We start from the raw sequence: 57,671 nt of genomic DNA, 5'->3' as shown, positions 1-57,671 counted from the left end.
GCCAGATGCCGCTCAAGTCAACATCAATACCGCTTCAGCCGAGCAGTTACTCGTACTCAAAGGGATTGGTGCCGCAAAGGCTCAAGCGATTGTCGACTATCGCACTAAAAATGGTAAGTTCAATGCTATAGATGACTTAGCCAATGTCTCTGGTGTTGGGGCTAAGATAATTGAGCAAAATCGCCATTTGATCAAGTTGTAACCACCTTTGGCGATGATTGCGGTGTAGCCTGCTGATTTTTATGATAAGAGATTCAGTAAAACATATATAAAAGTCTGCATTTGCAGGCTTTTATCATTTCAATCACTCCATTTGCTTATAGATTGTGCAGTTAGGTGGGATATTAAGAGAACTTATCGATTAGCGCTTGATCCCATAGGGTCCATGGGGGATAATCCTCCGCGTTCAAGCAATGCTTTGGTTTATGTCATTCAAAGTAATGTTCGAAGTTATGGTGACCCTAGGGTCCCCCCGCAATGATAACTTGTGAACTCGGCCAGGCCCGGAAGGGAGCAACCGCAGCAAGCGACTCGTGTGCCGGGGTGTCGGCTCTAGGGGAACCTCCAATTCAACAGTCCCTCTGCTTATTTCCGTTGTACCTCTTTATATCTACTCAATTTATATCATTCAATATTTTAGCTTACAGACTATTTCCGTTTTCTGCTGTTAATCATTTATAGCGTTAATATTTCTGCACAATGAGATAATCCATTGCCTGCCTCTTTTCTTGCCACTACAACGGCTAAAAATGCTCTCAACAGTAACCTTTAACGAAATTAACGATTGGCTTCGGCTTCTTCCTGTAATCTTTTTTGCAGATTTTGTTTAAGAAAAGCGCGGGACTTTTCGAGTGCGGTTTGGATCTCACGCTTTAATTCCTGTAGCTCGTTATAGTCTTCAAAGAAGTAAGTATCGACGAGGTGGCGTATGTAGCGCACTGGCAGTTGATTTAAGGTCACGCAACATAAGTCGGCGAGATAGTCCTCAGGAAGTTCGTCCATAAGTCCTTCATCTGACAATATTTCCATTAAAAGAACTTCGTAGTAATTACGGATTTCGAGTTGCATTGTTATGCTCCATGACGGTTTTCATTGAGTTTGCTACCACAAATGATTTGCCGCAATAAAAAGTTGGCCGTGTCTTTGGCTTAATTGTAGTGCGTCTCTGCTATAGCCGCCGCCTATCACGGCTGCAATTGGAATATTTTCCGATTTTGCCATTGATAACACAGTTAAATCCCGTCTGAACAGTCCTTCTTGGCTGATATTGAGCAAGCCAAGATCGTCATTTTGATGAATATCGGCCCCAGCATCATAAAGAATCAGATCTGGTTGATGGATTCGGATAAGGAGGGCGAGTGTCTGCTCCACAGTTTCAAGATACGCACTATCATCGTCCGCTCCTTTAGTTAGTTCAATATCATGGTGGGAATGCTGCTTACGACTCGGGAAATTCTCTTTGCAGTGAATCGAGCAACTGATGATCCCTTGATGTTGGTGGCTGAGGGTTGCACTGCCGTCACCTTGATGCACATCGCAATCAAAAATCAGTACCTTGTGTACTTGCTGGCTCGCGATGGCATTTCTGGCCGCGAGGATAAGGTCGTTGAAAATACAATAGCCGCTGCCAAAATCGTAATGGGCGTGATGGTAGCCCCCCGTGAGATGCAGGGCAATACCCTGATTTATGGCTAATGAAGCTGTGAGTGTGGTGCCAGCCACAGAATGCAAGGTACGCTCAACTAAGGCTTCACTCCATGGGAAACCAATCCGTCTAAGCGCCGCTGTTGGCAAGGTACCCGCGATAAATTGCTCTACATATTCGCGTTGATGCACTTGCATTACATCTTCTGCAGTCATGGCCGTTGGCGTGTGGAACTGTGCAGTCGTGGCAATGTGGTTATCGAGTAAGTACTGCCGTAAATGTGCGTATTTAGTGGTGGGAAATCTGTGATGGGGAGGAAGCGCCAGCTTGGAATAGCTGGCGTGATAAACCAGTGGGATCAGAGTCAATATTGACTAAACCTCGTTATCGCAAGTTGTTATAGCTGTGAAATTGCCCAGCTCATAAATTCTTTACGGGTTTTTTCATCCGCTTGTAGCCACCAGTATTGCAACATTTGTTGTGGGTTGGCTCCTGCTGCTTTAGAGGTGTCTACGGGGGCTGTGAGTGATGTTGCGTTAACGGTCGCCGATGTTGTCACGGGGGCTGGTGCAACAGCTACTACTGCTCCAGCGGCACCGGTTGCTGCTGCGGCAGTACCGGATACGTCAACGGCTTGATTACCACTGAAAAGGCGAGAGACGAAGCTTTCTTCTTCTAAATTGGTATTCACCACTTGGTAATTGACGCTGCCTTTGTCACTACGGGTTAATTTGACTTGTGGGTTTTGCGCGTAAACTTTAGGCTTTTTAACGACTTCACCTTCGGCCGCTTGCAGGTAATATTGATGGTCGCCATTAACATCTAAAGTAACGATGAAAGGTGCTGACTTAACAAAGGTTTGGCTGTCACTAAAATCATCCTCTACCATTTCATGATAACGAATGGCGATTTTGTGAGTGCCGGGGGCCAATTCTAAGCTGCTTTTATGGTTGAATACGCTCGACTCGACTTTTTTACCATCAAGAGCAAGATACTCAAATGACATAGGAATGTTCAGATCTGCAGCGAAGGCTGAGGCAGATCCGAGTAATACTAGCAGGCTGCTAATTGGCAAAAGTGATTTCATTGTTACTCCTTAACGGTTATTACTCTGATACGGGCGTTCGAATATTTGAATGCGATCTTCTATATAACTAATAGCTTGCCTGCATTTTCCTAGACGACGATGCATCAAAAGGATGTCATTTTGCAATTTTATTTTGTCAGCACTATGACAGTTTTCAAGTTTTGATTCCATTTCTTCAATTTTTTGTTCAAATTTTTTCGCCCAATTCAGATGTTTGTTCAATTCTTCGTAGATCTCATGACTATTTTGCATCACGTTATTGGCGATCCAATCGAAACCACTGGCTTGGTGAGACTGATTCTGGCGTTGTGCAAAACGGGCACGGCTACTGGCACGCTGCTGAGTTTTAGACTTAATGTCGATAGAAGTGGTCAGCAAGGCTCGTTTGACTGCGGTAAATCTATCTTGGATCCGCTCACAGCTCAGGGCAATGGTCTGGGGGGCGAGTTTAAGCTTAATTTGTTTTTCGAGCTGCATAATACTGCTACGAATTTGTTCAATACAGGGGCCGAGTTGGGCGCCGTGTTGGACAAACAGCGAGTGATTAAAACGCTCCGTTTCTTGCAGAAGTTTACGCTGCGGCGGCGCGAGTCGATTATCGTGTTGCAGCACTTCTTGTTCTAAGGCTTTAAGCTGATTCTTCAGCATCACCATTAATTGTTGGGTGTTCACAACCATGCGCTCCATGCCAAATTCGCTGCAATCATTAGCACGATCAAAATAAACAGTGGACGGATAAAGGGCATACCAAATTTAATCGCACAGCGGGCGCCGATAAATGAGCCTAACATCATGCACAATCCCATCCACAGACCTATTTGCCACTGTACCTGTCCAAGCCAGCCAAAGATAGTCAGTGCGGTCAAGTTGCTGGTAAAAGTCATCGCACGGGCAAGGCCACAACTGTGCAGTAAAGGCAGTTTATACAAAGAGCCAGATGTGACGGTCCAAAATGCGCCAATGCCTGGGCCTGCAAAACCATCATAAGTGCCTAAAGCCAGTCCCTGTAGCCATTGTTGCTTGGCTGGCGGCTTGCTGGTTGGTACTTTGCAGTTAACGTCTGACATCGCATTGGGACTGACTAAACTGTAAATGGCGATGCCAATGATCAGCAGCGGCAGGACTTTTTCGAGCCATTGGGTATCGACTAAATAGACTAAAAAACTGCCCAATACCGCGCCGATAAAGGTGGCGATAAAAGCCATGTACCAAAACGAGGGTTTAAAGAGATGTTTGCGATAATAGGTCCAAGCCGCCATAAAAGAGCCAAAGCTTGCGGCTAACTTATTGGTGCCTAATACGGTATGCGGCGCAATGCCTAAGGTTAACAGTGCGGGGATCGACAATAGGCCACCGCCACCCACGACGGCATCAATGAATCCAGCGATAAGACCTATGACTGCCAACAGGGCCCAATGACTGGGCTCGAGTAACAACTCCAAATTTTAATCCTACTCTATAACACGTCTAAAGGGCGGTAAGGCATCCAGTAAGGACTTACCATAGCGTTTAGTGACTAACCGCCTATCTAAAATAGTCACTCGGCCATAATCTTGCTCTTTACGCAGTAATCTACCACAACTTTGAATAAGCTTACGTGAAGCATCTGGGATCGTCAGTTGTAAGAAGGGATTACCGCCTTTGACTTTGACATATTCTGCATGCGCTTGCTCAACGGGCGAGGTTGGCACGGCAAAGGGCAGTTTAGTGACGATCAAGTTCGTCAGATAATCGCCCGGTAAGTCGAGACCTTCAGAAAAACTGCCGGTGCCAAACAAGATGCTTGGTTCGCCTTTATCGCATTTAGCTTTATGATTTTCTAACAATTGTTGCCGTGGCGCATTGCCTTGGATAAGTAGCTCAGTGGTGAGTTTACCTTCAAGTAATTCAACCACTTTTTCCATCTGCCAGTAGGAGGCGAATAGCACTAAGGTTGCCATTTCACCTTCAATAAGGGTGATGATTTGTTCGGCAAGTTCAGCCGTATAGGCATCATCCGTCGGCTCAGTGCGCATTTTGGGTAAATAAAGAGTCGCATTATTGGGGTAATCGAAGGGCGATTGTAAGGCTAAATAACGACTGCCATCGTTGAGTGATAACCCCACCTGATGTACGAAATGGTCGAAGTTATTGAGTGCGCGCAGCGTGGCGCTACATAAGACTACGCCTGCGGCCTTTTGCCACAGCATGGATTCCAGCATAAAGCCGACTTCGATAGGTGAGGCGCTAAACAGATAATCCACTTGTTTACCTGTGATAAGTTCAACCCAGCGCGCCATAGGGGCACCTTTATGTTTATCTTCCTTGGCCATCATCCTCCACAGTTTCTGCAGGTTTTCGAGCCTTTGCAGCATAAATCCGGTTTCGGCCAATAGCGCTTCGGATTGATGTTTAGGAATGTCGCCATCTTTAATCGCCTCGGCCAGCAGTGACAGCATTTTATTAAACTGTTTGAGGGCTAGATTAGAGGTAACAGCGAGGTTTTCAGCCAGAATGAGTAATGAGTCCGGCAGTTTGCCGTGCTCAAAACGCAGACGGTTTTCAGGATTGGCAAAGTGTTTGGTCTGGGTATCGCAGTAGTGGGCCACTTGATTGAGCTGGGCGATAAGATCGCCTAAATGATCTTGCATCGCCTGCGCGGGGGCAATGATATTGTTGCTCTTTATTTGGTTTTGTAACTTGGCGCAGGTTTTACCAATTTTTTCGAGCCAGTCGCATGCGCCCCTCAACGTGGCCTGTGCACTGGAGAAATCCCGCGCCACAATCGGTAAGTGATGTGCCTCATCGATAACATAAAATACGTCTTCGGGATCGGGCAAAATCACGCCGCCACCTAGCTCTAAATCGGCGAATAACAAGCTGTGGTTGGCGATGAGTACATCCCAAGTATCAACATCTTCACGGGCTTTATGGAACGGGCAATTTCTGTGGCTGGCGACTTGGCGATGACAGCTGTGTTTGTCGCAGGCGATTTGTTGCCACAGGTGATCGGGCAGCGGCACGGCTAAGGTATCGATTTCGCCGTTCCAGCGACCTTCGTTATAGTCTTTTAACAGGCCATGCATCATAGCCACTTGGCTATTGTCAGGTTTAGTTTGCCACATGGCCATTTGTGTACTGTTGTCGTCACCGATGAGCATCGCCAGTTTCGATAGACACACATAACGTTGTCGACCTTTTACTAGGCCAAAGCGGAAATTTAAGCCGGATTGCTCAAGGAAGAAGGGCAAGTCTTTATGCAGTAATTGTTCTTGTAAGGCAACGGTCGCGGTGGCGATACAGACTTTTTTCTTGCTCGCTAATGCCAGTGGAATGGTACCGAGGATGTAAGACAATGATTTACCGATCCCAGTGCCTGCTTCGACCACTATGATGCGCCTATCTTTATCATAGTCGCCGGCGAGGGTCTTAGAGATTTCCGCCACCATATAGTTTTGTTCGCGGCGCGGCCTAAAATTAGGCAAGGCGGTAGCGATATCCTTATAGATGGCGCGGATCTGGTTTTTTACATTGTCAGGTAACATGCGTCACTACTTTATCGAATTAATGCTGTACATAATAACAGTGATTGCATAGCCTAAGAAACTTTTCTGCCATTTGGCGGCATTTAAATTGAGAAACCATCTAAATTGACTAGCTATGCGATTTGGGAACCCATGCGATGAAGTCAGAGGCTACCGCGGCTGTTAGTGTACAAGGTCGAGTCTTAACACGCCATGCGATTCATCGTCATGGGATTTTAGTGTTGCAGTATTATCTGGCTACCGCCCAAGGCCCTGTGCTGGTGGAAGTGCAAGGCACTGAACACATTTGTTTTTGTCATCAAACTGATGTCACGGCTTTGCAGTTGCAAACGCCGGGTCAAGCATTGCGGTTTGTACCGTTAGCGCTCAAAAGCTTTAAAGGCGGCGCAGTCAGTGGTGTTTATGCTAAATCGAGCAACAGCTTACGTACCTTACAGCGCATCGCTAAAGATGCCGACATCCCCTTATTTGAAGCCGACATTCGCCCCGAACAGCGTTATTTAATCGAGCGGTTTGTGGCACTTGATGTGGCATTTTTAGGGCATTTCTCTGCGACGAGTAACATACACGAGCCGACTAGCGACAGTCTTGAGGCTAACTCGCTGCCCGTGTTTATCGCCGAGCGGGCTAAGAGTATTGCCCCTTTAACGGCTGTACATTTGCGCTGTATCTCACTGGATTTTGAATGTAGCTTTGAGGGGTTACTCTATTCGGTTGCATTATATGGTCAAGACAGTGGCCGAGACGGTGAGCAAGATAGCCTCAAGCAGACTTATGAAAAAGTGATTATGGTGGGTGAGGCTGAATCAAACTCTCCCGAATATATTGAATGGGTGGCCGATGAGGCTGCACTCATTCATCGATTAATCGCGTGGTTCCATGAGTTTGATCCTGACTTTGTCATAGGTTGGTCAGTGGTGAGTTTTGACCTCGCACTCTTGTCACGCCGTGCATTATTACACCGTATTCCGCTCACCATTGGCCGCGGAGGGGCAAAGCTTGAGTGGAAAGTCGATAATAAATTTCGGCCAGAAACCTTAGTTTTACCGGGCCGTGTGGTACTCGATGGTATCGATTGGCTCAAAGCCGCTTTCTATCATTTTGAGCGGTTCTCGTTGGAATTTGTATCACGGAAATTATTGGGTGAAGGCAAGGCCATTCATAACGTGGATAATCGCGTTGAAGAAATTGATAAGTTGTTTAAGGCCAATAAACAAGCATTAGCACATTACAATCTTACTGACAGCCGTCTGGTGTGGGATATTTTTAGTCATACTCAATTATGGGAGTTCGCCCTCGCGCGAGCTGAACTAACAGGTTTAGAGTTGGGGCGGGTTGGGGCTTCGGTGGCGGCATTTAATCATTTGTATTTACCCCATCTACATCGAGCAGGTTACGTCGCACCCTATGCTCCTGCGAGTGATGGGATCGAAAGCCCCGGCGGCTATGTGATGGATTCTGTACCGGGACTTTATAAGCACATCTTAGTGTTCGATTTTAAAAGTCTGTATCCCTCCATTATTCGTACCTTTTTGATTGACCCTAAGGGATTAATTGAAGGTTTGCGATTGCCCGAGTCTGAATGTGTTGCGGGGTTTCTCGGTGGCCGTTTCAGTCGGCAACAGCCCATTTTACCTAAGCTTATCCAAACATTATCTGAGCAGCGCGAAAAGGCCAAAAGTGAGCACAATGCGCCTTTATCCCAAGCGATAAAAATTATCATGAACTCGTTGTATGGGGTTTTAGGTTCTCAAGGTTGTGTTTTCCACGATGCAAAGTTAGCAAGTTCGATCACTATGCGTGGCCATCAAATCATGAAACAAACCCGCACATGGATAGAAGAGATGGGCTATCAAGTGATTTACGGCGATACGGATTCGACCTTTGTCTGGCTTGGCAGCGAGCCAGATCTCTCAGACATTAACGCCTTAGGTAACACTCTGGCGCGGGAAATTAATGCTAAGTGGCAGGCTAAGATCGGTGAAGATCATCAAGTTGAGAGTTTTCTCGAGTTACAGTTTGAACGCCACTATGAGCAGTTTTTTATGCCTACCTTAAGAGGGTCGTTAGAAGGCAGTAAAAAACGTTATGTTGGCGCGTGGCGTAATGCGAGCGATGAACTTGAGCTTACTTTTAAAGGTATGGAGCAAGTGCGCAGTGATTGGAGCCCTTTAGCGCGCAAAGTTCAAGAGTCACTCTATGAACGGATGTTTAACCAAAGGGATATCAGTGTTTATTTGGCCAGTGTGTTTGAAAAGCTGCTTGATGGCGAGTTGGATGATGATTTGGTATTTCGTAAACGTATGCGACGCAATATTGAAGATTACACGGCTAAATCTTCTCCCCATGTTAAAGTCGCTCAACAATTATGCGACTTAACAGGATATGCCTCTTTTGGCAAGCGTGGGGCGCAGATTGATTATCTGATTACTGTAAATGGACCGGAATCCTTACTGTACAGAACGTCGCCAATTGATTACCAATACTACATTGATAAGCAAATTGGCCCTATTGCCGAGCCTGTTTTTTCGATAATGAAACTAAACTACATGGATATTGCGTCAAAGCAGTTACTGTTAATATAGTGTTTTTAATGTTCTTTATGTGTTGCGCAGGGTGGCGAATGTAGCGTTTTAACCTGTTTTGTAGAGGTTAACTGGTTTGTTTTTGTGATGTTAATCGACATATTCTTTAGGTTTAGCTTTGAGGGAATATTGAAAGTTTGCTACCCTTTAAGAGGAAATTGTAAGGAAATATAACAACGGAATGACGTTGACAGAACATAAACAAAAAAGGTTAAGCACCAAATGAACAAGACGTTAGTAGCAATTGCGCTTGCAGCAATTTTTTTAGTTCCATCAGTCTCAGCTATCGAGATCTATAAAGATAATAAAAATGCCGTAGAAATCGGTGGTTTTATTGATGCACGCGTGATCAACACTCAAGGGGAAACAGAGGTTGTTAACGGCGCATCTCGCATTAATTTTGGTTTTAATCGTGAGTTGACTGACGGTTGGAAAGCATTTGCTAAATTGGAATGGGGTGTGAATCCTGTTGGTAGTAGCGACATTGTCTATAATAATCGCTTCGAATCTGTTCAAGAAGAGTTTTTTTATAACCGTTTAGGTTACGCTGGTCTGTCCCATGACACTTATGGAACACTGACTATTGGTAAGCAGTGGGGCGCTTGGTACGATGTCGTTTACAACACTAACTATGGTTTTGTGTGGGACGGTAACACTGCAGGTGTTTACACTTATAATAAAGATGATGGCGCGGTAAACGGTGTTGGCCGTGGTGATAAAACAGTTCAATATCGCAATGCATTTGGCGATGTAAGCTTTGCAGTTCAAGCTCAGTTGAAAAACAGCAGCTTCTATACCTGTGATACAACGGATGATATTTCACAAGCTCAGTGTCAAGCGAACTGGGAAAGCGGTGATAAAGCGGCTCAACAAGTAGAATACAATTATACTTATGGTGGCGCGCTGACCTATAAAGCCACTGATATGCTGACCTTAACTGCGGGTGTTAACCGCGGTGAGTTTGATGTGAGTTTTGGTAATGGCGAACAAACCACTGCGGTTGATCTTATCTACGGTGCGGGTATCACTTGGGGTAACTTCGATAGCAATGGCTTATACGCTGCTGCAAACGTTAACAGACAAGAAAATCATGACACAGACAATATTGGTCGTTTGATTAAAGACGCCTATGGTATTGAAAGTTTAGTTTCTTACAAGTTTGACAATGGATTACGCCCATTCATTTCTTACAACGTGCTTGATGCCGGTAAAGACTATGTCATTCAACCTAACTTTAATGCCGATCCTAACGATGAGTTCAAACGTCAGTTTGTCGTGGTTGGTTTGCACTTTGTATGGGACCCAAACACAGTGCTTTACGTAGAAGCACGTAAAGATTACAGCGATTTTACCAGTGCAGATAAAGAACAAGAAGCTAGAATGGCGCTTTCTGAATCTGACGGTGTTGCAATTGGTATCCGTTACACACTTTAAGTTCTGCCTTGTCTATTACAATAGTTTAATTTTTTAGAATTGTGCTAGTTGTAAGTGTTGCTTCAAAGCCCAAAGTGTAAAACTTTGGGCTTTTTCATTTAAAAAGGTTATTAAACTCAATAAGGTCGTGTTAAACGCTTTAAGTTTTAGCATTTTCTCTCCTTACAACCAAGCTCACGTTAATTATGACGTAAGTTGTGTTATCTCCATCCCCTAAAATCACTCGCTGTATAAATAATCATCACCCACTCATCCTTATGTATCTTTGCTGGGGTAATAATGTGTTTTTTGTTTGTTATTTGTTGATTTAGTGTTTCATATGTGATTTTATTGCTATTGAAATTGATGTGTTAGCAACTAAGGTTGCGATAGAGCAATTTACGCCATCTATACATAAATGTAGGTGCAGAATATAAGAAAAACATGATTTATCAAGGGAGATAGACAATGCATAAGAAAAATTTATTATCTAATTCAGTGCGTTACGCTCTGGTTGGTGGCTTGGCAGCAGCGACGTTAGCTGTGCCATTTGTATATGCAGCTGATGAAAGCGCTGATAAAGTTGAACGAATAGAGGTTACTGGCTCTCGTTTAAAACGAACTGATATGGAAAATGCGACACCAGTAACGACAATTACTTCCGAGCAATTAACCAGCTTAGGTATTCAGGATGTTGGTGAGTTTTTGCAATCTAGTTCTGTTATGTCTGGTTCTCCTGTTGCTACTACTACAAATAACGGAGGGGATGGTAGCGCTTTTGTTGAGTTGAGAGGTTTAGGATCATCACGTACCTTATTGTTAGTAAATGGACGCCGTCCAGTTTCTAATGATATGCAGAATATTCCTGCGTCTATGATTGAGCGTGTTGAAATTTTAAAAGATGGAGCTTCGGCAACCTATGGTGCTGATGCTGTTGCGGGTGTAGTCAACATTATTACTAAACGTAATTTCGATGGGATCGAGTTCACTGCTCAAACAAAGCAAAACTTTGATGTTGATGCTGGTGAGCAAACAAGTTTCAGTTTAATTGCTGGGAAAAAGTTTGATACTGGGCACTTAGTTTTTAACGTTGACTATGTCAAACAGAAAGAAATTTATCAGGGTGATGTAACTGATGTTGATTTTTTTCAGCATCCATGGAACGTTGAGGATCCTGATAGTTTCCAAGCTAATGGTTTGATTCCTCCAGGACAAGATGGTGCAAACGCCTTCGATGCTGGTAGTTCTATTATTCCATGCGGTAATTTCTTTTTATTCGGAAAACCTGGTTCATACACTAATGGAGCATGTCGTGATAATGGTGATCAGGCTTCTAATGATTTAGCGACACTAGACGATATGAGACGCTATGATGGTGCTAAAGATACATATAACTATAATCCTGTTAACTACCTTCAAACGCCATATGAAAAATTAAACTTTTACATTGATGGAAGTTTCGAACTTAATGATGATGTGACTCTTTATTCTGAAACTCGTATAAATAAACGTGAATCAAGACAAGAATTAGCTGCAGTTCCATATAATACGGGTACAGATCCTGGTTATACTGTAATTGATCCTGTAACAGGCTTTGCTTACAAGGGGATATCAAAAGACAACTACTATAATCCTTTTGGTGAGGATGTAAAACAAGCTCGTCGCCGTATGGTTGAAGGTGGTCGCTCATTTGAACAAGATATTTTACGTGCGCAACAAGTTATTGGTGCTGATATTACATTGAATGATGTGTGGTCATTAGATGTCAACTATAATTACGGCTATTCGCAACGAACTGATAATGATTTTGGTCAGTTATATGGTCCTAACTTAGCAAAAGCTTTAGGACCATCATTTAAAGATGCTAATGGCAATATTGTATGTGGAACCACTGGTAATGTTATAGATGGCTGCGTTCCATTAAATTTATTTGGTGGTGCAGGTAGTATTACTTCTGACATGCTAAATTATATTACTGCTCCATTAGTTGACTCTTCTAATTATAAATTAGAAACCTTTACTGCATTTTTAGGTGGAGAGTTATTTGATTTACCTGCAGGAGCTGTTAGCGCTGGTTTTGGTTATGAGTATCGAAGTGAAAAAGCTGAAGCAAACGTAGATTCTGGAAAATTTATGGGTGAAGTTTCAGGTAATAAATCTAAAGGTACAAATGGTGCATTTTATGTTAATTCATTATTTGCTGAATTCCGTATACCTATTGTAGAAGGATTGCCAGGAATAGAGCGCCTAGAGATCCCTGTTGGAGTTCGTTATGATAATTTTGATACCTTTGGCAGTTCAACAACATATCAAACTGGTCTTGAGTGGACTATATTTGATGGCCTGTTAGCCCGCTCCACATATGGAACAGTATTTAGAGCGCCAGATATTGGCGAGTTATATGATCCAGCAAATGATTCATTTGCATCTGCTACTGATCCTTGTCGTATATCTAACTGGACTGATTTAAGTGCAGAGTCTCAGGCTAGATGTGTTGCAGATGGAGTACCATCTGGTGGAGTTGATAATGATCAGTCGCAACAGTTGGCTAAGGTCGGTGGTAATCCTGATTTGAAGCCTGAGGAAGGCGATACTTTAACTGTAGGAGTTGCTTATTCTCCTGACTTTATTGAAGGATTAGGTTTAACTTTAGATTACTGGGCTGTTGATATAGATAACGTTATCACCTCTATTGACCCTTCAGATTCTATTGATGGTTGTTATTTAGGCAACTTAGAAGAAATGTGTAATAGCGTAAATCGTGGACCTGATGGTAATCTTTCATATGTTGATGGACGAAATATTAACTTAGCACGAATGACTGCAAAAGGGGTTGATTTTGAAGCTGATTATGGTTTTGAAACATCTATAGGTGATTTTAAACTTAATTTTGTTTGGACTCATTTCTTAGAACGTGGCGAAAATTCATTTGTAGCGACTGAACAGACTGATGGCAGTTTTGCTTATGAGTATGCTTTTGGTGATGTTGCTGGTACATTTGTAAACGATACTTCTTATGCTGAAGATAAGTGGAATTTCAGTGCTAATTATAAATGGGAAGACTTAAGTGTAACTTATCGTACTAATTATATTTCAAGCATGACATATGACACATTAACTTACGTTGATGTTGTTGGGAAAGGATATGAGTTTGAGGTTCCGAGTGTTATGTATCACGATGTTACAGCTAGTTACGTTTTACCAACTAACACTACATTGTCCGTAGGTGTAACTAACATTACTAACGAAAAACCTCCATATATTGAAACGGCTTTCAATGGCAATACTGATGAAAGTACATATCGATTATTTGGTCGTAGTTGGTTCTTAAGTGTCAACCAAAAGTTTTAAGAGTTAGCACTGTCTAGTCCTGAAATAAGTTGACACTTATTTCCACCTAAAACGCCTGATGAACCTCATCGGGCGTTTTGTATTTTAAGGTCAAATGGGGCCGTCGTTGATTATAGATGGCGACCGCTTCTGCTATCATCTGTCGTGCCTCCTGCAGCGTTGCTGGCTTATGTGTTAAAAGCTCCTGCTTCAATATGCCATTTACTCGCTCTGCTAACGCATTTTGATAGCAGTCATGTCCGTCTGTCATTGAGCATGTCACGCCATGATGAGTGTGAACCGCTTGATAAGCGTTTGAGCAGTATTGTATCTAGGTCTCAGCGGTTTATCTTTGTCTTACCGCTGCCTCAGTGCCTGTTTGTACGCTGTTAGCACACCATCTGTTTTGAGATTATCATCAACATGATAACCCGCGATTTTTCGTGACCAGGCATCGGTCACCAAGCTTAAATAGGCTTCATTATCTTGCAGTGGCAGATAGGTAATATCAGCCACCCAGACTTGTTCTGAGCGAGTGATGTCCACTTGTTGCTCACTGGGCTTAAGCAAGTTGGGATGACACCGAAATCGATGATGACTGTGAGTCGTTTTATGGTACGCCCGTTTAGGCGCGACCAACAAACGATGCGCTCTGAGGCTGCTAAATAACCGGTCTCGCCCAATCACTATTTGATGCGATTTATTCAGTAAATATTGTAACTTGCGTGTACCTATTCGAGGTTGAAACAAGCGTTCATATTGCACCGTTTGCAATACATGTTGCTCCCTCTGCTCTGATATTTTTTGCCGCTGACATTGCTGATAATACGCCTGACGGCTAATCCCGAGGTAGCGGCAGCATTGGGTGACGCGATACCCTATGGCCGTTTTTTCTTGGAGCGTTTCGCGCGTGGCTTTTTTACGACAGAAATCCCGTAGTCAGTGCTAAGTTTTTCGACAATGGCTTCGAAGAACGCGGCTTTCATGCGGGTATCCTCAAGTTCGGCTTCGAGTGCTTTTATCTTTTGCTCGGGAGTGAGAGTGGTGGGCTCAGTCATTAAATGTCCTCGCATTGATGTAGACGGTGTCCCTTGGGACCAATCCAGTTTTCCATGTTTGCGAAGCCAAACTAACACGGTGGAACGACCTTGAATACCGTACTTGTCTTGGGCCTGCTTATAGGTCAGTTCGCCTTTTTCAACTTGGTCGACAACGGCCAATTTAAAAGCGAGGGAATAATCACGTTGAGTTCGTTTAATTGTTGAAGTCATCACACTCTCCAAAATGAGTTTGAAAAGTGTCAACGCTATTTAGGACGGGTCAAACTTAATCATAAAAGCAACTTTTAAAAGTTGGCTTTTTGAGAGCTGGTTCTCTGGTGTGATGGGTTTATTGTGGTCGAAAAATCCTATCACGTGGTGCCCCTAGTTCTAATGTTCTTACATCGAGTTCAAGTTAAGTAAATTTTATCAGGAGAATATGAGTAAAGAACATCTACTTGAGTTGCTTTCATGTTAAGAAATGTTAATTTTACAAACAGGGTTCACAAGTATTGCTCTGGTTTATCTTTATGATTTTATAGGGTTTAAATTAGTTTATTATTTTTTGGAACAAAAAGTAATAACCCGAAAGATTCATTTTTGTCTAAAAAAACACCTTTCGTAAAAAATTTCATTATTAACGCTTCTTTACACTAGTTTTTAGTCGCCTGAAATGTTGACACAGGTCAACATTTTGTGAAATGATGCCAGCGGGTCTATGCCTGTAAGGGCGTAGGAAAGGGAAGAAAAAACTAAGAATCACAAGAGAAAGACGAACTTACAGGAATTTTTTCGGCAAGTATTTATGCCTTGTCGTTATGTTGCTGGTAAGTTAAACCTTTTTATTCACTTCAAATTGGTTGGGAACTATGTCCAAGGTAAGCAATAGAACAAAAATCGCTACTGCACTTGTTGGCGTGCTGGCATTAGCGAGCAGCAGCTTAGTAGTTGCAGATCCTCTTACCGACGTGCAGAAAGCGGATAGTATGATCCATGCTGATGCTGCTGCGTCGCAAAAGAACGTTGATAAGTATTTCGATCAAGCACAAGACATGCTTTTTGAGTATGGTTCTGTTGCAGATGAGCGCGAATCACTGAAATCATATAACGATTATGTTGCCAGCTTAGTCGCTGATCAACAAAAGACAATGGATTCAGTGCAGGGTGACATCAATGGTGTTGATAAACTTCGCCAAGGTGTTGTGCCATTAATGTTTAAAATGGTTGAATCATTAGAACAGTTTGTTCAATTAGATTTACCTTTTAATTCTGAAATACGTACGAATCGTGTTAATGAGCTGAAAAGACTACTTAATACTGCAGAAGTAACACTAGCAGAAAAATATCGTCTAATTCTTGATGCTTATAGTATTGAGCGCGAATACGGTAGTGCTGTTGCCGTTAACCAAGGTAAGTTAAACCTAGATGGTAAAGAAGTGTTGGTTGACTTCTTTAACTTAGGTCGTGTTGCTCTTTATGCACAGAGTTTAGATCAAAAGACTGGCTGGATGTACAACCCAGAATCTAAGGGTTGGGATAAGTTAGATGACAGCTATTTGCGTGAACTGACTAAAGGTATCCGCATTGCCCGTAAACAAGGCGCTCTAGATCTATTCGCATTACCAATTCCTGCTGCGGAGACTGCACAATAATGAAGAAGTTAATTACTACAGCTGTCTTGGCTGCAAGTTTCTCTTTAACTGCTGGTATGGTAAGCGCTGCTGATGCGCCTAAGTCAATTGACCAATTGTTGCAACAAGTTAAAGTTGAGCGTGCTGCTGAAGGTAAAGTTAATAGCAAGCGTGAGCAAGAGTTTCAAGCAGAGCGTGGCGATAAGGCCGCTTTACTGCAAAAAGAAAAAAATGCGTTGGCTGCTGAAAAGCAACGTGGTAAAGATTTGAACCAAGCGTTTTTAGATAACGAGCGTAAAATTGCTCAGTTAGAAGAAGATCTAAAAACGGCTCAAGGTGACTTGGGTGAGATGTTTGGTGTAGTTAAAGGTGAAGCCGGCGATTTCGCAGGTAAACTGGCAAGTTCAAACATTAGTGCTCAATTTCCAAATCGCGATAAATTTATTGCTGATTTAGGTGCCCGTAAGCAATTACCAAAAATTGAAGAGTTAGAACAATTCTGGCAAGAGCAGCTATTTGAAATGGCGCAATCTGGCAAAGTGGTTAAGTTTGAAGGTTCTGTTACCGAAATTGATGGTAGCGTGAAAACAACGACTATTCATCGTATTGGTGCTTATAACTTAACGGCTGATGGTAAATATATTGTATATAACCCTGAATTAGGTTTAGTACAACAGCTGTCTCAACAACCTGAAGGCTACCAAGTTAGCGCAGTTGCTAAATGGGAAGAAACGGCTTCTGGTACAGCACCTTTCTATATTGACCCTGCTCGTGGCGTACTGTTAAACATATTTACTAACAAAGCTAGCATGGAAGATCGTATCGAGTCAGGCGGTACAATTGGCTATATTATTCTGATATTACTTGCTATTGGTTTATTAATTGCGGTTGAGCGTTTCATTGTGCTGGCAGCTATCGGTGCAAAAGTTAAACGCCAAGCTAAAAATGTTGATAATCCAGGTAACAATGCCCTTGGTCGTATCTTGAAGGTTTACCATGAAAACAAAGATGTTGATGTTGAAACATTAGAGTTGAAGTTGGATGAAGCTATTCTGAAAGAAACGCCTGCATTAGAAGCTCGAATTTCAATTTTGAAAGTCATTGCAGCTATCGGTCCAATGTTAGGTCTGCTAGGTACAGTAACAGGTATGATTGCGACCTTCCAAAGTATCCAACTGTTCGGTACTGGTGATCCAAAACTGATGGCGGGTGGTATCTCTATGGCTCTGGTTACTACAGTGCAAGGTCTAGTTGCGGCTCTGCCTCTGATGTTACTACATGCAATACTCGTTGCGCGTAGCAAATCAATCACCCAAATTTTGGAAGAGCAAAGTGCCGGAATTATCGCAGCACATGCTGAGAAGAGGGCTAACTAATGATGCTATACCTGATGGACATATGGGATTCCGTCAGGGGCTTCATGGCCGCTGGAGGAAACGTCCTTTGGTTGGTTGCGTTTGTATTGTTCTTAATGTGGGTATTGATGCTTGAGCGTTATTGGTATCTTAATTGGATATCACCAAAGCAACATAAAGCTATCATATCTGCGTGGGATTCTAGAGAGGAAACCACCTCTTGGTACGCACACCGTATCCGTGAAGCTTGGCTGTCCCAAGCGAAGCAAGATTTGAATGCACGTATGCTGATGATTAAAACCTTAGTAGCTATTTGTCCTATGATAGGTTTGTTAGGTACCGTAACCGGTATGATTTCAGTGTTTGATGTGATGGCAGTTCAGGGGACGAGTAATGCTCGTTTAATGGCGGCTGGTATTTCAATGGCGACTATGCCCACGATGGCGGGGATGGTTGCAGCATTATCGGGAGTATTCTTTAGTACTCGTCTGGATGTAAAAATGAAAATCAGTTTAGAAAAGCTAAAAGACAGCATGCCGCACCACTAGAGAGAGATTGAACATGGCACGTAAAAAGCATTCCAGTGTAGACGAGGAAGCGCAAATTGATATGACACCGATGCTCGACATCGTGTTTATCATGTTGATCTTCTTCATTGTAACAACGTCATTTGTGAAACCTTCTGGTTTGGATTATAACAAACCTAAAGCTTCGCAAGCGACTTCAAAGCCTTCGGCTAACATCTTTATCGGCGTCAGTAAAACAGGCGTGATTATGATGGAAAACCGTCAGGTTGATATCGAACGTGTAACAGCAAACGTTGAGCGCATGCTGGCTGAAGCTCCTGAGGCTGCGGTATTGATTCAGGCAGATAAAGACGCAACGCATGGCCTAGTTGTTAAAGTTCTAGACCAAGTCAAAGCGGCTGGTATAGATAAAATTTCGGTATCTGCGGGGAACGATTAATATGCTAAGAGCACTAGTATCGATCATTATTGGTGCTGCTGTGACTTTTGGTCTGTTCGCTTTTATGGCGTTCTTGGTCGGTGGCGGCGCACAACGCGGCGAAACATCGGCCGAGACCCCTGTAATTGAAATCACTATGGATAGACAGGATTCAAAAGCACAGAATAAGCCAAGGGTAGTGCCTAAGCCACCACCACCGCCAGAACAGCCACAGAAGCCTGAGGCAACGCCGCCAGAATCTTCGAGCAATATTGACACAGCGATGTCGTTCAATATGGGTGGTGTAGAAGCTGGAGGTCACTCAACAGGTGGTTTTAAATTAGGCAATATGATGACTCGCGATGGTGATGCTACACCTATCGTTCGTATCGAACCTCAGTATCCAATTGCTGCGGCGCGTGATGGTAAAGAAGGTTGGGTACAACTTCGTTTTACCATTAACGAACTCGGTGGTATCGACGATGTTGAAGTTATTCAAGCAGAACCAAAACGCTTATTTGATAAAGAAGCGATTCGTGCACTGAAGAAGTGGAAGTACAAGCCAAAGATTGTTGATGGCAAGCCATTGAAACAACCTGGTATGACAGTACAACTAGACTTCACCTTAGATAAAGGAGGCAACCAATAATGCGTAATGTTAATAAAATCGCAGTTCTATTATTGCTTTCTGTTTGTGGCGGTTCATTAACTCTTTCATCTGCAGTCGCAGAAGAAAAGTGTGCTATCGACAAACGTCAATCTAAAGCTGTGGGTGAAAGCGCGGCGAAGAAAGTTCAGAAGTCATTTGAAGCTTATACCAATGGTCAGGTCGATGAAGCTATTGCTATTTTGCTAGAGGCAAATGCCAAGAACGACTTCGACAAAGCCTATGTTGCACGTATGTTGGGTAACTTTTATGCCGAGAAAGGCAAAATGGATACCGCGATCAAGTACCTAAAACAAGCTGTTGAAGCTGATATTTTAGGTGGTACAGATCATGCTGCAACTATGCGTCTTTATGCTGATTTGCTATTACAAGAGAAAAAGTTTAAGGAAGCGATTCCTTATTATTACAAGTGGATGGAATTTACTTGTAAAGCCGATTCTCAAATGTATCGCCGTATTGGTATTGCGCATTCAGAACTGAAGCAGTGGGATAAAGTGATTGAAGTGGCCGACAAAGGTCTTTCATTAGCTGAAGCTCCTGACAAAGGTCTGTATCAAATGAAGCTGACTGCTTACTTCAATCAGAAGAAGTACAAGAAAGCTGTTGGTGTGTTAGAAGTCATGGTGCCTTTATTCCCGGATGATGGCAGATTGTGGGTTCAATTAGCACAGTTTTATTTGATGGTTGAAGACTATGACAAGTCTCTTGCAACTTACGATTTGGCTTATAGAAATGGTTTCTTGGATAGCGCGGGCAACATTACGCGTTTAGCGCAGTTAATGGCACAAAAAGGTGCTCCTTATCAAGCCGCTAAAATTTATCAGAAACATATGAAATCAGGCATGATCGCTGAGGACGCTAAGTCTTTAGAGATTTTGGCGGGTTTCTATCAAAATGCGAAAGAGTTTAAGCAAGCTGCTGAGTATTACGGTAAAGCTGCAGCCATCAGCAATGATGGCAAGACTTACTTGAAACAAGGTCGCTTATTAAACTTGAATGAACAATATACAGCTGCGATCCCTGTGCTTGAAAAAGCCATATCAATGGGTATTGAGCATCCTGGTGAAGCAAACTTTGAATTAGCTTTGGCTCATTTAAGTTTGAAACAGTATAAGTCGGCTTATAACCGTGCAGTGTTAGCTGCTAATGATAAGAAGACACAGAAGAGTGCAAATAGCTATATCTCTTATATTAAAGAGAAAGCTCGTATGCATAATATCACGCTGTAATCAGTTCGCCATTTAGCGTTTGAATCGAAAGCCCCGCAAGGGGCTTTTTCTTTGGTATCAATAAACCTATTTACTGTAATCGGATTAAAGCTTGGGATTGATCATGATTTTTTTCAAGCTGTTGTGAAAGTTGGCTGACATTACTGAAGAGTGACTCTATTTTACTTTCCTGTGTAGGTAGGCAAATACAGGCAGCCAGTTTATAGTCGATTGTCAGTTTATGATGTTTACCAAAATCTTGGTTAAAGTCAGATATTTGCTGTTCTATTCGCTTTAACACTACTTCCGTTCCCACCTCATCTATATTGAACAAACCCAACGCAAAGTGATTGTGATCTAGCCTAGCAATCATATCTGTTGCTCTTAATAGCGCTTCTTGCACTTGTTTAGTAAAGAATTCGAGTAAATGGGGTTGTTTGACGGTTTCATGAATGTGAGGGCACAGATACAATAGTGCCAAGCTTTGGTGGTCTCTCATGTGACGATGCCATTCTCGGTTGAATACTTCCATGAAATAGGTTTGGTTATAGACTCCAGTTTCAGGATCCCTGAAACCTGAGTTGCGGAACGAGTAGATCATAGATTAACTCCGATAGCAGACCTTGAACTAAGTATAGAAACAGTTCTGCAATAGCGGGCCAAAAAGGAGAAATATTAAAATGAAATTGGGTTTATTGGCAGGTTCGATAGCGTTAATCTTCACCCTTCAAGGTTGTTCTAAACCTGAAGTCACTGCAGTTCAACAAAATAGCTCGGCTAATACGACAGCAGTGCAGGGCGAAACACAAACGGCAGAGCAGCGTTACTTAGCGCTTGTGGATGCTTATTTTAAAGATTACCTAAAGCTTGAGCCCATCTACGCCACTTTTGTCGGTGTTAATGACTATAACGCCGATTTCGGCGGGGATTTAACTGAGGATTACCTTAAGGCTCGTCATGATCTTAACACTCACTATTTAGCTCAGGTGCGTGCGATAGATCCAAAGCAACTGCCTGCGGATCTACAGTTGAGTTATGACCTGTTCGTCTATGACCGTGATATGGCGTTAGTGGACGAAACTTTCCCTTCACGCTTTATGCCGATAAGCCAGTTCTATAGCACTGTCATTACTATGGTGCAGCTGGGAAGTGGCGAAAGTGCACAACCTTTTAAGACTGTCCAAGATTATCGTAATTGGGAACAGAGAGTCGATGGTTTCATCAAGTGGGTCGCACTTGCTGAAAATCGTATGAATCAAGGTATTGAAAGTAAAGTGGTACTACCTCGAGTGTTGGTAGAGCGCATTATTCCTCAGTTAGATGCTATGTTAACGACGGATGCGACTCAGAGCATTTTTTACTCGCCAATCCAGCATTTTCCCGAAAGTTTTTCAGAGCAAGATAAAGCGGAATTGACCACCCGTTATCAAGCCATGATAGCCGAGCGTATCGTGCCAGCGTTAACGAACTTACGCGATTACTTTAAGCAAACCTATTTACCTAAATCGCGGGCGACTGATGGTTGGTCAGGTTTGCCTAACGGTAAAGCTTGGTATCAGCATCTGGCGAACTCACATACGACCACCACTATGTCTGTAGATGAAATTCATCAAATTGGTTTAGGTGAAGTGGCGCGAATTTTATCTGAGATGGATAAGGTGCGTGAACAGGTCGGTTTTAAGGGCGATTTGAAGGCTTTTTTTGCGTCTTTATCTTCAGAGCCGCAGTATTTCTATAGCGATCGCCAAGGCTTGATTGATGGCTATATGGTATTAAAAGATAAAATCAATCATGTATTGCCTAACTACTTTAATGTGATGCCAAAGGCTGATTATGTGGTTAAGCCGGTTGAAAGTTTTAGAGAACAATCGGCAGCGGGTGCCTCTTATGAAGCGCCTGCGGTGGATGGTAGCCGTCCAGGGGTGTTTTATATCAACACTTATAACCTCAAAGCACAGCCTAAGTGGGGGATGACGACCTTATCTTTGCACGAAGCAGCTCCTGGGCATCACTTCCAAATCGCGATCAAACAAGAGCTGACTGGTGTGCCTGAGTTCCAGCGTTTTAGCGGTTATACCGCTTTCGAGGAAGGTTGGGCACTTTATGCTGAATACTTAGGTATTGAGATGGGGCTATTTACCGATCCTTACCAGTATTTTGGTAAGCTTTCCGATGAAATGCTGCGTGCAATGCGCTTAGTGGTTGATACTGGCCTTCATTCTAAAGGTTGGAGTCGTGAACAGGCGATTCAGTACATGAAAGACAACTCGCCTATGGCTGAGAGTGACATAGTCGCTGAAGTGGAGCGCTATATGGCGATCCCTGGTCAAGCTTTGTCTTACAAGGTCGGTCAGTTGAAGATTTTGGCACTGCGTGCCCGCGCAGAAAAAGCCTTGGGTGATAAATTTGATCTTAAAGCGTTCCACGATCAAATCCTCACCTCAGGTTCATTACCCATGGCGGTCATGGAAAACAAGATCGATCGTTGGATTGCGTCGAAACAAGCTTAGCCGTGTAAGATGCCGTTAATTGACTTTGTTGTCAGTGACGGCATTTTAAGACTTTTTTATTCAACAGAAAGTTTTTATACTGTTGATTCAAAACCTGTTAAAACGAATGTTTTAGTGGGAACTCAATGATATTTGGGGCAAATGTCTCATGATCCTTACAGGAGTTTTACTATGGTCCAGGCAACAGCAAGACATTTGTTAGTCAGCAGTGAAGAGCAGTGTCAAGCGCTGAAACAGCAAATAATGGAAGGCGCAGATTTTGCTCAAATTGCTCGCGCGCACTCTTCTTGCCCATCAGGTGCCCAAGGCGGCGAATTGGGGTCATTTGGTCCTGGCATGATGGTCAGAGAGTTTGATGAAGTGGTTTTTAGTGCACCATTAAATGAAGTACAAGGACCCGTGAAAACGCAATTTGGCTTTCATTTACTTGAAGTGACCAGCCGCGCGTAAGTTTTGCCGCTTATCTAATACAGCTTGTTTGATACGGCAGCGTTTGCTGCCGTTTTGTTTTATATGCTCATCACGGAGTCACTATGCTGGAACTCTACACTGATAGATTGAAACTCAGGAGCTTACAAGATAGTGATTGGGAACATTTTTATGCACTGCATAACGATCCTGAGATTAATCGTTTTGTGCGCGTTCCAGAGTCGCAAGAGGTGATCCGCAGTAAGTTTCAGCAACGTTCTGATACTTGGTTCTACGGTTCTGGCGATTGGCTGACCTTAGTGATTGAGACAGTTGATACTGGGCAGTTTATCGGTTTAACGGGCCTCTATTGTCAAAGTTTCGAGGAACAGCGTGCCGAAGTGGGTTATTTACTGGCGGCCGAGGGGCACGGAAAAGGTTATGCGACTGAGAGCTTAATGGCGGTCATTGATTGGGCCTGTTTAAGTTTTAATGTACATAAATTTGTTGGGCATTGTGCTAAAGATAATCACGCATCGGCACGAGTACTCGAAAAGTGTGGTTTTCGGCTTGAAGGTTTACTCAGGCAGCAATTCAAAATAGGTGAAAACTGGCTCGATGAATCAGCCTTTGGCCTACTCGCCGATGAAAGACGTCTCTAGCCAAATTATCTTCAGCGAATTTTGTACTGTGCTGGTATAATGCCGCAGGTTTATTTTTAGAAGGCGTGTATTAAGTGGCGCAAATTAATCAATTGGCTTTGCATTCTGGCGAAGATTTCATTGAATTGTACAAAGTATTAAAAGTGCAAGGCATGAGCAATGCGGGTGGTGAAGCCAAACATTTTATCGACGAAGGTCAAGTCACTGTGAATGGTGAAGTTGAAACTCGTAAACGTAAAAAAATTATCGCGGGCGACATCGTCAGCTTTAATGGTGAATCAGTTCAAATCATTGCGGCAGAATAAGCCTGAAACAGTGGAGCAAGAAATGCAATTTCCAGATGATGACAATGGTAAAATGCTGGCCGCAATGGCTGAAGCGGGAATCGATTTAACTAAAGAGTTAGATGTTGATTTCTTTTTGGTTTTTGATGACCAACGCGATGCTGAAACTGCGTTAGAAGAATTAACAAATTCTGACTTGGAAGGCGAGCTTGAGCTGAATCTGAATGATGAGCTTGGTAAGTGGGAAATCATTGTTTGTCTCAATATGGTGCCTGAGTACGATACATTGGTTGAACAAGAAGTCATGCTAAATGATTTTGCTGCCGAATTTGGCGGCATGACTGACGGTTGGGGCGTAATGCAACATCAAGACGGTGACGATGAGTTTATGGACGATGATGACCATGACCATGTTCACGGTGAGCATTGCAATCACTAATTCTGATGCGCTTTAAGCCTTGAATCTAATAAACCACCTTTTGGGTGGTTTTTTATTGGTGTTTTTATGCGCTCAGTTAGTGATCTCAATATCCTCGTTTGGCACTTATAGCGTTATTGTGCCTCGCTTGAACTGAGATACGTTTAATGCAGATTAATGACGATAGGGCGCAAAAATCTCTAATAACCAGTCGATAAAAGCTTGAGCTTTTAACGGCAGGCTTGGGGATTTTGGGGTGAGTAAATAATATCGATAGGGACTGGTGAAGGGGGCGTCGAAGGGGATGACTAAGCTGCCGTTTGCCAGTTGTTCTTCGATGAAGAATCGCGGAATAAGTGCTGCGCCCATGCCACTCGCAGCCGCTTGACTCAACATATAAAAATGCTCGACACCAAAGGTTTGTGCTTGGGTGAGTGTTAAACCCACCTTTTCCGCCCAATACTCCCAAAGTTCGGGTCTTGTGGTGTGTTTCAGTAACGTGACGTGATTAATGTCCTCGATATTTTGCAGTTTAGGCGCTAGTGAAGGCGCGCAAACTAAGCATAAATCCTCATCCATCAGCTTGATATAATTCGCGCCCTTCGGGATAGCAGTGCTACTACGGATCGCAATATCATAACGACCTTGGCTAAAATCCACGGCAAAGTCGCCAATGGATAAGTCGACATACAAGTGTGGATGGCGGGATTTAAACTGCTCCATTCTTGGAATGAGCCAATTGATGGTTAAGCTTGGCAGCACATTGATGGCTAAAGTTTGCGGCTTAGTGGGCTGACGGCGCAAGTCACTGGTAGCACTAGATAATGTTTGCAGAGCGGCTTGAACATGGGGTAAATAGCGTTTGGCTTCATCGGTTAAACCAACTTTTTTGTGTAAACGTACAAAGAGCGCAAAACCTAAATAATCCTCCAATACTCTGATTTGTTTGCTGACTGCGCCATGGGTGACATGCAACTCCTTGCTAGCTAATGTCATGCTCTGTAAACGTGCTGCGGCTTCGAAGGCACGGAGAGAATTGAGGGGCGGTAGTTCGGCAAACATTTTATTTCCTACTGCTGGAAAATCAGAACAGGACTCGGGATTTTGTGTGAGTTTATCTCACGCTGTGGCGACAATAACTCCTTTGCGTTTATTTGGCAAACGCAGTCTAATGTTCGGCAATCACTCTCTTTTTTATCAGAAGAATAATAAATCATCATGGAATTTGAACTGACTCTACAAATCGCAGCGATACTTTTTGCCGTCGCTATGGTGGCTGGTTTTATTGACTCAATCGCCGGTGGCGGAGGCTTGCTGACCATTCCTGCACTTATGTGGGCAGGCTTGCCGCCTGCGGTTGCCTTAGGGACAAATAAGCTGCAGGCCTGTGGCGGCAGTTTTTTTGCGAGTTTGTACTTTGTCCGTAAAGGGCTGGTTGATCTTAAATCCGTTAAGTTAGCCTTGATTTGTGCATTTATCGGTGCGGCATTGGGTACGATTCTAGTTCAACTGGTCGATACTGAAGTGCTGGAGTTGATGTTACCTTTTTTGATTTTGGCTATTGGTTGTTACTTTTTATTTTCGAAAAAGATTTCTGAAGATGACAAACATCAAGTGCTAACACCTACCGCATTTGCCTTTACTGCGGCATTGGGCGTGGGATTGTACGATGGCTTTTTTGGCCCTGGTACTGGGAGCTTTTTTGCGCTGGCCTTTGTATCGCTAGCGGGGTTTGGTTTGGCGAAGGCAACTGCCCACGCAAAACTACTTAATTTCTCCACTAACATTGCTTCGCTGATCTTCTTTGCCTTGGGCGGAAAAGTGATTTGGTTATTAGGATTAGTCATGCTGGCAGGGCAAGCGATTGGTGCAACCTTGGGTTCTCGTCTCGTGGTCACTAAAGGTACAAAGATTATCAAGCCATTGGTGGTGACTATGTCCCTTGCTATGAGTTTTAAACTTTTGGCGAGCCAATATAATTTATTTTCGTAAACTCTTTGATATTAAGCATTTTATAAAACTCACTCATCAATAGACGCTCTTTAAGCTGCGAATGAGTGTATCTTAGTGGCGTCCATCTTGGCTCAAAAGTTAAGCTGAGGTGGATATCATCCAAAAGATCCGCCAAATGACGACTTAAAACGTCTCATCCTACTTTGAGTTAGGTGTACTCTTTCAAGTTTTTTGAATAGTATTACCTGTCATTTTTAATACACTTTTTGGGCTTCTTATTGTTTTGGTATGTATTTTAAATATTGTGTACATATTTAATCCGATTGATATAAGTGCAGTGTCTATCTTGCCAATCTTATTTGCATCGACGGGCGGCATGTGCGCTCGGGTTTAGCGCCACCACTTCTTTAAAAGAGCGATTATGAAATTTATCCACACCTCGGACTGGCACATAGGTCGTCAATTACACAATCAATCACTACTGGATGATCAAGCCTTTGTGCTCGAGCAAATTATTGCTCTAGCGGATGAATACAAGGTGGATGCCGTGATTGTGGCGGGGGATATTTATGACAGATCGATTCCGCCTGCGAATGCGGTTGCGCTGTTAGATGATGTGCTTAACCGCTTAGTGCATGATTTAGGCCTGCAAGTCATTATAATTGCAGGTAACCACGATGGTCACGAGCGCTTAGGTTTTGCAGCAAAACAAATGGCGGCAAGTGGGTTACATATTATTGGCCCTTTGAGTGCTGATATTCATCCCATTACTTTGTCGAGTTCAAGCGGTGATGTGGTGTTTTATGCCTTGCCCTATGCCGAACCTGCCACAGTGCGCCAAGTTTTTGAGTGTGAGGCGGCAAGCCATGAGGCCGCAATGACGCTATTGCTTGAACAAGTACGCCAGCACGATAGCCAAGGTTTGCCGAAAGTGGTAATAAGCCATTGTTTTTTGGATGGTGGTAGCGAGTCAGAATCTGAGCGGCCACTGAGCATTGGTGGCGCCGATAAAATATCGCCAACGCTATTTACTGAGTTTGATTATGTCGCCCTTGGGCATTTGCACGGACCGCAATACAAAGGTGCAGAGCATGTGCGCTACTCAGGATCGATTTTGAAGTATTCCTTTAGCGAACAACATCAACATAAGTCGGTGACCTTAGTCGAACTTAGTGCAAAAACGCCAGCAAATATCCGCTTATTGCCATTAACGTCGATACGCGATGTCCGTATCTTAGAAGGGGAGTTAGCCACATTACTCGCCCAAGGTAAAACGGATATCAAGCGTGAGGACTACCTTATGGTCAGACTCCTTGATAAACATGCCATTTTAGATGCTATGGGTAAATTGAGAGCCGTTTACCCTAATGTGCTGCATTTAGAGCGGACGGGTCTGATGGCGGGGCAGCAACAAGTCACCTTGAGCCGAGATCATATCAAAAAAGGCGAGATGGACATGTTCCGTGACTTTTTCTCTCAAGTGTCCGGCGAGTCATTAACACAAGCACAGCAAGCCGTGATGGATGAACTCCTGACTAAGCTACACAATGAGGAGCACCAAGCATGAGACCACTTAGCCTTTCCATGTCAGCCTTTGGCCCCTTTGCATCGATTCAACAACTTGATTTTACGGCCTTGGGGACTAATCCGTTATTTTTGATTAATGGACCCACTGGTGCGGGTAAGACGACCTTGCTCGATGGTATTTGCTTTGCTCTCTATGGCAAAACCACTGGTAATGAGCGTGAAGGCAGCCAGATGCGCTGCGATATGGCCGATGATAGTCTGCTAACAGAAGTCACTTTTAGTTTTCAGTTGGGTAATTGCAGTTATCGTATTCGCCGTGTGCCAGAGCAAGACAGGGTTAAAAAAAGCGGTGACGGCTCAACGGTGCAGAAGCCCGAAGCACAGTTATATAAGATAGACGCCGCGGGTAATGAAAGTTTGCTTGTAGCGAGCAAAGTCTCTGAGGCAACCGCTGAGATTGAAGCCTTAACTGGCCTCGATGTGGAGCAGTTTCGCCAAGTGATGGTGTTGCCGCAGGGGAAATTTCGCGAATTGTTAATGGCAGACTCCAAAGCAAGAGAACTGATATTTAGTCAGCTATTTCAAACGCATATATACCGACGTATTGAAGATTCCTTAAAAAGTAAGGCTGCAGATATCCGCGCCTTAGTGAAAGATCAACGCAGCCGCCGTGATGGCATTTTACAAAGTGCGGGTTTAGCATCCGATGACGAGCTTAGCTGTGAATTAGCCAAGCTTACGCCAGAACTTGAAACAGCCCAAAGTGCGAAAGAACAGGCATTACAGCAGCAACAATGGGTGATAAAAACCAGCGATGCCGCCCAGCATTTATTGGCCGAATTTGTGCAGTTTGATGCCTTAACTCAAACGGTTGCTGCGCTTGATGCACAGCAAGAAAACATGGCTGCGCAAACCTACAAACTGAATTTGGCTAAACAGGCGCAGCACTTGGCACCCATGCTTGAGGTGTTTGTGGCCCGTGAGCAGGAAGCCAAGGCGGCAAGTCTTGCCCTTGAACATGCGAAAACAGCATTAACTAATGCTAAAAAAGCCTTCGATAACGCAGAGCTTAAGGCTGCTGATTTGCCCGTGTTGGAAGCGTCGTTACTTGAACAGGAACAGGTTAAACAGCAACTGAATGCCTTAGGGCCGCAGCTCAGGGAATTGGATAGGCTTAATAAAACCCTTGAACAAGAGCAAACGGAGCTCATTAGCGCGAAAACACAACTTCAGAACAGCAAAAATGAGTTAACCACCGCAGTCCAAAAACGCCGTGAATTGGAATCCGCTCTGCCGCAACTACAGGCCAATAGCGAAACTCGCCTCTCATTGCAACAAGCGCATCAGCAGCAACAGCAGTTATTGTCTACCTATCAGCAATGGCAACAAGTGGCGGCAAGGGTATCGTCGACACAGGCAAAACTTGTTGAGGCTAAAGTCAAAGGGCGACAACTCAGTGCTCAGCATCAGCAAGCACAGGTTGCATATAAAGCCTTATTGTTGACTTGGCATCAAGGGCAGGCCGCTATTTTAGCGCGGCAATTACAGCAAGATGAACCTTGCCCCGTTTGTGGCAGCCAAACACATCCACAGCCAGCACAAAGCCAAGAGCTACTCCCAAGTGATGAAGCGCTGCAATTAGCACTAGAGGCTGAAACGAATGCTCAAGAAATCCTGAGCAAAGCCAGAGCGGAATATCGTGGGCTACAAACGCAGTTAGAAACCTTGCAACAGCAAGCACAAGATCTCGCGGTCCAATTGGGCACTGCGGTTGATATTCCTTTAGACGAACATACACATACCTTGTCGCAATACGCTTTCTCACTCACTCAAGCGGAGCAAGCCCATCAGCAGTTACAGCTGTTACAGCAAGAGATTACATTGTTGCACGCACAGGAAACGCATCTACAACAAAAGCTAGAGCAAGGACAAACACACGACAGTGCACTGCAATCTAAAGTGGATCTATTGCAGGGGCAGTTAGCGCACATGCAGCAAAGTGTTCCATCTGCGCTTGCAACGCTTGAGGCCTTAACTGCAGCAATCGCGCAAAATCAGCAAAGTATCAGCCAAATTAAGCAACAGATCACTAGTGTTAGGGATCTCCAACAACAGACTGGCCAATCTTTTGTTGCGGCTAAAGCGGCACTTAATGGTGCTGAAAATGCTGCTGAGGCGGCATTAGCCCAGCAAACGCGTGCACAGCAGCAACTCAATCAGCAATTAGTCGCAGCAGGTTTTGCCGATCAACAGGCCTTATTTGAGGCCATGCTGGATGAAGAACAACAGCGTGCATTAGCCAGCGAAATTGAGGCTTACCAGCAGCGCAGTGCTTTGACCAAGGCACAGTGCGAGCAGTTAGCGCTTAAGCTTAAAGATAAAGTGCCACCTGATAGCATTAAGCTGGCTGCTGAGCTTGAGTTCGCGCAGCAAGCATTACACGCAGCAGAGCAGGCATGGCAGTTGCTTCACACGCGCACAGTATTACTGATGCAAACCCAAACCCAGCTGAGTATTGCCGATGCAAAAGCTAAGGTTTTGGAAGATGAATATGCGGTTATCGGCACCCTTGCCGATGTCGCTAATGGAAATACAGGTAATAAGATCAGTCTGCAACGTTTTGTGTTAAGCGTACTGCTTGACGATGTGTTGTTAGAGGCAAGCCACAGGCTACACCTAATGAGCAAAGGGCGTTATCGTTTACTACGTAAGGAAGATAGGGCCAAGGGCAACAAAGCTTCTGGGCTCGAATTAGAAGTAGAAGATGCTTATACCTCCAAAGTGCGTCCTGTGGCCACCTTAAGCGGTGGTGAAAGTTTTATGGCAGCATTATCTATGGCGTTAGGCCTATCTGATGTAGTGCAAGCCTATGCAGGTGGTATTAAACTCGATACTTTATTTATCGATGAAGGCTTTGGCAGTTTAGATCAAGATTCTTTAGAACTGGCCATTCGGACCCTGATGGATTTGCAATCCTCTGGCCGCATGATAGGGGTGATCTCGCACGTGTCGGAAATGAAAGAGCAGATAAATACCCGCATCGACATCAATAAAACCTCACATGGGAGCGAAATGACGATAGTTTTGCCTTAGTTGCTCATTCTCACAGAGTGCGATAAATAACAAATTGTTTTATAAGTGTTATTTATTGTATCTCCTGTGTGTTTAACATTCGGATAATACACACAAAGTGAGTTGGAAATGCCAACTAGCGCATGTTTTTCATTAATGGTACAACAAAAGAGTGAAATAGCGTTTGTCATAATCGGTTTTTTGATATAAGTTGGAAAAAATTCGGGCTTCCCTCAAAGGGACTGGTCAAAAATAGAACGCAAAGTTAACGAAAGGTGAAAAGCGTTGCAAACAGGCAAACCCAACTTTATCAACTTATCGCAAACCCGTTTGCAGAACTTATCATCGACCCAAAAGAACATTCTATTAATGGGTAGTTTGTTGATGGGTGCTGCGATGTTGATGCCGAATAATAACCATGTTACGCCAACTGCTCAGCGTATCCCTGTTGTTCTCGATATTGAAAATATTCTCCCTCAAGTTTCTGAACCTGAAGTCCTAGATCAAGCTGCACTCATTAATAATGCTCCCCAGTTTGAGCGAATTATCGTTTCCGGTGATACCTTAAGTGGGTTATTTTCCAAGGCGGGTGTTGATCAGCAGACTATGTATAAGGTTTTAGAAGCTGATTTAAACATTTTGGCACTTGATACCTTGTTACCTGGTAACAGAATGCAATTTTGGCTTGATAGTGAAGGTCAGTTACAAAAATTAGAACTTTATTTTAACGCTGCCCGCCAAGTGGTTTTTACGCGTTATGAAGACGGTAGTTTTAATGTTGAAGAAGTGAACGTTGAAGGTGTTTGGCAAAATCGAATTTTGACTGGCGATATTAAAGGTTCTTTCTACGTTTCAGCCCAAAAAATGGGCTTAGCCGCTGCAGATATTCAGCGAATTGAAGATTTACTCAAAGAAAAATTGAATTTTGCCCGTGATTTACGAGCTGGCGACAAATTCTCAGTTTTGGTAAATGATCAATATGTTGAAGGTGAACCGACGGGAAGTAGCCAAATTTTAGGCGTCAGTATTAAAAGTGGCCGTTCTGAAATTAGTGCATATCAATATTCTGATGGTAGTTATTATGATGCTAAAGGTCAGAGTTTAGTTCGGGCATTCCAACGTTATCCGTTAGCTAAACAACCGCGTATGAGTTCACGTTTTAACAGCCATCGCAAACACCCAATCACAGGGCGTATTTCTCCCCATAATGGAACAGACTTTTCTGTGCCGATCGGGACTAAAGTTGTTGCACCTGGTGATGGAATTGTCAGTTTAGTGACGGACCATCAGTTTGCTGGTAAGTATATTGTGATTGAACATGGTGGTAAGTACCGTACCCGTTACCTACATTTGTCTAAGGCGTTAGTGCGTAAAGGTCAACGTGTAACTCGCGGTCAAGTGATTGCTTTATCTGGTAATACAGGTCGTTCGACTGGCCCGCATTTGCATTATGAATTCCATATCAATGGTAAACCTGTTGATCCGTTGAAAGCCGATATTCCTATGTCGAGCAAGTTAGCGAATCAAGATTTACGCACATTCACTAATATGGTGAAGAGTCGTGAAGCTATAATGAACTTAGGTTAGCCAAACCTAAGCTAATAGAATTTATAGTATCAAAGTTTGAATAAACAATAGCACTGACTTGCTAGAAGAGTTTATCAATGCCGATGAAATGAAAATTTCATCGGCATTTTTGTTTCCACAATACTTATTATGGTAGACATTTTCCTGCTATCACGAGTACTGTTCGAGTTGTATAAAAGCTTAAAATTTGTTCGACTCGAAGTCGTGGCGATAAAACATAAGGGGATAAAATAGATAGGATCTTCAGTTAGAAGTGTTATAGCGAGTCATTCAAAAGGTTGTGAAGAGGAAAATTGTGCGGCTGAAGAGCTTATAACGTTTTTTATTAAGGACTGAACAGAGAACCCAATATGCAGTGCTAAATCGTGCCTATCAGCTTGCGTGGCGCCTTTGCATCACTTTTAATGCGCACTTGCACAATTTACCTTTTAATGCGGGACAGCCACCACAGGGTGATTTTTTAAAGGGACGTAATGCAAAGCTGTGTTCCGTGGGTAAAGGAGAAAGTCGAGTAATAATAGTCGATGAAAATGTCGCATCATTTGCGGCAATAAACTTAGCTTTCGCGAGTTTTAATTGTTTTTTGAGTGTTGATTTATTGCTATGGGCAAATTCTTGCTGAGCAATATGTTTAGAGAGTAATTGGGTGAGGTGCTTTCGTTGAGCCTTTTTATTCGTCAAAGATTTATCAGTCAGGGTGTTCAGACGAGATAAGGATGGAATCACTTTTCCTGAACTTGAAACAGATTTCGCCTGTGTTTTGAGTAACTTTTTAGCTTGTTTTTTACACCATTTGCTCAAAAGTTTATCGATATTCTGTTTCGTCATTGTCATTACTGAGTTCTCCTGCGTGAGATACTTCAGCATTCTAAATGAAAACTATTATCAGTCAAGTTTTGGGCGAAAAATATACGAAGGTTAGGTGTCGACTTTATCTGTAGAATAAGGGGATATGTTAGCGTCGATGCAAGTCAATAATAAGCGCAAATCAAATTCAAACTGGTGATAATCCGGCTCCATGTGGGTACACAAATTATAGAAAGCTTTGTTGTGATCTTTTTCTTTTAAATGGGCTAATTCATGTACTACGACCATACGCAACAAAGGTTCTGGCACACGCTTTAAACGCGAAGAAATGCGAATTTCGTTCTTCGCTTTGATTTTATTGCCTTGAACTCGTGCTACGTAAGAATGCAAGCCAAGTGCATGATGGCTAATATTAATTTTGTCATCAAATATCACTTTTGAGAGCGGGGAGGACTGGCGTAAAAATTGATTTTTAATCGTCTGAGTATAGTCGTACAGCGCTTTATCGCTACGAACGCTATGTATGACAGGATGACGTTTCAGCAATAGCTTGGGTAATGTGCCAGCATCGAGATGTTGCTGTACCTGCTGCTGAATATCAAGGCTGTAACCGTTTAAGTACTTTAATGGATTCATAGAGGATTTAGCCCCGAATGACTTCGGAGCCTGAGTTCATCACATTACTTATACTTTGCCAAAAATTCGGCGATTTTGATGGGCATAAGCGGCTTCGAAAGCTAACTGCTGTACTTTTTTAAGATCTAAACTATCGAAATCAACTTGGGGTGGATTGCGCTTATTTTGCTCTTTAATAGTGACAGGAGACAATAGACTGACAGGTAATTCCCCTAATTGAATGGCTGCTTCAAGTTTAAAGCTTGTCGCTGAACCCGCGAGTTTACCTTTTTGCTCACGTTCTATGATGACAACTTCATCAACGCGATAATCTTGCATAAGCTTATGAAAAGCGAAGTGAAACTCACGAATAGCTTCTGTGGTAGCAGATTGGGAAACGGTGAAAGACACCTTACGGCATTCTGGCACATTGAAGGTTTCACCTTCATAGCTCAATAAACTGATAATGGCTTCGCCACCTTTTAATTCAACACCACAAACTCTCATGTTACACCTTCAAAATATCGATAATAGCGCTATTGTAGCTGGAAATGACCTGAGGATCAGCGTTTACCATGCGCTTTTGATTCGCTTGGCGACAGACTGATAATTTTAGTATGTCAATTTCCAGTATTAGATCATACCTATGTGATTTGTATCAGAGATAATATCTGATGTTAAATCCACCGGCCTTTATGCATAAATTAGTTTTAAACTTCTTCAGTATCATTGTCTTGCAGTAATTGTGCCGCAGCAGGTTTTCTACGCATAGGAGCATCGCCAACATCCACGCCCGTGATGAAACGCTTATCCCGCGACGGTGCTGGTGTGGTTGCTTTGGTTCTTTTGCTCTTACCTTTAGCAAGCTCCGCTTTAGCAACACGTTTTACTGGCGTCTGTTTAGCTTTGCTTTTTAGACCACTAAATTTAGCTTCTAGGCCTGGAATTGTGCTTATCTCAAAGGTTTTTCTGAGGAAGACTTGGACTTTCTTAAAGTTGTCCCAATCTTTTGGCCCGACGAGCGATATCGCATCACCTTTTGCGCCTGCACGACCAGTACGGCCGATACGATGCACGTATTCTTCGGCAAATTTAGGCATGTCGAAGTTAACGACCAAGGACACATTGAGCAAATCCAGACCACGAGAGGCGACATCGGTTGTCACTAGTACTTGTTGTTGGCCACGGGCAAATTGGTCCATGATTTGGTTTCGTGCGGATTGCTTTAAATCACCGCTGAGGGCGGCGGTTGCAAAACCTTGCGCGGTTAATTTAGCTGCTAAGCGCTCAGTATCTGGACGCGTCGCGGTAAAAATAATCACTTGTTTATGGGTTTCATCTTTGAGCAAACGGGCTAATAACGCTTCTTTATGGTCTAAGTGGTCACATAAAAAGATACGTTGATGAATATCGTTATGCTCAGAGTGAGCCGCGCCAATCGCCACGTGCGCTGGATTTTTTAGTAATGTTGCTGCGATATCATTGATTTCGTCGTGATCTAACGTGGCAGAAAACATCAGCGTTTGACGGCGTTTATGATCGGCTGCATCGTTGATGGCTTTTAACTGCGGGGCAAAGCCTAAATCTAACATGCGGTCGGCTTCATCGAGGACTAATAACTCTAAGCCATTGAGAAAAAGATGCTTCTGTTCTAAATGATCGGCGATACGGCCTGGAGTCGCGACAATAAAATGCGGTTCTTTCGCTAAGGCTTTGGCTTGGTCATTAAAGTTTTCACCGCCCAGTACGCTGATGGCCTTGTATTGGGTGTTGGCGACAAGGAGGCGAAGCTGACTATAAACCTGATGTGCTAGTTCGCGAGTCGGTAATAAAATCAAGACTCTAGGATCACGTTTCGACAGTGAGCGGGTAGAAATGACTCTTTGCAATGCGGGTAACAAAAACGCTAAGGTTTTACCTGAGCCCGTTTTTGATGACGCCATTAAATCTTTACCTGCCAATGCGATAGGCAGTGCTTGTTCCTGGATGGCGGTGGGTTCTGTGATCCCCATATGTTTTATGCTTTGAAGCAGACGCTGGTCCAGAGAAAAATCGGTAAATTGCAAAGGTATATCCCCAAAATCTTAGTAAGGGCAGATTATAGCCTTAATCGCCCTTGCTCAGCTATCCACATCGGTGATTATCTCTGCTTCATGCACGGATTGATGTAGAAAGTGTGCCATTTATGCTCTGTTGATTGTATTTATTTACATTGGTATTACAACCTCTTAATTGTGTCGTTTTTACCGATTGACAGTGGATATGGCAGGATTTTACGTTATCGTGTACTGCATTGAGTTACAGGAGAAATGATTTATGGCTAACGGAACAACCCCTTCGGTAGGTATTGCCTTGGGTAGTGGGGCGGCGAAAGGTTGGGCACATATAGGTGTATTGAATGGTTTAGCTGCCATGGGTATTAAGCCCGATAAAGTGGCTGGATGTTCGGTAGGGGCTTTAGTGGGTGCCGCTTACGCCCATGATCATTTACCCGAGTTAGAAAAATGGGTGCGCGGTTTTTCTAGTTGGGACGTGCTTGGCTTGATGGATATTCGATGGCGTAAAGGCGGGCTTATCGGCGGAGACAAGGTGTTCGATGTGCTGCATGCACGTATAGGAGATGTGAATATTGAAAATCTCAATCGTCCCTTTGCAGCCGTCGCGACTGACTTATACTCTGGTCAGGAAATTTGGTTTACTGAAGGGGATTTACGGCAAGCGGTACGGGCCTCTTGCTCCATGCCGGGGATTTTAGCCCCGGTCAGACAAGGAGAACGCTGGTTAGTCGATGGTGCTGTAGTGAATCCTGTTCCTGTTTCGGTCAGCCGCGCCATGGGCGTTGATGTGGTGATTGCAGTGGATTTATATGGCTATCATTCTGGGCGTATCCAAGTGTTACCCGTGAATATGACCAGCCAAAGGACTGTCCAAGCTGAAATGGATATGCCAGCGCGACAAGAAACGGGCTTTATGGATTTATTCGCCCGTGGCCGAGATTATGTCAGCAACCTTACCGATAAGTTTTCACTCGGCACTAAATCGAATCCGGGGATGATTGCTGTGATGTCACAATCTATGGGTATTTTAGAGCAAAGGCATAAGCGGGCGCGGTTGATGGGCGATCCACCAGATATTTGTATTGTGCCAGAGGTGGGAAATATCGGCACTATGGAGTTTCACCGTGCTGATGAGGCGATTGCCGCCGGCGAAGCTGCGGTGGAGAAAGTCGCCCACTTGATTGAAGCTGCGCTCTGGAAAGGCTGATGATGCAAAATGTAGAGTCAAAAGCTTTCATATAGATAGCGTTTGATTGCAAGATAAACAAAAGTCGGTATCACTTTTGCGATACCGACTATTTGCTATCTCATATTGAGATGTTTATACCGCTTTGTTGGTGACTTAGGCTAGTTTTACCAACATTTTACCGCGATTCTTACCTTCAAATAGACCGATAAAAGCATCAGGTGCTTGTTCAAGCCCTTGATAAATTGTTTGTTCTGCTTTGACTTTGTCTTCCGCTAACCATTGAGCCATTTTTGCGGTGAACTCAGGATAATGCGCCCAATGTTCGGATACGATAAAACCTTCTAACTTGAGTTTTCGTATTACAATTAGGGCTAAGTTGTCTGGGCCAGGTGTTGGAGTTGTGTTGTTATATTGCGAAATCATACCGCAAACAGCGATACGTCCATGATCTTTCATATTGCTTAGTGCTGCGGCTAAATGCTCGCCACCGACGTTCTCAAAATACACGTCAACCCCTTCTGGGGCTGCTTTTGTCAACGCTTGGGTGAGATTGCCACAAGTCTTGTAATTGATGACCGCATCAACACCATAACTTTTTAATAATTCAGCTTTTTCATCTGAACCGACAGAGGCTATTACACGAGCACCTATTAGTTTACCAATTTGGCAGGCTACGCTACCTACTGCGCCAGAGGCTGCGGAAACGAACAGTGTCTCACCCGCTTTTAAATCTGTAATGCGAGTCAGTCCTGTCCAAGCTGTCATGCCTGGCATTCCGAGTACGCCGAGGAAATGTGAATTATCAAGCGTAGTTAGTGGTAAAGCTGTCAGTCCTGCGGTATCTGTGACTGCGTGTTCACGCCAACCTAGCATGCTGCTGACTTTAGTACCAACCGGGAACTCGGTGTTTTTTGACGCGATAACTTCACCAATCGCACCGCCTTCTAAGACTTGATTTAAGGCGAAGGGCGGAACATAACTCTTGCGATCAACCATGCGCCCGCGCATGTAAGGGTCAACCGACATCCATAGATTTTTAATCAGCACTTGTCCATCAGCGAGTGGTGCTAACGCTTTATTTACTAAAGTAAAGTTCTGTGCTGTAGGCATGCCTTCTGGGCGACTAGCTAGATGGATCTCACGGGTTTCAGTCATACTCTTCATAAAAACTCACCTTTTGTTTGTGCGCAAACTAATGATGTTAACTCTACGTGGCTTTAAGATTGAATGCAAATAGTTTGCGCGCAAACTAGATGGGGTGGGACAGATCGGATAAGATAGCGTTATGTTTAAATGACAGGCGCTTAAACGTGCAAAATTGCTTACCTCAACCTGAGCTAGACGCTACAAAACAGACTCATAGCCAAGCTTCTAGCGATCCACTCTGTTTATCCGATAATGTTTGTTTCGCGTTATATTCTGCGAGCAATGCATTAGTGCGTGCTTATCGGCCTCTACTCGAGGCATACGAGTTAACTTTCCCTCAATATTTAGTGATGCAAACCCTGTGGCGTCAAAATGGCTGTAGCCAAACCCAGCTATCAATGGCGACTAAACTCGATATGGGAACCCTAACGCCAATCGTCAAGCGGTTAGAGTTGAAGGGGTTGATTACGCGATTAGCCTGCGTTGAAGATGAGCGGAAAAAGCTGATCACTCTGACAAGTCAAGGAGAGGGTATCAGGCACGAAGCTCTTGCCTTGAAGCAAACCTTACTAGATAAAGTGCAGATGGACGCTGAGGCACTCGATTTACTAAGGCGGCAATGTCTTGCCTTGATCGAAGACATACAGTCCTAGATATAAGTTAGTTTATGCACAGTGATGCTATTAACTCAGGGGTTGCACTGATTAATACTTGATTGGCTTAGTTTTTGCTTTAAAACCGTCATTGAGTCTTAGACGCCGAATTTTTGACGATGAATTCTATTTTAAATGCCTTTAATCTTAATCGCAGCAGTGCCAGTATCGCCGATGCCTATGGTGCCAATAGCCAAAAGACGAGCACGGCTAAAACCGATACTACGATAGAAACAAATAAAACGCAGACGGATGCTACCAAACCCGATAAAGGTAAAACCGATGAGATAGCGCTGTCGCCACGGGCGCAACGCGCACAGAAAATTCAATCGATGGCGAAGGATTTTTTTGCCGATGGTCAATTTGGCGTCGCCGATATTCCCGCATTGGTGTCGCGCTTACAAAAGGATGGCATTTTATCGGATGTGCAACTCGAGCGTTTATCGAAAAACGGTATTACAGTGCCGAGCACAACAACGCCGACTAAACAATCGTTGCAAGATTTTTTAGATGATGAAATAAAATCATTAGCTAAAAAATCACCCAATAATCCTCTTATCAATACCTTAGTAGATGCTAAGAACGTCTTAACCAATATGGATGATGCTCAGTCGCCGGTGCTAGCCCAGAAGGCCACGAAAGTCCTTAGCCAATTGACGGATTATTTGAATTCTGAACCTCCGCTTACGGATGCTCAAAAGCAGCAGTGGCAGGGGCTAAAATCTATGATGCAACTCGCTTCATCTATGGGGGCACATCAATCTGCATCGGGCCAACTCAGTAGTTATCTTGCGCTTGCTAAACGTTAATTCACATCCATAGTGCGTGATAAACACAAATTGTCACGCATTCAACTAGCTGGGTTTAACCAGCAGGTCAAGGCGCAATTTTCAGATAATTGGGCCTAGCTGCAGTTCTTGTTTGTTCTTTTATTTCATCCTAAAAACTATGATCTGGATCATGGACTCCTTATCGTCATTGTAGCCTAATGCTCTACATATTGTGTTTTATGCTTTTAAAATCACTAGATGTAGTGTTAGTTTTTAGGCGAGATGGAGAGGAACTGAACAATGCCAGTCGTAATTAAGCGTGATGGTTGCCGCACACCTTTTGATGAAACAAGGATAAGGGATGCAGTGAATGCCGCTGCAAACTCAGTTGGAATAGAGGATGGCGACTATGCAGCGACAGTGGCAGCGTGTATCAGTCAAAGCGTCGCGCCATTAGCTGAAGTCGATATCCACCATCTACAAGATGCGGTTGAGAATTTACTAATGGAAGGGCCGTACAAGTCCCTGGCGCGGGTGTATATCGAATACCGTCACGACAGAGATGTGTGCCGTGAAGCGACCAGTAAACTCAACCTCGAAATCCGTGGTTTAGTTGAGCAAAGCAATGCGGCTTTACTCAATGAAAATGCTAATAAAGATTCAAAAGTCATTCCTACTCAGCGGGACTTACTCGCGGGCATAGTCGCCAAACATTATGCCAAGAGTCATATTTTGCCAAAGGATGTAGTCGCTGCCCATGAAGTGGGCGAGATCCATTACCACGACTTAGATTACTCTCCGTTTTTCCCGATGTTTAACTGCATGTTGATTGATTTAGCTGGCATGTTGACCCACGGCTTTAAAATGGGTAATGCCGAAATTGAAACCCCTAAGTCTATTTCAACAGCGACAGCTGTGACCGCTCAGATTATTGCCCAAGTGGCGAGTCATATCTATGGCGGCACAACTATCAACCGTATCGATGAAGTGTTAGCGCCATTTGTCGCTAAGAGCTACGACAAGCATTACCAAATTGCCCTGAATTGGAAGATTACCGATGCCAAAGCCTTTGCTACGGCGCAAACTGAAAAAGAATGTCACGATGCATTCCAGTCTTTGGAATATGAGGTCAATACTTTACACACTGCCAATGGCCAAACACCGTTCGTGACCTTCGGGTTTGGGTTGGGTACTTCGTGGGAATCGCGCTTAATTCAGCAATCTATGCTCAAAGTGCGGATGGCGGGATTGGGTAAAAATCGCAAGACGGCAGTATTCCCTAAGCTAGTGTTTGCGATTCGCGATGGTATTAATCATAAAGCGGGCGATTGCAATTACGATGTAAAACAGATGGCGCTCAAATGCGCGACAATGCGCATGTATCCCGACATTCTCAACTACGAGCAAGTCGAGAAAGTGACCGGTTCATTTAAAACCCCAATGGGCTGCCGTAGCTTTTTAGGCACCTATGAAGAAAATGGCGAGCTTGTGCATGAAGGGCGCAATAATTTGGGAGTGGTCAGTCTAAACTTGCCGCGGATTGCCTTAGAAGCCAATGGCGATGAGACTGAGTTTTATCGCATTTTAGATGACAGATTAGTATTAGCCCGTAAAGCGCTGGATACCCGTATTGAGCGACTGAACGGTGTTAAAGCCCGCGTGGCACCTATCCTCTATATGGAAGGCGCCTGTGGTGTACGTTTACGGGCAGATGATGATGTGGCGCAAATCTTTAAAAATGGCCGTGCGTCGATTTCACTCGGTTACATTGGACTGCATGAAACCATGAATGCACTCTATGGAACCCAAACCCATGTATTTGATGATGCACAATTAAGGGAAAAAGCCGTTGCTATTGTAGCTTATCTTAAAGCGGCTACCGATGCGTGGAAGGCCGAAACAGGTTATGGCTTTAGTCTGTATAGCACGCCAAGTGAGAGTCTCTGCAGCCGTTTTTGTAAACTGGATGCGAAGCAATTTGGGCTAGTCACTGGGGTGACTGATAAGGGGTATTACACCAATAGTTTTCACCTTGATGTGGAAAAAAGTGTTAATCCTTACGATAAAATTGATTTTGAACAGCCATATCCCGCTATCGCGAACGGCGGCTTTATTTGTTATGGCGAATATCCCAATATGCAGCATAACCTCGAAGCGCTGGAAAACGTCTGGGATTATAGCTACAGCCGCGTGCCTTACTATGGCACTAACACGCCAATTGATGAATGCTACGACTGTGGCTTTACCGGTGAATTTAGTTGTACCAGTAAAGGGTTCACTTGCCCTAAGTGTGGCAATCATGAGCCTAGTCGGGTTTCTGTGACGCGCCGTGTGTGCGGTTACTTAGGCAGTCCTGATGCGCGGCCCTTTAATTATGGCAAGCAAGAAGAAGTAAAACGCAGGATCAAACACTTGTAACACTATTACCTTATTCTGCCTGTTAGACTTATTCCGTGGCATCAAATAGTGCCACGGGATGAGTGTCAGTGTTAAAAGATGAAATGCACTATGAGTGACCATCAATGAATTACCATCAATATTTCCCTATCGATGTGGTCAATGGCCCAGGTACCCGTGCGACCTTGTTTGTCTCTGGCTGTGAGCACCAGTGCCGCGGTTGTTACAACCAAAGCACGTGGGATCCCCGTTCTGGGCATGTGTTTGATAGGACGATGGAAGATAGGATTATTGCCGATCTCAATGATCAGCGGATTGTGCGCCGTGGTTTATCGCTTTCGGGCGGCGATCCTTTATTGCCTGTCAATCTCAGTGCCATTTTGACGCTCGTCAAACGAGTCAAGGCTGAGTGTAAGGGGAAGGATATTTGGCTGTGGACAGGTTATGTGCTCGATGAGTTGAGTGATGAACAGCGCGCCGTGTTGGCCTATATTGATGTGCTGGTGGACGGAAAATTTGAACAAAGTCTTGCCGATCCGAGTCTTGTCTTCCGCGGTAGCAGCAATCAGATCATTCGTTTGTTATAAAAGCGGTAACGAGGATCTGTAACTTGCTGCTATAATCTCAGGCCTTGACACAGACGCTAGCATAATCAGGCTAAGATTTTACTGTGGCTAACTTAGGTAATTTAAGGTAACAGAATGAATTTAAAGCAAGAACTGCAGCAGCTTAACGATAAATTAGATAAATTTCGTCGTAAACTTGCTGCGGCTGAACAAAGAGGCGATGACGTCATTATTGCCCAGTTCAAACGCGAAATCGCTGCGGTCACTAAGCAAATCGGCAGTGTGAAAGGGCAACAAACCCGCTTATTGAATAAGCAAGGGTCAGATATCAAAGGTTTGCCTTTCCATCGTGCTTTGACAAAAGCGGAACAAGCAGACATGGGCAAACTGAAAAAGTCTGTCAAAGGGCTTGTGGTAATCCACCCTATGACGGCTATCGGCCGTGAAATGGGGCTAACGGAAGTTACTGGATACGCTCCCGCAAAATTTTAATGTGGGATTGGATGTCACTGGCACGGGATCGAGTGTCGATCGCGTGTTTGTGCTCCTTGTATTTAATGCACTGCTTCGTTTTAATCCATTCCTTCGTGCTGCCCATCGAAAAGACATTCATGTTTGGTTTAGTTGATTAAAACACTAAAGTATTTCTGGATTGTTCGAAAACACTTTAGAATAGTGCGCTTAGTTGGCTAAGTGCCTAATCCTCGTTTTGTTTCTAGGGATCTTATTCGTCTCATGGAATGAGAGTTGTCGTTAAGGTTAAGTATGTCGATAAAATATGTCGCGACGTCAAAGTTACCCACTCCTTGGGGCGTGTTTGCCATGCATGGTTTTGAAGATACCGAATCAGGTAAAGAGCATGTTGCGCTCACATTCGGTACACTCAGTGCGGATGAACCTGTGTTGGGCCGTATTCATTCCGAGTGTTTAACCGGCGATGCTTTATTTAGCTTGCGTTGTGACTGTGGTTTTCAGTTACAAGCAGCCATGCAAAATATTGCGGAAACGGGCAGTGGCTTTATCCTCTATTTACGCCAAGAAGGCCGTGGCATTGGTTTGCTGAATAAAATTCGCGCCTATGAGCTGCAAGATAAAGGCGCTAACACGGTTGAAGCCAACGAGCAACTCGGTTTCGAAGCGGATATGCGTAAATACGACATGATCAAGCCTATGCTGGAACAGATAGGGGTGAAGCATGTGCGTTTGATGACCAATAATCCGCGTAAAGTGAAAGCGATGAAGGAGTTTGGCATCGAAGTGGTTGAGCGCGTACCACTGCAAGTTGGTAAAAATCGTTATAACGAAGCGTACTTAAAAACTAAATCCACTGAGCTTGGACACATGATGTCTGAATATCATTTTATGGATGAAAATAAGTAGTTTTGTCATAATGATGAGTCGACCGATTGAGTTAAAAATGAGGAAGGTTTAAGTCAATTGAGCCATTGTTTCAGTCGGTTGCTATTAAGCTTGTCGCTAATGTGCTTGGTATTACTGAGCGTTATTCCTACCACCTTTGCCGATAGTATTTCCGCTACAAATACATTCATATCTGCATCTCAAGCGGATGATCCCGGCTTTTCTATCAATCATGCACCGAATAGTAATGCTAATGGTAGTAATCCGATAGAAACTAGCACTAATCCAAATTCTGTTTACGCCTTTGGTAGTTATCTTGGCACTGGCGTTTACCGCGCTGCAAACCAAAATGCCACCGTCGTTAGCATTCCGTTAACTTTTGACTTAAAGAAAGATAGCGGTAGCCAAACTTGGTTACGTTTACCTATCTCCTTTGGCTTTTTTGATTATTTAGCCAAAGATATCACTGAAGGTGAGTTGCCGTCGTCGATAGGTACTATGACAGTTACCCCAGGTTTTGAGCATCATTGGCAGGCGAGCGAAAATACTCGAATGGAAGGGTATTTAGATATCGGTTTTGGCACTAATTTCGATAAAAACGATAACGTTGCTATTATCGCCTCAGGGATCAGTAGCTTGTATGACTTTACCTTAGCAGGGCAGGATGCTGTGTGGGTATCGAGATTACGCTTTGCAGGGTACAGCGAGCACTATGGTAAGTTTTCGGATCAATTTGCAGTACTACAAACAGGTGTTGATTTAGGGTTAGCACCACGCTGGCAATGGTGGGATCTGCAGGTGCAACCAAGGATCTTTGCTGTAGGCTATTGGTATTTCAATGAACTTAGATTTATTAGCGAGATAGAGCAAGATACTATTGTTTCTGGCAGCTATGAGGCAGGTTTCTCCCTTGCCTTTTCTAAGCCGTTAGGCGGTGAATTATTGAGTGTTGATCGCATCGGATTCAGTTATCGTCGTGGCGATGGGCTCAATGTTTGGCGTTTAATGTTTAGCTTTCCTATCTAGGTTATCATCCATTACGGGCTGTATTACAAAGACTATTGGTAAGTTACCTTGTCTAAGCTGATTTTTGCGCGTCGCGCATCTTCTTATCAGTCAAGGTTGCTATTTGACTACTTAGCTGCATTATCTGTTCTTGGATTAACTTACGTTGTTGCTCTGCAACCTCTGAGTCATCTCCTTTAAGTTTGGCCAGCATTTTTTGTAGTGCTTTGATCTGCTCTTTTATTTTCTGGATCTGTTGGTCGATTAACGTCATGGGCTCTTCTGACGCATCATTTTCTGTTCCATCTTTTTTTGCTGCAGCATTGTCTCTTAAAGGGGCACCTACATCGGCGGACAATGCGGCGCGGCCGGCTGAAGAAATGGAGACTGTGTCTTGAGTATCCTGCGCATCTGCTGTCGATTCATTAGTCGCCGTTTTTGTTGTGGCAGGAGTTGCTGCGATATATGCGCCCGATACCGGAGTGAAAGCTGAGCCGATTGTGGCACTGTTTATTCCATTAATGCTCATTCCATACTCCATTAGATGCAAACTGTGTTGATACTCAAATCGCTATCGGCCATTAATTGGAAAACTGAAGCTAATTTTTGGCTTATTTGGCAAAAAGCGCGATATTGCTGATGACAATACAGCCCTCAAGTGAGGACTGTTCACGTTTTATGGCTGCAGAGGGCGAAGATTAACTGTTACCCCAAATATGGCTATTTACTTTGTCATCTGTGCTAGGTTTATCGCTTTTAACAGACTTGTCAGGGGGAGTTTGATTGGTTTTCTTCGTCGCAACTTTTGCCGCAGGCTTCTTAGTCGCTTGACTAGAGTCTGCTTTGGGTGGCGGCAAGGGTAATTTATTGGCTCTTAAATAAAGATATTCGACTTTATCCCGCGCCCACTCTGTTTTTCTCAAAAAACGTAAACTGGATTTGATGCTGGGATCGTGGGTAAAACAGCGGATATTAATTCTTTCACCTAATTCTTCCCAGCCGTATTTCTCGACTAAATAAGTGATGATCGTTTCCAGTTTAATGCCGTGGAGCGGGTTATTCGATTGATTCATATTATGCATGTTGCAGTGTGCTATGGCGGGAGTATAGCAGTTTTGTATGCCTGATACAGTGTGGAATGGTATCGACTCAAGCTTGAATACCTTGCTAGCTTAAACCTGTGATAGCTGTTATTGGTGGAGCAGTATGATCAAAACAGGCGCAATAAAGCACCTGTTTTAGGTTGGTCATTTGAATTGTTTGACTAGTCTTTGACTGTCTCTTTAAGCTCAGTTTCAACCGGTAAATCAATTTCGCCTTTACCTTTGGTTTTCACAATCAAGAGTGCTGTAATCACTAAGGTTGTGACTATGCCCGCTATGGTTGATACCGTCATAGGTAAACCTGCGCCTAAGGTTGACGAGTTCAGTAGGAAGGTGATAACCACAGTGGTCATAAACATCGCTGGAATTGTCGCAATCCAATGCAGTTTATTATGTCGTAGCAGGTAAGCCGAAGCCGTCCACAGCATTAATACTGCAGTGGCTTGGTTTGCTACACCGAAGTAGCGCCAAATCACACCAAAGTCCACTTGGGTCAATATGCCGCCGATAACAAATAGTGGGAGAGCTAACACTAAGCGCTTTGGTAGTGAGATTTGTGGCATCTTGAAAAATTCAGCCAGAATCAAACGCGCAGAACGAAAAGCCGTATCGCCTGAGGTAATCGGTAGAATAATCACTCCTAGGATAGCCATAAAGCCACCAATAGCGCCTAACAGACCGGTAGAGGCCTCATAGACGACGTTGGCAGGGTTACCTGACATGCCCGCACTTAACCCTTCAACTCCGCCAAAGTAAGACAACGCGATGGCACACCAAAGCAATGCGATAATGCCTTCGCCAATCATGGCGCCAAAGAAGACGAAGCGACCATTAGTCTCGTTTTCAACGCAGCGGGCCATTAACGGTGATTGAGTAGCATGGAAACCCGATACCGCGCCACAGGCAATAGTGATGAATAGGGCAGGCCAAAGTGGCATGTCGTTCGGATTTAAGTTTTGGAAGAAATCGCCCGCTTGTACGTTAGGCAGTAAGGTGTGCTCGCTTGATAGCATAATTGCGAAAGCTAAACCAAACGACATGAAGAACAATAAAGCGCCAAAGAAGGGGTACAAACGACCGATAATTTTATCGATAGGTACCACAGTTGCAATCAGATAATAGACGAAGATTATACCAACGAAGATACTGACATCCCAACCGATAAGCTTGCCAAGTAAGCCTGCAGGCGCAGAGATAAAGACCACACCGACGAGCAGTAACAGCACAATAGCAAACACGTTCATGAAGTGCTTGGCGGTCTTACCTAAATACTTACCCGCAAGGTTTGGCACGGATTGACCGCCATTGCGCACTGACAACATACCGGAGAAGTAGTCATGTACTGCACCTGCAAAGATACAGCCAACCACAATCCACAACATGGCTGCAGGACCATAGAGTGCACCTAAGATAGGACCAAAGATTGGGCCTACGCCTGCAATGTTTAATAATTGAATTAGATAGACTTTGCCTTTAGACATAGGCACAAAGTCGACGCCATCAGTTTGACTGAAAGCGGGTGTTTGACGATTAGCGTTAATGCCGAAGACTTTCTCGACAAAGGCGCCGTAGATAAAGTAGCCGCCGATCAGTAGACCGACACAGAGTAGGAACCACATCATTTTTGTTATCTCCCCATTTGAGTTCTGGCGAGTGTAAACAAGTTGTTGATATAAAACTTTGTAATCTCAATGAGTGGTCGAAAATGCAATGTGAGCGGCAATAGGTGAGCTTAAGTGGTTACCATTGTATGTTAACGGTGAGTGTTGTTGGCCATCTTATGGCTAAAAATACGTCGCTAAGATGACTTTTGGATTGTGTTTATTGAAAGCCAAATAGCTGTTTAAGGCTTTTAAGATAGCGGCGTGATACGGGGACTTTATCGCCTAAATGAGTGGTGACTTGAGCCCCAGTATCTAACAGCTCAATTTCAGCAATCGCCTTAGGTGAAATCAAATACTGCCGATGGCAGCGCACCAGTGGGGTTTTTTCTTCAAATACTTTCAAGGTCAACTGGGTATGGACTTTGCCTTTCGTGCTGGCCACATGGATGCCGCTTAAGTCACTGAACACATATTCCACATCTTGGATTGCAATGACTTTGAGTTTATTGCCGCTGTAGCAGGGAATATGTTCAAGACTCTTTGGGGTAATGGAGTCCATAGCCTGAGGCGTTAGATTTTTACGCACGCGAGTGAGGGTTTTACTGAGTCTGTCGGCATCTATGGGTTTGAGTAAATAATCGAAGGCATGATTGTCGAAGGCTTTGACGGCAAACTCGTCGTAGGCGGTGACAAACACGATTTTCGGCATGTCATCGGGGTCGAGCATTGCAATAAGTTCCATGCCCGAAATGCGTGGCATTTGGATATCAAGAAAGATTAACTGAGGTTTTTCTTTGGTTATGCTCTGCAATGCCTCAATAGCATTGGCGCATTGACCGACGATTTGAATGTCGTGTTCTTGCCCCAAAAGGTCAGCTAATTCTTCACGAGCAAACAGCTCATCATCGACAATTAAACAAGTGATCACGTGCGGTTATCCATATTTGATGTTTCAGGGCTTTCTATGGGCAATCTTATGGTGACACGAGTCAATTGATCGGGCTCGCACTCCACTGTCACGCCGTATTGTTCGCCAAAAATATTTTGAATTCGCTTATGCACTAAGTTCATCCCTAGGCCTTCTGATCCCTCAATGGGCTGATACAACCCGGCATTGTCTGTGACTTCTAGCTCCAACACATCATTTTCGAGCTTGCCTGTCACTTTAATCTGCCCTTGCTCAATCATGTGCGAAGTGCCGTGCTTTACGGCATTCTCAATAATTGGCTGTAGGGTAAAGGCGGGGACTTTACAGTGGTAGAGTGATTCAGGTATCGCGATACTGACTTGTAATTTATCAATAAAACGCGCTTTTTCAATGGTGAGATAGGACGCTATGTGATCTAGCTCATCCCCAAGCGTCACTAAGCCTGTCGTTCGCTTTAAATTGATCCGTAAAAATTGCGATAACTGCTGCAGTAGCTGCTTAGACATATCAGGATCACGTTTGATAATCGCGCTAATGGTATTCAGTGCATTAAATAAAAAGTGCGGATTGACCTGAGCCTGTAGCAATTTAAGTTCGGCTTGAGTCAGTAGATTTTGCTGCTGCTCAAACCGGCCATAAAGAATTTGGTTTGATAATAGGCGGGCAATACCTTCACCTAAAGTACGGTTGATATTCAAAAAAAGTTTATTCTTAGGCTCATAGAGTTTAATCGTGCCAATGACTTCGGTATCACTGCGCAGCGGGATCACTAGACTTGACCCTAGACGGCAATGAGAAGAAATAGAGCATGCATAGGGCGTTTCAACGCCATCGGCGAACATGACCTTATTTTGATTGATGGCTTCTAAGGTGATTTTGGACGAAATCGGTGTACCTGGGAGATGGTGATCGGCGCCTATGCCAATAAAGGCTAACAGTTTTTCCCTGTCCGTGATGGCCACTGCACCCACATTGGTTTCTTCGATGACGATTTGGGCGACGTGACTACTACTTTCTTCGTTAAATCCTTTGGATAGTAATCCGACACTGCGTTCGGCAATTTTTAATGCCTTAGTCGAAAAGCTCGATGAGAGTTTATCAAACATGGTTTTTTGGTCACGGATCATGCTCATAAAGAGTGCCGCTCCCACGGAATTGACTAATAACATGGGCGGCGCGATTTGACGTACTAATTCCCATGCATCATCGAAGGGGCGTGCAACCAAAAGTATGATGCTCATTTGCATCATTTCAGCATAAAAAGTCACTAGGCAAACGAGTAATGGATTGTAGATGAGCTCACTTTTATCTGCGCGTCTTAAGTAGAAGCTTATCATCCCTGCGGATAAGCCTTCTAAGGTGGTGGAGATGGCGCAGGCTATATCAGTAAAGCCTCCCATACTGTAGCGGTGTAGCCCACCAGTCAGCCCCACCAGAAAACCAGTAACCGGTCCTCCTAATAATCCGCCTAAAACTGCGCCCATAGCACGAGTGTTGGCAATCGCTCCCGAGGTTTGCTCACCAAAATAAGTTGCCATGATGCAGAAACTCGAAAAAATCAGATACATAAAAATCTTATGTGGCAGACGAGGAGACGTTTCGGCAAACAGTTTAAACAGTGGCGTTTTACTGACTAAGTAAACGATCACTAAGTACAGCGACATCTGTTGGGTCAGTAATAGGATCAAAGACATAATGGCTCACATTATCGTCACAGATGTCGGCGCAGTCGTCCTCATTTGAAAGTTTGTGCGCGAGATCAGGGTTCGAATTTAACCGTTAGGATATAAAGAACAATAATATTGCATCTTTAGGAGGACATATGTCCAATTCTGTTCACGGTCATGATGTTATGGCGCTGATGGTAGCTCAAGGGGCCGCTATTATAAAGCCTGAATTAATTTCCATGATGGAGCAAAAGTTTGGCTCGGCGGCTCGATACCATACTTGTAGTGCAACTGATTTGAGTGCCGAAGCATTAATTGAGTTACTCATAGGTAAAGGTAAGTTTTACGAAACGTCCCAAGGTATTCAACTTGTAGCTGGGCGAAAGTGTGGGCATTAATACCCATCGTATTAAATATCTGTTCATTCAGCGGGAGCTCAAAGCGCTTTAGACAAGGCGAAGGCTTGAAGGCATAGTGGTGCTCTGTCAAAAGCCTTAAACGCAGTATAAAGGGCGTTGCCATGTAGTTAACATCAGCCGCCCTTCGGGAGCCACACAGGCATTCCACTCCGGTGTTGCATTGACTTAATAGGGAATGACCATTTCTGCGTCAATGCGCCTTGGATTGAGATGCCAGTGAGGCTCTGAACTGACTAACTATTTAATATGATTGGTATAATACACAGTGACATAGCGTACTCATTTTATTTCGTTGATTAGTTTTTAGTCACTTAGACGTGTAATCGGTTTGTTGAAGCTCAGGTTTCATCGTGGCGCTTATTTGCAATTTGCTCCTGCTGTGCGGGGGTGAGTTGGGTAAATTCATTGATCAAAATACGCAGTAATCGAGATTTTGCAATATTGGTGGATTTCGATAGGGCGTCAAGCTGAGAAATGCTGTTTTCAGTGAGGGTAAAGGTCGCGTGGCGATAAATCTTAGTCGATTTTTTATCTAAGCCCTTAACTATGGTGTGTGTGGTGGGCGCAGCTAATAAACTCGCCTTACCTAAGGCGTAGTTATTGGCATCTTCAATGAAATCATCGACAGAAACCGGCTTGATGATTTGCTTAGGTTTCTTACGTTTAAGATCAGTTAAGCTCATAGCTATTTTCTGGTGGCATTGCGAATAACTCATCCGCTATGGCGCGGATCTCATCGGCTGCTTTCCCATCGGGTTCTATTTCGACGACTGAAGAGCCTCTTTCTTCACTGTCATCATAAATATTTCGGCAAAATGTAACTGAATTTAGCACTCTTAGTCCAAAGGATTGCACCACATCTTTGGCTTCTAAAATGCGTTTAAACTGTGTAGGAAGCGCTGGACATTGGGTTAGCACTATAGTCGCGATCATTTTAGGATTCACCATCTTACACGTACTTAGCATGTCTTCCATGTGGGGTAATGTTTTGAGATCGCGTCTTTTGGGTCTGAGGGGGATCACAACATAAGTCGCTACCGACATAGCTGCGCGCATGGCTAAGTTATCTTGGCCACCACAATCTACAATTACGTAGTCAAAACGCTCATTGAGGCTGAGTAAATCATTACGAATCTTGCCGTAAAGTTGGATGCAATTAATACTTGGGAGGCTTGGATCATTATTTCTTGCTTGGATCCAATCTGAAGTCGTGCGTTGGGGATCACAATCGACCATGAGGACGTTTGCCTGAAATTTTTGCTTAATATAAACGGCAAGATTTTGAGCGAGACAACTTTTTCCGCTACCACCTTTTTCACCACCTACCAGCAAGATCATACTGACGCCCCTTAATGAATTGTTCAATTCATTGAGTGTAGAACAGAGCCATTAAAGCTGCGAAATTTAAGTTAAATTAAAGCAGTTGCATAGCAATATGGTAGCTTTGGTCATGGCATCTCGCGCAACGGCAGACTTGTCCTTTAACGGTATTTTGTTGGGTTGAATTGGGATTAAAGGTCACTTCGATGAGTTCGCCCAGTGCAAACGGATTTTTATAATCGAATAAAATGCCGCGTCTTGCTAAGTCGATACACACACCTTCATCTGTTTGCTTCATGCCTTGAGTGTCGATCCAATTCAAAACCACGCGCTCTGCTTCCATGTCGACTCGCAGTGATGTGCGTTTTTCTTCAAAACCAGTAGTATGGTCACCCATAACTCAATTGCCCCGTAAATTATTGATCTCAGTAAAACTAGCATAATTGCTTTTTGGCAGAATACCAATGTGAAAGCTAGGTCTTTGATAATAGTTTTAAAACGAGAACAGCAGGTGCCATTGATTTAGGTTTCAATAGCACCAACTCAGGTATTTGATTAATTGTCGTATTCTTGATTTTTTGGATAAGGCATTTTTAATTGGCCCCAACGAATCACAATCACGGTTGCCGCTAAAATTAGCGTCGATAATGATATTGCTGCGATACGCCAGTCTTCCATGCTCTTCATATCTAAGATTAGGTAACGGGCCAAGGCGACAATCGCAATATAAAGCGGCATACGTACTGGTAACTTACCGGATTCATAGTAGTTAGCCACCATGGCTAACACTTCTAAGAAAATAAATAACAAGAGTAAATCGGCCAGTGCGACCATACGTACAGAGATGATATGCACAATTTCTTGGCCTATTGCGACAACGGTGGCAATGGCAATAATAAATAGGACTAAGTGTTCAACGGCTTTAAGGCTTTTAGAACCATATTGATGATAAAAAGGCATGGATATTCCCTACTTGATGTTTTTATAAATAGTAACAGCAAAAATCTGTTTTTAGGGAAAAGCTAGGCGCCGCTGTGTGATTTAATTCACAGATATGTACGATCTTAAATTCGGCGTAAAGTGGAGTTAACGTGGTTGTATGTAGAAGGTGATTTATATGATGAACAAAAGGGAAGCGAGAGCGAATGTGTTAATCCGCTTATGCTGTTACCTCGACTCAATCGTTGTACCAACATAAGCGGTTTGAATATAAAAGATTATTTATTCTTGCGTTTCTGCCACTTAAACATAATTGAATATTTCCACAGATTATTAATCAGCAAATAACCGACAGCGGAAAAAACCACTCCTAGCACGAGACACCCGAGTAAGAATGCCGGACCTATGGTGGCAAGCGATGCTTCAATCCATTGCCAACTTGCTTCGAAGGCAAAATCTTGCGGAGCATGGCCGAGTATTTTAGCACCGAGCAAATACGCCCCATAAAACATCACTGGCATAGTTAAGGGATTGGTTATCCATACTAATGCAACTGAAACGGGAATATTAACGTTAAATAGAATGGCAAAAGCCGCTGCAACAACCATCTGAAATGGCATGGGGATCCAAGCGACAAATAACCCTACGGCAAATGCGCCTGGGGCGGATTTTCGATTAAGTGCCCATAGATTGGGATTATGTAACAAGCGTCCGAACATGCGTAAGTGTTTATGCTCACGCAAGGTTTCAGGCTTAGGCATAAATCTTTTAATTAATTTTTTTGGCATATGCTGAAATTGCTGTCTTAACTTAATTCACTATGAATCGATTCATGTTTGGCTTTAGTGCCATCTTATTATCAGCGATGTTATGGCCTTCGCTGCCGCCAGTCAGTTACATACCCTACCTTGTTGTTGGGGCGTTAATCTTACACCGAAAAATCCCTGTCTGTGCAGGTGGGCTCTTTGCGGTAGCATGGCTAACTGGTTTTTGCTTAGGATTATCTAGGCAGGATTTGCCAGTGTTACAACAACCTATACAGGTAAGGGGCGAAATCATATCACTAGTTAGTCGAAACAGCGACTGGCTAAGTTTGGATATATCGCTCATTAAACCAAATTTAATCTTAGGGCCAAACGCAAAATTGCGACTCACGTGGAAAGATCCGCCAGAAGTCGATGTGGGTCAGGTTTGGCTGTTTACGTTGACACCTAAGAGCATTGCTAGCGTGCTAAATCAAGGCGGCTACAACGAACAAAAACAATTAATCAGTCAACATGTTGTCGGTAAAGGACGAGTGATTGAGGCGCAGTTACTTGCGGTTTCGCCTTCATTGCGTAATGACCTCATAAGCGCATTGACACCTGAATTAGCCTCTTTACCTCAAGGTGACATTTTACTCGCCTTGCTTTTGGGGGATAAGCATTTGATCTCACAAGCTCGTTGGCAAGCACTAAGGCAGACTGGCACTGGCCATTTAGTGGCGATTTCCGGTTTGCACCTCTCCGTTGTTGCGGCATGGGTATACGCTTGCCTTTTGTTTGGATTGAGTCGTTTGGTGTCACATCAGAGTCGACGTAATATGACTTTTGCGTTAGTCGCGGCAGGTATAGGCGCCGCATTTTATGCTTATCTTGCAGGCTTTGGTGTGTCGACTCAGCGTGCACTCGTGATGATTTTACTGTTAATGCTACTGAGTTTATTAAAGCGATTTTCTACTGCGTGGGAGCGCTTGCTGTTTGCATTGTTTGTCGTATTGTTACTTGACCCGCTTGCTTGTTTAAGTGCGGGATTTTGGCTGTCGTTTTGTGCTTTAGGGGTGATTTTATATACCTTGGTCATCCAGCCCAAAGAGTTTACGGCTGTGTCGACTCGAAGGACGCGTGTAGGCGCTGCGCTTTTACAATTTTGGGCCATCCAGTGGCGCTTGAGCCTTGGGCTTGGATTACTGCAAGGAGCACTCTTTGGTGGTGTGAGTTTACACAGCTTGTGGATGAATATCCTAGCTGTGCCATGGTTTAGTTTTGTTGTTATCCCATTAGCTATGGCGGGATTTATATGCTGGTGGGTTGGTACTGCGTTTGGGTTCTCTTGGTTGGGACTGCTTCGCCTAAGTGATTGGAGTTTATCACCCTATGCGCAGTTGCTAGACATAAGCCCGCAATTGCCAGCCCACTGGTTAGCGCTTTCAGATACGATATTAGCCTTGGGGTTATCCGCGCTCATCGGTGGTGTGTTATGGCGCTATGTGCCTAAAAATAAAAATTATACTTCTTGGTTAAGCCTGCTGAGTTTACTGTTTATTCCCACTTTGCTTTTCTGTATTACGCTGTGGTCACCCGTTCAAAATAATCGATGGGCTATGCATTTACTGGATGTGGGCCAAGGTTTAGCTGTGGTTATTGAAAAGAATGATAGAGGGCTGGTTTACGACACTGGTGCCGCTTTTGGTGATGACTTCAGTTATGCGGAGCGGGTGATATTGCCTTTCCTAAAAGCCAAAGGCATTCAAGAGATTGATTATATTGTTATCAGCCATAGCGATAACGATCATGCAGGTGGTGCCCCTGTTTTGATTGAGGCTTACCCTAAGGCTTTAGTGATCACTGACGTGGCAGGCTTTAGCGGCCAAGATTGCCGCCCAAGGCAGATTCAATGGCAAGGGCTGAGCTTGAATTTGCTTTCTCCGCCTCAAGCGTTAGTGGGTAATAATGGTTCCTGTGTTATACGCATTGATGATGACAGGCAGAGTCTACTGCTTACGGGGGATATCGAAAAGCAAATCGAAACTTCGCTATTAAGTCGTGCCTTAAGTGGTGAGTATGAGTTACAAAGTGAAGTGCTCGTTGCGCCCCACCACGGCAGTAAAACCTCGTCAACTGAAGCCTTTATTGATGCTGTTGCACCCAAGTTAGTCTTGTTTCCTGCTGGTTTTGCTAATCGCTGGGGGTTTCCAAAATCCACAGTGGTTGAACGGTATCAGCAACGGGAGATTATGGGCCTAACTACAGGTATAGAAGGGCAGATTAGTGTGATTTTTCAGCAGTCTGAGCGAGAGGTTAAGACCTATCGTGGTGATTTAGCGCCATTTTGGTACAACTCTCTGTTTAGATTTGGTGACTTGATTAATCCAGAGTAGAATGCCTACTTTGCCATAATTTAGTGTTATCAATGACAACATCTCCTAAAGACGAAATGTGGACAGTTTTCAAACGATTACTGGGCTATATAAAACAGATGAAAGGCATGTTTATGCTTTCAGTTGCGGGATTAATTATTTATGGTCTCGTCGATGCCGCCTTTATCGCTTTCATCGGCCCCTTTATTGATAAGGGTTTCTCCGGCGGCGCACCTGCTGCGGTGACCAACGGCATCGCATTGCCAACCAGTGAAGGTTTCCACGCAAACAACGACGTGCTTATGATGGCGCCGCTTGTGGTTATCGTTATGTTTTCCCTACGTGGCTTTGCTAACTTTGTTTCGACTTACGGCATTTCATATATGAGTGCACGTTTGATCATGGACATGCGTCAGCAAGTGTTTGAGCATTATCTGAGCCTGCCTGTCAGTTATATGGATAAGGAAAATACCGGTAACTTGATCTCAAAAGTGACTTTTGATACTGAGCAAATCGCTCGAGCATCGGGAAGTGCTTTGATTTCCATCGTCCGCGATAGTGTGACTGTGTTTGGTATGCTGGTGCTGATGTTCTATAACTCTTGGAAGCTATCCCTCTGTATTCTTGTGATTGGTCCTATCATGGGCATGGTCATTGCGGTGGTTAGTCGTCGTTTCCGCAAGGTCTCTAAGCAAATTCAAACAGCCATGGGCGGGGTGAGTGCGACTACGGAGCAAATGATTAAAGGCCATAAAAACGTATTGGCCTTTGGTGGACAGGAAACCGAAGCAACCCGTTTTGCTAAAGTAAACGATCAAAACCGCCATCAAAATATGAAGTTAGCTGTGGCACAAGCCATTAGTCAGCCTCTGATCATGATTATCGGCTCATTCGCCTTAGCCTTTGTACTTTATGCGGCAAGCTTAGACAGCATGAAAGCCGATCTTACCGCGGGTACCTTCGCGACGATTCTTGGTGCCATGATGGCCATGTTACAACCCATCAAAAACTTAACCCGAGTGAATGCTGAATTTCAACGGGGTATTGCGGCTTGTACCACAGTGTTTGAATTACTGGATACGCTGCCAGAGTCCGATACGGGAACTTATACTGTCGAGCGTGCTAAGGGTCATCTACGTTTTGACAATGTGTGTTTTA

The 57,671-nt window shown here is 43.8% G+C and carries 54 protein-coding genes, 1 other RNA gene and 1 pseudogene (2 of these 56 only partly in view); 31 read left to right on the top strand and 25 right to left on the bottom strand.

The genetic code is table 11. The annotated features are described in order from the left end of the window. Positions 1 to 202, top strand: the 3' portion of a protein-coding gene (locus CKQ84_RS23375; RefSeq protein WP_105252925.1) for a ComEA family DNA-binding protein. Its footprint begins 161 nt before the window's first position; only the last 202 of its 363 coding nucleotides appear in the window; its start codon lies beyond the left edge, outside the window; it ends in the stop codon at positions 200 to 202. Positions 203 to 461: 259 nt separating this feature from the next. Continuing rightward, positions 462 to 559: signal recognition particle sRNA small type (gene ffs / locus CKQ84_RS23370), an RNA gene on the top strand. Between the two features lie 218 nt (positions 560 to 777). Here ffs and CKQ84_RS23365 read toward each other — a convergent pair. From CKQ84_RS23365 to dinG, 6 genes are read right to left on the bottom strand one after another with little or no spacing between them, the layout of a single operon-like run. Beyond that, the gene (locus CKQ84_RS23365; RefSeq protein ID WP_028760452.1) at positions 778 to 1,068 is read right to left on the bottom strand and encodes a late competence development ComFB family protein; all 291 of its coding nucleotides are present in this window, start codon (positions 1,066 to 1,068) and stop codon (positions 778 to 780) included. A gap of 33 nt (positions 1,069 to 1,101) precedes the next feature. Next, positions 1,102 to 2,013: a histone deacetylase gene (locus tag CKQ84_RS23360; protein WP_173913211.1), complete on the bottom strand. Its 912-nt coding sequence runs from the start codon at positions 2,011 to 2,013 to the stop codon at positions 1,102 to 1,104. Positions 2,014 to 2,042: 29 nt separating this feature from the next. After that, positions 2,043 to 2,732 carry a DUF2057 domain-containing protein gene (locus CKQ84_RS23355; protein WP_105252924.1) on the bottom strand — a complete coding sequence of 230 codons (690 nt, stop codon included), beginning with the start codon at positions 2,730 to 2,732 and terminating at the stop codon, positions 2,043 to 2,045. 9 nt (positions 2,733 to 2,741) lie between these two features. Beyond that, positions 2,742 to 3,404 (bottom strand): primosomal replication protein, encoded by a 663-nt coding sequence (locus CKQ84_RS23350; RefSeq protein WP_105253146.1) that lies wholly within the window; start codon positions 3,402 to 3,404, stop codon positions 2,742 to 2,744. Then, a complete protein-coding gene (locus CKQ84_RS23345; protein ID WP_105252923.1) occupies positions 3,401 to 4,174 on the bottom strand; it encodes a TSUP family transporter in 774 nt (257 codons plus the stop codon). The genes CKQ84_RS23350 and CKQ84_RS23345 overlap by 4 nt, the downstream gene beginning before the upstream one ends. A gap of 9 nt (positions 4,175 to 4,183) precedes the next feature. After that, positions 4,184 to 6,256, bottom strand: coding sequence for an ATP-dependent DNA helicase DinG (gene dinG, locus CKQ84_RS23340; protein ID WP_105252922.1), 2,073 nt, complete (start codon positions 6,254 to 6,256; stop codon positions 4,184 to 4,186). 137 nt (positions 6,257 to 6,393) lie between these two features. On the opposite strand from dinG, the gene CKQ84_RS23335 reads away from it, so the two are divergent. From CKQ84_RS23335 to CKQ84_RS23325, 3 genes are all read left to right on the top strand, one after another. After that, on the top strand, positions 6,394 to 8,841 hold the full coding sequence (locus tag CKQ84_RS23335; RefSeq protein WP_105252921.1) for a DNA polymerase II: 2,448 nt from the start codon (positions 6,394 to 6,396) through the stop codon (positions 8,839 to 8,841). 222 nt (positions 8,842 to 9,063) lie between these two features. Next, entirely contained in the window at positions 9,064 to 10,275 is a 1,212-nt protein-coding gene (locus CKQ84_RS23330) for a porin (RefSeq protein ID WP_105252920.1), read from the top strand. Positions 10,276 to 10,722: 447 nt separating this feature from the next. Continuing rightward, positions 10,723 to 13,605: a TonB-dependent receptor gene (locus CKQ84_RS23325; protein ID WP_105252919.1), complete on the top strand. Its 2,883-nt coding sequence runs from the start codon at positions 10,723 to 10,725 to the stop codon at positions 13,603 to 13,605. Positions 13,606 to 13,651: 46 nt separating this feature from the next. Here CKQ84_RS23325 and CKQ84_RS23320 read toward each other — a convergent pair. Continuing rightward, positions 13,652 to 14,855, bottom strand: a pseudogene (locus CKQ84_RS23320) (IS3 family transposase). Positions 14,856 to 15,493: 638 nt separating this feature from the next. Here CKQ84_RS23320 and CKQ84_RS23315 point away from each other — a divergent pair. The 6 genes from CKQ84_RS23315 to CKQ84_RS23290 are packed head-to-tail and all read left to right on the top strand — an operon-like array spanning position 15,494 to position 20,451. Further along, a complete protein-coding gene (locus CKQ84_RS23315; protein ID WP_105252918.1) occupies positions 15,494 to 16,276 on the top strand; it encodes a DUF3450 domain-containing protein in 783 nt (260 codons plus the stop codon). After that, the gene (locus tag CKQ84_RS23310; protein WP_105252917.1) at positions 16,276 to 17,631 is read left to right on the top strand and encodes a MotA/TolQ/ExbB proton channel family protein; all 1,356 of its coding nucleotides are present in this window, start codon (positions 16,276 to 16,278) and stop codon (positions 17,629 to 17,631) included. Before CKQ84_RS23315 ends, CKQ84_RS23310 begins: the two co-directional genes overlap by 1 nt. Next, the gene (locus tag CKQ84_RS23305; protein ID WP_081729046.1) at positions 17,631 to 18,158 is read left to right on the top strand and encodes a MotA/TolQ/ExbB proton channel family protein; all 528 of its coding nucleotides are present in this window, start codon (positions 17,631 to 17,633) and stop codon (positions 18,156 to 18,158) included. Before CKQ84_RS23310 ends, CKQ84_RS23305 begins: the two co-directional genes overlap by 1 nt. 13 nt (positions 18,159 to 18,171) lie before the next feature. Next, positions 18,172 to 18,576, top strand: coding sequence for a biopolymer transporter ExbD (locus tag CKQ84_RS23300; protein ID WP_028760438.1), 405 nt, complete (start codon positions 18,172 to 18,174; stop codon positions 18,574 to 18,576). Between the two features lies 1 nt (position 18,577). Further along, positions 18,578 to 19,204 (top strand): energy transducer TonB, encoded by a 627-nt coding sequence (locus tag CKQ84_RS23295; RefSeq protein WP_028760437.1) that lies wholly within the window; start codon positions 18,578 to 18,580, stop codon positions 19,202 to 19,204. Continuing rightward, positions 19,204 to 20,451 (top strand): tetratricopeptide repeat protein, encoded by a 1,248-nt coding sequence (locus CKQ84_RS23290; RefSeq protein WP_105252916.1) that lies wholly within the window; start codon positions 19,204 to 19,206, stop codon positions 20,449 to 20,451. Before CKQ84_RS23295 ends, CKQ84_RS23290 begins: the two co-directional genes overlap by 1 nt. A 70-nt stretch (positions 20,452 to 20,521) precedes the next feature. Here the strand turns inward: CKQ84_RS23290 and CKQ84_RS23285 are convergent, their stop codons facing one another. Beyond that, positions 20,522 to 21,031 (bottom strand): diguanylate cyclase, encoded by a 510-nt coding sequence (locus tag CKQ84_RS23285; RefSeq protein WP_028760435.1) that lies wholly within the window; start codon positions 21,029 to 21,031, stop codon positions 20,522 to 20,524. Positions 21,032 to 21,110: 79 nt separating this feature from the next. Between CKQ84_RS23285 and CKQ84_RS23280 the strand changes: the two genes are divergently transcribed. The 5 genes from CKQ84_RS23280 to CKQ84_RS23260 all read left to right on the top strand — a co-directional run bounded on the left by CKQ84_RS23280 (position 21,111) and on the right by CKQ84_RS23260 (position 24,733). Next, positions 21,111 to 22,940 (top strand): DUF885 family protein, encoded by a 1,830-nt coding sequence (locus tag CKQ84_RS23280; protein WP_105252915.1) that lies wholly within the window; start codon positions 21,111 to 21,113, stop codon positions 22,938 to 22,940. 171 nt (positions 22,941 to 23,111) lie between these two features. After that, on the top strand, positions 23,112 to 23,390 hold the full coding sequence (locus tag CKQ84_RS23275; RefSeq protein WP_028760433.1) for a peptidylprolyl isomerase: 279 nt from the start codon (positions 23,112 to 23,114) through the stop codon (positions 23,388 to 23,390). An 83-nt stretch (positions 23,391 to 23,473) separates the two neighbouring features. Continuing rightward, on the top strand, positions 23,474 to 24,010 hold the full coding sequence (locus CKQ84_RS23270) for a GNAT family N-acetyltransferase (RefSeq protein WP_028760432.1): 537 nt from the start codon (positions 23,474 to 23,476) through the stop codon (positions 24,008 to 24,010). A 74-nt stretch (positions 24,011 to 24,084) separates the two neighbouring features. Further along, positions 24,085 to 24,315, top strand: coding sequence for an RNA-binding S4 domain-containing protein (locus CKQ84_RS23265; protein WP_028760431.1), 231 nt, complete (start codon positions 24,085 to 24,087; stop codon positions 24,313 to 24,315). Positions 24,316 to 24,337: 22 nt separating this feature from the next. Continuing rightward, positions 24,338 to 24,733, top strand: coding sequence for a ribonuclease E inhibitor RraB (locus CKQ84_RS23260; protein WP_105252914.1), 396 nt, complete (start codon positions 24,338 to 24,340; stop codon positions 24,731 to 24,733). A 153-nt stretch (positions 24,734 to 24,886) separates the two neighbouring features. Here the strand turns inward: CKQ84_RS23260 and CKQ84_RS23255 are convergent, their stop codons facing one another. Beyond that, positions 24,887 to 25,774: a LysR family transcriptional regulator gene (locus tag CKQ84_RS23255; protein WP_105252913.1), complete on the bottom strand. Its 888-nt coding sequence runs from the start codon at positions 25,772 to 25,774 to the stop codon at positions 24,887 to 24,889. 156 nt (positions 25,775 to 25,930) lie between these two features. Here CKQ84_RS23255 and CKQ84_RS23250 point away from each other — a divergent pair, with 156 nt between their 5' ends. The 4 genes from CKQ84_RS23250 (at position 25,931) to CKQ84_RS23235 (ending at position 32,851) form a co-directional block, all read left to right on the top strand. Beyond that, positions 25,931 to 26,704, top strand: a complete 774-nt coding sequence (locus CKQ84_RS23250; RefSeq protein WP_028760428.1) for a TSUP family transporter — start codon at positions 25,931 to 25,933, stop codon at positions 26,702 to 26,704. A 382-nt stretch (positions 26,705 to 27,086) separates the two neighbouring features. Beyond that, positions 27,087 to 28,232 carry an exonuclease SbcCD subunit D gene (locus CKQ84_RS23245; RefSeq protein ID WP_105252912.1) on the top strand — a complete coding sequence of 382 codons (1,146 nt, stop codon included), beginning with the start codon at positions 27,087 to 27,089 and terminating at the stop codon, positions 28,230 to 28,232. Further along, on the top strand, positions 28,229 to 31,285 hold the full coding sequence (locus CKQ84_RS23240) for an AAA family ATPase (protein ID WP_105252911.1): 3,057 nt from the start codon (positions 28,229 to 28,231) through the stop codon (positions 31,283 to 31,285). The genes CKQ84_RS23245 and CKQ84_RS23240 overlap by 4 nt, the downstream gene beginning before the upstream one ends. 264 nt (positions 31,286 to 31,549) lie before the next feature. Next, on the top strand, positions 31,550 to 32,851 hold the full coding sequence (locus tag CKQ84_RS23235; RefSeq protein ID WP_028760425.1) for a peptidoglycan DD-metalloendopeptidase family protein: 1,302 nt from the start codon (positions 31,550 to 31,552) through the stop codon (positions 32,849 to 32,851). 372 nt (positions 32,852 to 33,223) lie between these two features. Here the strand turns inward: CKQ84_RS23235 and CKQ84_RS23230 are convergent, their stop codons facing one another. The 4 genes from CKQ84_RS23230 to CKQ84_RS23215 all read right to left on the bottom strand — a co-directional run bounded on the left by CKQ84_RS23230 (position 33,224) and on the right by CKQ84_RS23215 (position 36,339). After that, on the bottom strand, positions 33,224 to 33,679 hold the full coding sequence (locus CKQ84_RS23230) for a hypothetical protein (RefSeq protein ID WP_105253145.1): 456 nt from the start codon (positions 33,677 to 33,679) through the stop codon (positions 33,224 to 33,226). Between the two features lie 90 nt (positions 33,680 to 33,769). Beyond that, complete coding sequence (locus tag CKQ84_RS23225; RefSeq protein WP_105252910.1) at positions 33,770 to 34,294, bottom strand: M48 family metallopeptidase; 525 nt, start codon at positions 34,292 to 34,294, stop codon at positions 33,770 to 33,772. A 48-nt stretch (positions 34,295 to 34,342) separates the two neighbouring features. Then, a complete protein-coding gene (locus CKQ84_RS23220; RefSeq protein ID WP_028760422.1) occupies positions 34,343 to 34,780 on the bottom strand; it encodes a DUF3010 family protein in 438 nt (145 codons plus the stop codon). 203 nt (positions 34,781 to 34,983) lie between these two features. Further along, positions 34,984 to 36,339, bottom strand: a complete 1,356-nt coding sequence (locus tag CKQ84_RS23215) for a DEAD/DEAH box helicase (protein ID WP_105252909.1) — start codon at positions 36,337 to 36,339, stop codon at positions 34,984 to 34,986. Positions 36,340 to 36,589: 250 nt separating this feature from the next. On the opposite strand from CKQ84_RS23215, the gene rssA reads away from it, so the two are divergent. Next, a complete protein-coding gene (gene rssA, locus CKQ84_RS23210; RefSeq protein WP_105252908.1) occupies positions 36,590 to 37,537 on the top strand; it encodes a patatin-like phospholipase RssA in 948 nt (315 codons plus the stop codon). Between the two features lie 135 nt (positions 37,538 to 37,672). On the opposite strand, the gene CKQ84_RS23205 is transcribed toward rssA, so the two are convergent. Continuing rightward, the gene (locus CKQ84_RS23205; protein ID WP_105252907.1) at positions 37,673 to 38,683 is read right to left on the bottom strand and encodes an NADP-dependent oxidoreductase; all 1,011 of its coding nucleotides are present in this window, start codon (positions 38,681 to 38,683) and stop codon (positions 37,673 to 37,675) included. Positions 38,684 to 38,829: 146 nt separating this feature from the next. On the opposite strand from CKQ84_RS23205, the gene CKQ84_RS23200 reads away from it, so the two are divergent. From CKQ84_RS23200 to CKQ84_RS23170, 7 genes are all read left to right on the top strand, one after another. Continuing rightward, complete coding sequence (locus CKQ84_RS23200; RefSeq protein WP_105252906.1) at positions 38,830 to 39,318, top strand: MarR family winged helix-turn-helix transcriptional regulator; 489 nt, start codon at positions 38,830 to 38,832, stop codon at positions 39,316 to 39,318. A gap of 119 nt (positions 39,319 to 39,437) precedes the next feature. Beyond that, entirely contained in the window at positions 39,438 to 40,127 is a 690-nt protein-coding gene (locus tag CKQ84_RS23195) for a hypothetical protein (RefSeq protein ID WP_105252905.1), read from the top strand. A 261-nt stretch (positions 40,128 to 40,388) separates the two neighbouring features. After that, positions 40,389 to 42,506 (top strand): anaerobic ribonucleoside-triphosphate reductase, encoded by a 2,118-nt coding sequence (gene nrdD, locus CKQ84_RS23190; RefSeq protein WP_105252904.1) that lies wholly within the window; start codon positions 40,389 to 40,391, stop codon positions 42,504 to 42,506. 104 nt (positions 42,507 to 42,610) lie between these two features. Beyond that, a complete protein-coding gene (nrdG, locus tag CKQ84_RS23185; protein ID WP_105252903.1) occupies positions 42,611 to 43,072 on the top strand; it encodes an anaerobic ribonucleoside-triphosphate reductase-activating protein in 462 nt (153 codons plus the stop codon). Between the two features lie 114 nt (positions 43,073 to 43,186). Then, the gene (locus CKQ84_RS23180; RefSeq protein WP_028760414.1) at positions 43,187 to 43,543 is read left to right on the top strand and encodes a YibL family ribosome-associated protein; all 357 of its coding nucleotides are present in this window, start codon (positions 43,187 to 43,189) and stop codon (positions 43,541 to 43,543) included. A 273-nt stretch (positions 43,544 to 43,816) separates the two neighbouring features. Next, a complete protein-coding gene (ribA, locus tag CKQ84_RS23175) occupies positions 43,817 to 44,431 on the top strand; it encodes a GTP cyclohydrolase II (protein ID WP_006087423.1) in 615 nt (204 codons plus the stop codon). A 57-nt stretch (positions 44,432 to 44,488) separates the two neighbouring features. Then, a complete protein-coding gene (locus tag CKQ84_RS23170) occupies positions 44,489 to 45,436 on the top strand; it encodes a hypothetical protein (RefSeq protein ID WP_105252902.1) in 948 nt (315 codons plus the stop codon). A 52-nt stretch (positions 45,437 to 45,488) separates the two neighbouring features. Here CKQ84_RS23170 and CKQ84_RS23165 read toward each other — a convergent pair whose 3' ends face one another. The 5 genes from CKQ84_RS23165 to CKQ84_RS23145 all read right to left on the bottom strand — a co-directional run bounded on the left by CKQ84_RS23165 (position 45,489) and on the right by CKQ84_RS23145 (position 50,744). Next, on the bottom strand, positions 45,489 to 45,944 hold the full coding sequence (locus tag CKQ84_RS23165) for a FlxA-like family protein (protein WP_105252901.1): 456 nt from the start codon (positions 45,942 to 45,944) through the stop codon (positions 45,489 to 45,491). Positions 45,945 to 46,113: 169 nt separating this feature from the next. Further along, positions 46,114 to 46,497, bottom strand: coding sequence for a VF530 family DNA-binding protein (locus CKQ84_RS23160; protein WP_105252900.1), 384 nt, complete (start codon positions 46,495 to 46,497; stop codon positions 46,114 to 46,116). Between the two features lie 182 nt (positions 46,498 to 46,679). Then, positions 46,680 to 48,140 carry a carbon starvation protein A gene (locus tag CKQ84_RS23155; protein ID WP_105252899.1) on the bottom strand — a complete coding sequence of 487 codons (1,461 nt, stop codon included), beginning with the start codon at positions 48,138 to 48,140 and terminating at the stop codon, positions 46,680 to 46,682. 199 nt (positions 48,141 to 48,339) lie between these two features. Next, positions 48,340 to 49,050 (bottom strand): two-component system response regulator BtsR, encoded by a 711-nt coding sequence (gene btsR, locus CKQ84_RS23150; protein WP_105252898.1) that lies wholly within the window; start codon positions 49,048 to 49,050, stop codon positions 48,340 to 48,342. Beyond that, positions 49,047 to 50,744, bottom strand: a complete 1,698-nt coding sequence (locus tag CKQ84_RS23145) for a sensor histidine kinase (RefSeq protein WP_028760408.1) — start codon at positions 50,742 to 50,744, stop codon at positions 49,047 to 49,049. The genes btsR and CKQ84_RS23145 overlap by 4 nt, the downstream gene beginning before the upstream one ends. Positions 50,745 to 50,872: 128 nt before the next feature. Here CKQ84_RS23145 and CKQ84_RS23140 point away from each other — a divergent pair, with 128 nt between their 5' ends. Beyond that, the gene (locus tag CKQ84_RS23140) at positions 50,873 to 51,115 is read left to right on the top strand and encodes a YecH family metal-binding protein (protein ID WP_105252897.1); all 243 of its coding nucleotides are present in this window, start codon (positions 50,873 to 50,875) and stop codon (positions 51,113 to 51,115) included. Here the strand turns inward: CKQ84_RS23140 and CKQ84_RS24125 are convergent. From CKQ84_RS24125 to CKQ84_RS23110, 6 genes are all read right to left on the bottom strand, one after another. After that, entirely contained in the window at positions 51,042 to 51,239 is a 198-nt protein-coding gene (locus CKQ84_RS24125) for a hypothetical protein (RefSeq protein WP_105252896.1), read from the bottom strand. The two genes, CKQ84_RS23140 and CKQ84_RS24125, sit on opposite strands and share 74 nt — an antisense overlap. A gap of 235 nt (positions 51,240 to 51,474) precedes the next feature. Beyond that, a complete protein-coding gene (locus CKQ84_RS23130) occupies positions 51,475 to 51,819 on the bottom strand; it encodes a replication protein RepA (protein ID WP_105252895.1) in 345 nt (114 codons plus the stop codon). Beyond that, positions 51,806 to 52,474 (bottom strand): AAA family ATPase, encoded by a 669-nt coding sequence (locus CKQ84_RS23125; protein WP_028760405.1) that lies wholly within the window; start codon positions 52,472 to 52,474, stop codon positions 51,806 to 51,808. Before CKQ84_RS23125 ends, CKQ84_RS23130 begins: the two co-directional genes overlap by 14 nt. A gap of 76 nt (positions 52,475 to 52,550) precedes the next feature. After that, complete coding sequence (locus CKQ84_RS23120; RefSeq protein ID WP_105252894.1) at positions 52,551 to 52,853, bottom strand: PilZ domain-containing protein; 303 nt, start codon at positions 52,851 to 52,853, stop codon at positions 52,551 to 52,553. Between the two features lie 158 nt (positions 52,854 to 53,011). Then, positions 53,012 to 53,416: a phosphate-starvation-inducible protein PsiE gene (locus CKQ84_RS23115; protein ID WP_028760403.1), complete on the bottom strand. Its 405-nt coding sequence runs from the start codon at positions 53,414 to 53,416 to the stop codon at positions 53,012 to 53,014. 257 nt (positions 53,417 to 53,673) lie between these two features. Beyond that, positions 53,674 to 54,183, bottom strand: a complete 510-nt coding sequence (locus tag CKQ84_RS23110; protein ID WP_028760402.1) for a DUF2062 domain-containing protein — start codon at positions 54,181 to 54,183, stop codon at positions 53,674 to 53,676. A 32-nt stretch (positions 54,184 to 54,215) separates the two neighbouring features. Between CKQ84_RS23110 and CKQ84_RS23105 the strand changes: the two genes are divergently transcribed. Together CKQ84_RS23105 and msbA are read left to right on the top strand one after the other, a co-directional pair. Beyond that, a complete protein-coding gene (locus CKQ84_RS23105; RefSeq protein ID WP_105252893.1) occupies positions 54,216 to 56,534 on the top strand; it encodes a DNA internalization-related competence protein ComEC/Rec2 in 2,319 nt (772 codons plus the stop codon). Positions 56,535 to 56,566: 32 nt separating this feature from the next. Continuing rightward, positions 56,567 to 57,671, top strand: partial view of a lipid A export permease/ATP-binding protein MsbA gene (msbA, locus tag CKQ84_RS23100; protein WP_105252892.1) — the 5' portion only. 704 nt of this gene lie beyond the right edge of the window; the window shows 1,105 of its 1,809 coding nt (coding positions 1-1,105); the start codon lies at positions 56,567 to 56,569; its stop codon lies off the right edge, out of view.

The organism is Shewanella sp. WE21, from assembly GCF_002966515.1.
Classification (GTDB): Bacteria; Pseudomonadota; Gammaproteobacteria; order Enterobacterales; family Shewanellaceae; genus Shewanella; species Shewanella oncorhynchi.
Note: the sequence above shows the minus strand (reverse complement) of the source record. Positions and strands in the feature narration are given on the sequence as shown.

Bases quoted from the DNA above. Each gene is read 5' to 3' on its own strand.
- ribA (WP_006087423.1), top strand. From the start codon at position 43,817: ATGTCGATAAAATATGTCGCGACGTCAAAGTTACCCACTCCTTGGGGC.
- CKQ84_RS23110 (WP_028760402.1), bottom strand. From the start codon at position 54,183: ATGCCAAAAAAATTAATTAAAAGATTTATGCCTAAGCCTGAAACCTTG.
- nrdG (WP_105252903.1), top strand. From the start codon at position 42,611: ATGAATTACCATCAATATTTCCCTATCGATGTGGTCAATGGCCCAGGT.
- CKQ84_RS23245 (WP_105252912.1), top strand. From the start codon at position 27,087: ATGAAATTTATCCACACCTCGGACTGGCACATAGGTCGTCAATTACAC.
- dinG (WP_105252922.1), bottom strand. From the start codon at position 6,256: ATGTTACCTGACAATGTAAAAAACCAGATCCGCGCCATCTATAAGGAT.
- CKQ84_RS23270 (WP_028760432.1), top strand. From the start codon at position 23,474: ATGCTGGAACTCTACACTGATAGATTGAAACTCAGGAGCTTACAAGAT.
- CKQ84_RS23255 (WP_105252913.1), bottom strand. From the start codon at position 25,774: ATGTTTGCCGAACTACCGCCCCTCAATTCTCTCCGTGCCTTCGAAGCC.
- CKQ84_RS23305 (WP_081729046.1), top strand. From the start codon at position 17,631: ATGATGCTATACCTGATGGACATATGGGATTCCGTCAGGGGCTTCATG.
- CKQ84_RS23140 (WP_105252897.1), top strand. From the start codon at position 50,873: ATGTCCAATTCTGTTCACGGTCATGATGTTATGGCGCTGATGGTAGCT.
- CKQ84_RS23120 (WP_105252894.1), bottom strand. From the start codon at position 52,853: ATGGGTGACCATACTACTGGTTTTGAAGAAAAACGCACATCACTGCGA.
- CKQ84_RS23225 (WP_105252910.1), bottom strand. From the start codon at position 34,294: ATGAATCCATTAAAGTACTTAAACGGTTACAGCCTTGATATTCAGCAG.
- CKQ84_RS23325 (WP_105252919.1), top strand. From the start codon at position 10,723: ATGCATAAGAAAAATTTATTATCTAATTCAGTGCGTTACGCTCTGGTT.
- CKQ84_RS23155 (WP_105252899.1), bottom strand. From the start codon at position 48,140: ATGATGTGGTTCCTACTCTGTGTCGGTCTACTGATCGGCGGCTACTTT.
- CKQ84_RS23230 (WP_105253145.1), bottom strand. From the start codon at position 33,679: ATGACGAAACAGAATATCGATAAACTTTTGAGCAAATGGTGTAAAAAA.
- CKQ84_RS23280 (WP_105252915.1), top strand. From the start codon at position 21,111: ATGAAATTGGGTTTATTGGCAGGTTCGATAGCGTTAATCTTCACCCTT.
- CKQ84_RS23105 (WP_105252893.1), top strand. From the start codon at position 54,216: ATGAATCGATTCATGTTTGGCTTTAGTGCCATCTTATTATCAGCGATG.
- CKQ84_RS23310 (WP_105252917.1), top strand. From the start codon at position 16,276: ATGAAGAAGTTAATTACTACAGCTGTCTTGGCTGCAAGTTTCTCTTTA.
- CKQ84_RS23275 (WP_028760433.1), top strand. From the start codon at position 23,112: ATGGTCCAGGCAACAGCAAGACATTTGTTAGTCAGCAGTGAAGAGCAG.
- CKQ84_RS23240 (WP_105252911.1), top strand. From the start codon at position 28,229: ATGAGACCACTTAGCCTTTCCATGTCAGCCTTTGGCCCCTTTGCATCG.
- CKQ84_RS23160 (WP_105252900.1), bottom strand. From the start codon at position 46,497: ATGCATAATATGAATCAATCGAATAACCCGCTCCACGGCATTAAACTG.
- CKQ84_RS23220 (WP_028760422.1), bottom strand. From the start codon at position 34,780: ATGAGAGTTTGTGGTGTTGAATTAAAAGGTGGCGAAGCCATTATCAGT.
- CKQ84_RS23115 (WP_028760403.1), bottom strand. From the start codon at position 53,416: ATGCCTTTTTATCATCAATATGGTTCTAAAAGCCTTAAAGCCGTTGAA.
- CKQ84_RS23290 (WP_105252916.1), top strand. From the start codon at position 19,204: ATGCGTAATGTTAATAAAATCGCAGTTCTATTATTGCTTTCTGTTTGT.
- CKQ84_RS24125 (WP_105252896.1), bottom strand. From the start codon at position 51,239: ATGGCAACGCCCTTTATACTGCGTTTAAGGCTTTTGACAGAGCACCAC.
- CKQ84_RS23130 (WP_105252895.1), bottom strand. From the start codon at position 51,819: ATGAGCTTAACTGATCTTAAACGTAAGAAACCTAAGCAAATCATCAAG.
- CKQ84_RS23195 (WP_105252905.1), top strand. From the start codon at position 39,438: ATGAATTCTATTTTAAATGCCTTTAATCTTAATCGCAGCAGTGCCAGT.
- CKQ84_RS23260 (WP_105252914.1), top strand. From the start codon at position 24,338: ATGCAATTTCCAGATGATGACAATGGTAAAATGCTGGCCGCAATGGCT.
- CKQ84_RS23355 (WP_105252924.1), bottom strand. From the start codon at position 2,732: ATGAAATCACTTTTGCCAATTAGCAGCCTGCTAGTATTACTCGGATCT.
- CKQ84_RS23300 (WP_028760438.1), top strand. From the start codon at position 18,172: ATGGCACGTAAAAAGCATTCCAGTGTAGACGAGGAAGCGCAAATTGAT.
- CKQ84_RS23315 (WP_105252918.1), top strand. From the start codon at position 15,494: ATGTCCAAGGTAAGCAATAGAACAAAAATCGCTACTGCACTTGTTGGC.
- CKQ84_RS23250 (WP_028760428.1), top strand. From the start codon at position 25,931: ATGGAATTTGAACTGACTCTACAAATCGCAGCGATACTTTTTGCCGTC.
- CKQ84_RS23165 (WP_105252901.1), bottom strand. From the start codon at position 45,944: ATGAGCATTAATGGAATAAACAGTGCCACAATCGGCTCAGCTTTCACT.
- CKQ84_RS23335 (WP_105252921.1), top strand. From the start codon at position 6,394: ATGAAGTCAGAGGCTACCGCGGCTGTTAGTGTACAAGGTCGAGTCTTA.
- CKQ84_RS23295 (WP_028760437.1), top strand. From the start codon at position 18,578: ATGCTAAGAGCACTAGTATCGATCATTATTGGTGCTGCTGTGACTTTT.
- rssA (WP_105252908.1), top strand. From the start codon at position 36,590: ATGGCTAACGGAACAACCCCTTCGGTAGGTATTGCCTTGGGTAGTGGG.
- CKQ84_RS23365 (WP_028760452.1), bottom strand. From the start codon at position 1,068: ATGCAACTCGAAATCCGTAATTACTACGAAGTTCTTTTAATGGAAATA.
- CKQ84_RS23125 (WP_028760405.1), bottom strand. From the start codon at position 52,474: ATGATCTTGCTGGTAGGTGGTGAAAAAGGTGGTAGCGGAAAAAGTTGT.
- CKQ84_RS23330 (WP_105252920.1), top strand. From the start codon at position 9,064: ATGAACAAGACGTTAGTAGCAATTGCGCTTGCAGCAATTTTTTTAGTT.
- CKQ84_RS23145 (WP_028760408.1), bottom strand. From the start codon at position 50,744: ATGTCTTTGATCCTATTACTGACCCAACAGATGTCGCTGTACTTAGTG.
- nrdD (WP_105252904.1), top strand. From the start codon at position 40,389: ATGCCAGTCGTAATTAAGCGTGATGGTTGCCGCACACCTTTTGATGAA.
- CKQ84_RS23180 (WP_028760414.1), top strand. From the start codon at position 43,187: ATGAATTTAAAGCAAGAACTGCAGCAGCTTAACGATAAATTAGATAAA.
- CKQ84_RS23205 (WP_105252907.1), bottom strand. From the start codon at position 38,683: ATGAAGAGTATGACTGAAACCCGTGAGATCCATCTAGCTAGTCGCCCA.
- CKQ84_RS23285 (WP_028760435.1), bottom strand. From the start codon at position 21,031: ATGATCTACTCGTTCCGCAACTCAGGTTTCAGGGATCCTGAAACTGGA.